Here is a 57,671-nt window from a genome sequence, read left to right as displayed (position 1 = left end):
CCATAGAGCCTACTGGTCGTTCATGCTCTAGCCCATGATGCTCACAGCAAGTCATGCCGGTCTCTGTCTGTCCATACTGATCACAGACCTTACAACCCAAATGACTCTCAACCCAGCCGACGACTTCAGTATTCAAAGTCTCACCTGCTGAGTTGGCACAGCGTAACGATAGTTTGTTGTCGCTCTCACCAGAAGTATCTGTAGATAACTCTTCAAATACCCCACTGGATTTCATCATGCGAAAAGCCGTTGGCGATGAAGCAAGATTGGTAATCTTATGACGAACCATAAAGTCACGAGTATTAGTCGCATCAAAGCCAGCTTCATTAAAGTAAGTCGTCACACCCAGTAATAATGGCCCTGTGATAGCGTAATACAGACCATACGCCCAGCCAGGATCCGCCATGTTCCAATAATTATCAGTATCGTGCAGATCAATCGCATAACGCATGTATAAGTAGAATGCTGGCAAGGCAGCCAACGGCACACACACGCCTTTAGATTTACCCACCGTCCCTGAAGTAAACATCTGTAAAAACGACGCGTCGGTATCTAACTGTACTGGCGCTATTTTTTGCGGTTGTTTGTTCATTATCTGGGTATAATTATCATCACCCCAAGTCTGGCTATCGGCTTCGCTACCAACCATTACCATCCTAGTCTGCTGTGCTAAATCTTTAAACTTGCTACGATTTTCTTGATTGGTAAAGACCACTTTAGTCTCTGCTTTATCCATCCGGTATTTGATGGAATCATAACCAAAAGCGGTGAATAGTGGCTGATATATCGCGCCAAGTCGCCATGTCGCTAGTACAACCACTAGTAGCTCAGGCGTTCTGGGCAGCATAGTCGCAACCCTATCTCCCGCCTGCACGCCATAAGACTGTAATAAATTAGCCACTTGCGCGCTAGCAGTATCCAGCTCACCGAAACTCATACGTGTGGTTTTGCCAGCAGTATCTTCATGCACTAAGGCAATATTGTCTGCGCGGCCATCGCGCACGTGACGGCCACAGCAGGCCATATAAGCATTGAGTCGGTCGTCTGGATGGGCACCAAAAATTTCTCCTAATAACGAATTCATATCGAAGTTATTATAATAATCCGCATGGCTTATTGGTTTTTTTGAGGTGTGGGTAGTAGACAAGGTTGAAGGGGTCATGAGCTAATCCTTTAGCAATAAAGTTTGAACTGGTAAGGTAGAACAGTCATAAAAATAGGTTATACCATATATAGAATTTTGGCATATTTTATTTAAACTTACTTATTAATAACGTAGTTTAATCGTTATTTCAATACATAACGTATCATTTTTTAGGTTATTAATGCAACAATTAACCGACTATCAGCTATTATTGCAACGCGCTTAAGAATTCCAACAAGGCCTTTTCTTCGCAGCGTTGATGATTTTTAGTGCGGCCACGACGAGCTTGTTTATAAGTTTCAAAGAAATGACCGGCCAAGAACTGCTCAATAATGACCGGATGAATATAACAAGAACGGCAAACACTCGGCGTATTGCCCAGCTCATCCGCGACGTTTTTTACCATTTCTGTGACCAATGTCTGACGGACGCGACTGTCTGGTTCGCTCGCCAATATCTCATTCCCTTCTAACCCTGTCAGCTCATCATATAAATAGCTGGCCGCCAACACACTTGCCATCCACGTGCGAAAGTCCTTAGCACTATATAAATTACCACTACAGCTGTCATTACTGTCGCAGGTATGTTCACGCAGATAGTTATTGATATCAGTGCTATCCACCACTTGTTTGTCACCATGCTCATCTAAATATTTAAAAACCTGATAGCCTGGTAACTCAGAACAGGCTTGTACAATGTCAATTAAGCGCTCGTCTTGCAATTCAATATGATGAGATTTGGTACTTTTACCGACAAAGTCAAAGGCCAGTCCATTATCGATTTCACTGACATGCTTGCTTCGTAAGGTGCTGAGCCCATAGCTTTTGTTAAGCTTAGCGTAGCGACTATTGCCTACGCGAATCAAAGTGGTCTCTAGTAATTTGACCACAGCCGCTAATACGTTAGCACGCGATAAAGGCGCAGCGTCCAAATCCTGCTCAATCTGCGCGCGCAAAGCGGGTAGCGCCTCTGCAAAGCCTATCATGGCATCAAATTTGGCTTGATCACGTACCGTATCCCATAGTGGATGATATAAATACTGCTTACGTACCTTGTCATCACGGCTAGTAGATTGCAGATGACCATTATCATCGATGCAAATCCATACCTCTGACCACATCGGCGGAATCACCAACGCATCAAAACGCTGACGTAAAGCTTTGTCTTTTACCGTATTACCAGCGGCATCGCGATAAGTAAAGCCACGCCATGCCGACGACGCTCGTAACCGGGCTCATCATCTCTGGCGTAACGTAGATTGGCAAGGCGAGCTAAGTGCTCATAGTCATGGCGCACATCTTCTGTTGTTTGCTTAGTGATTTTAGCCATAAAATAATGCGCCTTTGTAGAAAATAGTTGCGACAAAAAGAACTATCAAATCAGGGCTTAAGCATAGTTAATTACCACTTTTTTTGCTGTTTGTTTGCGACCTATAAAATGTAATTCTATGTAAAATCTAGCTTATCAAAGCACTGCAAGTCCTATATTCTAATACATAACCTAAAATTTACTAACCATTAAAAATGAGCAAAATATGACAAATAACCCTTCTATACAAATAATGCCACTAGCCAGTTCTGACTATGAAGCTTGGTTAAGTTTATGGCGGAACTATCTGAAGTTTTATCAGACCTCTTTGCCACGAAGCACTACGGAAATTGCATGGCGCAACTTACTAGATAGCAGTGTGCCTATCTATGGATTTGGTGCGTGGAAAGACGACACTCTGGTAGGCATCACCCATGTGGTGCTACATCCTAATACTTGGAATAGTACCGAATGTTGCTACTTGGAGGACTTGTATGTCGATGAATCGGTTCGTGGACAAGGCATTGGCTGTGCATTGATTGAGAATGTTTATGACTTTGCCAACAAGAAAAATTGCAATCGTGTTTATTGGACCACTCAAGAAGGTAATACAACGGCTCGCACACTTTATGACAAACTAGCGACCAAGACCGATAGGGTGCAATACCGAAATAATCTATAATTTGGGGTCCTTGTATATAGAATGTAGATTATAACAGCTCTAAAAAAAACGCCAAGCGCAGAACGTTTGGCGTTATATAGTTATAAAATAGTCTTACTTTGAGAAGCTTCTATTTACCATAAACACATAAGTAAGCGGTTTCTACCTCAACTTTAACGTTGAACTTTTTATTGGCTTCAACGGTAAACTGTTGACCAGCATCAAAGGTTTGCCATTCGTTACTCTCTGGCAGCTTAACCGTCAATGCACCGCTAATCACACTCATAGTCTCAAATTCGCTAGTATCAAATTCATACTCGCCAATGGACATAACGCCAACGGTGGCAGGCTTAGTCGCGGTTTGAAAGGCAATCGAAGTTACTTTATCATCAAAATAATTATTAACGCTTAGCATAATTTTTCCTTAAGTAGGTTTAATTTAATGTAGTCAGGAGAGACTCAAGTAAAGCTGTATTTGCGCGCGTCTAGTAAAAATTTTCTCGCGTGCTGTGCGACTGCGTCACTCCAGAGGCTTCGAAAATTTCTCCTAGTCACACGCTATTCGTTTTAAAGTGGATCAATACTATCATCTTTAAAATGATTTGATAGTTAATGACTCAATACTTACAGCCCAGCTTTTAGACTGGCTTCAATAAATTGGTCAAGGTCGCCATCTAGCACCGCGCCAGTGTTAAAGGTCTCAACGCCAGTACGCAAATCTTTAATGCGTGAATCATCAAGCACGTATGAGCGAATTTGACTGCCCCAACCGACATCAGACTTACCATCCTCGACCGCTTGCTGCTTCTCCATACGCTTTTGCATTTCTAACTCATATAACTTAGCACGTAGCATCTTCATAGCCGTCGCCTTGTTACCGTGCTGGCTACGCTCATTTTGACAGGTAACGACGACACCAGTAGGCTCATGAGTAATACGCACAGCAGAATCGGTAGTATTCACATGCTGACCGCCTGCGCCGGACGAGCGGTAGGTGTCTATACGCAAATCTGCTGGGTTGACGTCGATATCGATGTCATCATCAATCTCAGGTGACACAAAGATAGCGGCAAACGAGGTATGACGACCATTATTACTATCAAATGGCGACTTACGAACCAATCGATGCACCCCAATTTCAGTGCGTAGCCAGCCAAAAGCATAATCGCCTTTAATGGCGATGGTCGCCGACTTAATACCAGCAACCCCACCTGAGGATACCTCAATCACATCAACCTTAAAGTCATGGGCTTCCGCCCAGCGCGTATACATGCGTAGCAGCATCTCTGCCCAGTCTTGCGCTTCGGTGCCGCCACTGCCCGACTGTACATCTAAGTAGCAATTATTGGGATCCATCTCTCCGCTAAACATGCGACGGAACTCTAAATCAGCCACCCGCTTCTCAGCAGTATCGAGTTCTGCTTGTACATCTGCTAGCAACGACTCATCATCAGCCTCTACCGCTAGCTCCAACATCGCTGTGGCGTCTTCTAATATAGTTTCCAGTGACACTACCACGTCAATCACGCCATCAAGATAGCTTTTTTCTTTATTAATCTTAGTCGCACGCTCAGGGTCATTCCATAGCTCGGGATTCTCTAATTCTAAATTGACTTCTTCTAAGCGTTCTTGCTTGCCATCAAAGTCAAAGATACCTCCGTAAATCCTGTCCACGCTCGGCGAGGTCTTTGATTGTTTCTTGATACTGGTTGATTTCCATAAAGGTTCCTATAGATACATTTGATAATGGTTATCGTAATAGTGAGTGGTTACAAACGACTTGGTCTATATAGTAATATTTCAAACCTAGTTAAAGACGAGCGTGTCGCTAAAATTTATTTTTCCCAAACTAAATTGACCAATCTTCTACTGCCCAGCGATGCGCTAATGCGTGAGCATGTAAGGCATCATCAGGTGACACGCAAATCGCCACATCCGCCCATTCAAGTAGCGGAATATCATTCTTAGAGTCTGAATAAGCATAAGTTTTGTTAAAATTAATACCGGCTACTTGCTGTTTATTAATCCACTTATCTAAATGATAGATTTTACCTTCTTTAAAGTTAGGCTTATCGGTTAATTTTCCGGTATAACGCTCATCTTTAATCTCAAGAGGTGTGGCTAAGACATTGGCCTCTTCCACACCGAAACGCTTGGCAATAGCGGATACGACAAAGTCATTGGTTGCAGAGATGATCACCACATCGTGACCCTGCTCAATGTGCTGACACAATACTTCCATTGCCTTTGGCCGGATATGTGGCTCAATCTCAACCTTAATATAGTCTTCCCGCAACTCATGTAGGCGATCTAGCGGTAGAGTAGTCAAAAACTGTGCTACAAACTCATTATATTCAGTCGCATCCAGCGTACCTTCAATATATTGCTCATAAAAAGCTTGGTTGGCTGTCCGGTACTGCGCCTCATCTACCAGCTCGTTATTAACGATATATTCGCCCCATAGATAATCACTGTCGACATCGAGCAAGGTATGGTCTAAATCAAACAGCGCTAAGATGCGCGGCTCATTTTTTGCGTTAGCAGCTGGTGTAGCAGTATTGGTAGCAATAATAGGACTGGTGGCAGACGTACTCATATGGCAAATCTCGTTGATTATGAATAATAAGGATTATGATTGTTAAGGCTGAGTTATTCTGGCTGTTCGATTTCTTTCAGGCCATTTTTGAACTTCTGGCAACGGGCAGCGTAATGTAGGGCAGATTCTTTGATCATGCCTGCTTGCTCATCGGTCAAGGTTTTAACCACTTTCGCAGGTGCACCCATTACCAGTGAATTATCTGGAATCTTTTTGCCTTCAGTAACCAAGGCTTTGGCACCAATGATGCAATTTTTGCCGATTTTAACATTGTTTAGCACCACCGCCCCAATACCAATCAAGCTATTGTCACCGACTTCGCAGCCGTGCAGCATCGCCAAATGACCAATAGTGACATAGTTACCAATTTTGACTTCGATACCTTCGTCGGTATGAATGACACTGTTTTCTTGCACGTTACTGTAGTCGCCAATATGGATACGCTCATTGTCACCGCGAATCACCGCGCCAAACCAAACGCTGGCTTGATGGCCTAAATAAACATCTCCGATAACGCATGCTGTATCAGCAACCCAACCGTTGAAAGGGACGGCAAATTCAGGTACTTTGTCTAAATATTGATAAATCATGGTCTGTCCTTAGTAATTGTCAATAAGCGGTGTTTGTTATAGTCGATCCAATTTAAAAACAATATAGTGTTACTAAGATGAATTTTTTGCCGGCTCGAAACACGCTCGCGAACAGCAAGCTAGAAAAATTTATATCAGTAACAGGTTGTTATAAACGACTCTCATTTATTTTGAACTGAGTATATAAACACTAGTATAAGCTTTATAGTACAATCGCCCAAATATAACTATCCTTAGGAATAAAGCAATGATCGGCAAAAAATATGCACCTATACTGTTATTGTCGAGCAGCTTGGTTGTGGCTAGTCCTACTTATGCAGCCAATACCTCTGATATTGAAAAAGCAGGCGATATTGTTGCGCTGGCCATACCTGCCATTGCTTATGGTAGCACGCATTATATGGATGATGAGTCTGGTCGGAAGCAATTTTATCAATCATTCGCCACCAATCTTGCGGCAACCTATGTACTAAAATCAACTATTGATAAAGAGCGACCCAATGGTAGCGATGATAAATCATTTCCATCACGCCATGCATCCGTAGCCTTTCAAGGTGCCAGCTTTATTCACAAACGCTACGGATTAGAATATAGTGTTCCCGCTTATATTGGCGCAGGTTTTGTGGCATATAGTAGAGTAGAGACAGACGAACACGATGTAACTGATGTTTTGGCAGGTGCTGCCTTGGGTATTGCCAGTAGTATGTATTTAACCAAAAATTATAATAATCAATTGTATATCGCTACAACGTTATCTCCAGATTATTATGGTCTATCGGTACATTATCAATTTAAGTAATTCAGCTTTAGTGGCTTAATTTTAATGATTTAATTTTAGCGCCTTGGTTTTAGGGGCTTAGATATAATTAAACCCACTCTTAATTTTACATACTTGTCGCTATCTTCTAATTCATGGCCGTCAACTCCGCAAAATCGGCTGGCTATTTTTGCACTTATTGTATATAATGCGCAAAATCTGTGCCTAAGCGAGCGGACATGATGCGATTTACTCATTCACTATCTAGTGGGTTTTGTAGTTCTCATTGATAATGTCTTCTCGCTTTTTTGTGGAAAAAATTTGCCTTTAGCTCTTTTTTTGTTCTCATTTAGCAGCAGTTAAAGAGATATAAATAGCGATTAATATTGAGCAACTAGAGGCAGCTACTTTATCCTGCAAATTATAATAGCACTCATCAAACACAGCGGAGGCAACCCTTGAATTCATCGGTAGAACTACAAGCAATTTTGGCACTAGCAGACGGTACGATTTTTCGCGGTGTGAGTATCGGTAGTGAAGGTCATCGTGTTGGTGAGGTGGTATTCAATACAGCCATGACAGGCTATCAAGAGATCCTCACTGACCCCAGCTACGCGCGTCAATTGGTTACCTTAACCTACCCACACATCGGTAACACTGGCACCAATAGCGAGGACATGGAGTCTGGTAATGGTCATGAGATTTGGGCAGAAGGCCTAATCATTCGTGATTCTACTATGGTCACCTCTAGCTTCCGTAACTCTGAATCACTTACCGACTATTTACAACGCCACGATACGGTCGCTATCGCTGAGATTGATACTCGCCAGCTCACCCGTTTACTACGTGACAAAGGGGCACAGCACGGCTGTATCATGACCGCCTCTGATGGCGAGACCATCAGCACTGATGACGAACAACAAGCCATTAAATTGGCGCAAGAATTTTCTGGCTTGGTCGGAATGGATTTAGCAAAAGAATGCTGTAATCCTGACGGTTTTGAATGGACAGCAGGTACATGGGAATTATCAGATACTCTACTTAACCGTGATGTAGCGGGTAGCCATGATAGCGGTACCGGTGGTTTTTTCAAACAGCTCGGCACTCATATTGAGTCAAAATATAACGTGGTCGCTTATGACTTTGGTAGCAAAACCAATATTCTACGTATGCTCGTCGACCGTGGTTGTCACGTCACCGTTGTCCCTGCGCAAACCCCTATTGCAGATGTGCTAGCAATGAACCCAGACGGTATCTTCTTATCAAACGGCCCTGGTGACCCAGCGGCTTGCGATTATGCGATTGATAGCGTCCGTCATATTATTGAACAGACTGATATTCCAACCTTTGGTATTTGTTTGGGTCATCAACTTATCGGTCTTGCCAGCGGCGCGAATACCATTAAAATGAAAACTGGACATCATGGTGCTAACCATCCCGTACAAGATTTAGCGACTGGTACAGTGATGATTACCAGTCAAAATCATGGTTTTGCAGTTGATGAAGATACCTTGCCTGATAATGTAAAAGCTACCCATCGCTCATTATTTGATGCTACCAACCAAGGTATTGAGCTGACTAACAAGCCCGTATTTAGCTTCCAAGGTCACCCAGAAGCCAGCCCCGGTCCGCATGATTGCGCACCCTTGTTTGATAAGTTTGCTGAGATGATGGAAAAGGCTAAAACTGAGCACGCTTAAGGCATTAATACAAAAGCAGTCAGCGACAAACAACCTCAACTATTAGCAATATACCAGTATTAATAGTAGACAAGGCGCTAAGAGCAATCAGTGCGCCTAAAGTCGCAATAAATAAAAAGTCAACGTACACCTCAATTAAAATATCACTTAAACGAAGGTAGCCCTAATTATGCCAAAACGTACCGACATAAAAAGCATTCTTATCATTGGCGCAGGCCCTATCGTCATCGGGCAAGCGTGCGAATTTGACTACTCAGGTGCACAGGCGTGTAAAGCGCTGAAGGAAGAGGGCTACCGCGTCATTTTGGTTAACTCCAACCCTGCAACCATCATGACTGACCCAGCAATGGCTGATGCCACTTATATTGAACCGATTACTTGGCAAACGGTTGAGCAAATCATTGCTAAAGAACGTCCTGATGCCATCTTGCCAACGATGGGCGGGCAAACGGCACTGAACTGCGCATTAGAATTAGACAAGCATGGTGTCTTAACCAAGTATAATTGTGAGCTGATTGGCGCGACCAAAGATTCAATTGAGATGGCAGAAGACCGCAACTTATTTGATAAAGCCATGAAGCGTATTGGCCTAGAATGTCCACGCGCTGAAACCGCTGAAACCATGGAAGAAGCATTCATAACCCAAGAAAAAATGGGCTATCCGTGTATCATTCGTCCGTCATTTACCATGGGCGGTTCAGGCGGTGGTATCGCTTACAACCGCGATGAATTTATCGAGATTTGTGAGCGCGGTTTTGATTTATCGCCGAACCATCAATTGCTCATTGATGAGTCCTTGATTGGTTGGAAAGAGTACGAGACAGAGGTCGTTCGTGATAAAAATGACAATTGCATCATCGTATGTACGATTGAAAACTTTGATCCAATGGGCGTCCATACAGGTGATTCAATAACGGTCGCGCCAGCACAAACCTTGACTGATAAAGAATACCAAATCATGCGTAACGCCTCGCTCGCAGTATTGCGTGAAATTGGAGTTGAAACGGGCGGCTCCAATGTGCAATTCGGTATCAACCCTGAAACCGGTCGTATGGTCGTTATCGAGATGAACCCACGGGTCTCACGCTCATCAGCGCTTGCTTCAAAAGCGACTGGCTTCCCCATTGCCAAAATTGCAGCCAAACTAGCCGTCGGCTATACGCTCGATGAATTGCAAAATGACATTACTGGTGGCAAAACCCCAGCTAGCTTTGAGCCTGCGCTTGATTATGTGGTCACTAAGATTCCACGCTTTAACTTTGAAAAGTTCCCACAAGCGGACAATATTTTATCAACGCAAATGAAATCAGTTGGTGAAGTAATGGCTATCGGCCGTAACTTTCAAGAGTCGATGCAAAAAGCCCTACGCGGTTTAGAGACAGGCGCAGATGGTTTTGATGAGCAAATCGACTTTGCTGCTATAAAGGAAGGCACGCTTAGCGCTGATAAAGCACGCTCTGAGATTACCAATCGTCTGACCATTCCGACTCCTGAACGCATTTTTTATATCGCTGATGCTTTCCGTATTGGTATGAGCGTTGATGACGTCTTTAAATTTACCAATATCGACCCGTGGTTCTTGGTACAGATTGAAGATATTGTCAAAACTGAAGCTACTGTCAAAGCGCTTGGCTTCGGTGGTTTAACTGAGAAGAACTTGCGTAGTTTTAAACGTAAAGGGTTATCAGACTTACGTTTGGCCAAACTGCTGGGTATATCACAAAAGCAACTGCGTACCAAACGTTGGGACTTGGGCATTTATCCAGTCTATAAGCGCGTAGATACTTGTGCGGCAGAATTTGAGACCAGCACCGCCTACATGTACTCTACTTATGATAGCGAGTGTGAATCGAATCCGACTGACAAGAAAAAAATCATGGTCATTGGTGGCGGTCCCAACCGTATCGGCCAAGGTATTGAATTTGACTATTGCTGTGTGCACGCCGCGCTAGCAATGCGCGAAGATGGCTACGAGACTATCATGGTCAACTGTAACCCTGAAACCGTCTCAACCGATTATGACATCTCAGACCGCCTCTATTTTGAGCCAATTACCTTAGAAGACGTGCTCGAGATTGTCCGTATTGAGCAGCCCGATGGCGTTATCGTACAGTTCGGTGGGCAAACGCCGTTGAAACTGGCCCGTGCGCTTGAATCTGCTGGCGTAAAAATTATTGGTACTAGCCCTGATGCGATTGACCGCGCTGAAGACCGTGAACGCTTCCAGCATATGATACAGCAGTTGAATCTTATCCAACCAACCAATGCCTTAGCAACTAGTTTAGAGGATGGTTTGGTAAAAGCCAAAGACGTTGGCTACCCATTGGTTGTCCGCCCGTCATATGTCCTCGGTGGTCGCGCCATGGAAATCGTCTATAATGAAGATGAACTAAGACATTACCTACGTACAGCAGTACAAGCATCAAACGAAGCGCCCGTATTGCTCGACCGCTTCTTAGATGATGCTATCGAAGTCGATGTTGATTGTGTCTGCGACGGCACCGATGTGGTGATTGGCGGTATCATGCAGCATATCGAACAAGCCGGCGTCCACTCTGGTGACTCAGCCTGCTCACTACCGCCCTACTCGCTATCAGATGAATTATGTGATGTGATGCGCGCTCAAACCGTGGCTATGGCTAAAGAGCTCGGCGTCATTGGACTTATGAACGTCCAGTTTGCAGTCAAAGGCGAAACGGTTTACATCTTAGAAGTCAATCCACGTGCTGCCCGTACGGTACCTTTTGTCTCTAAATGCATCGGTACTTCATTAGCAAAAGTTGCCGCACGCTGTATGGCTGGCACCTCATTAAAAGATCAGGGTTTTACGACAGAAATCGTCCCTTCATTCTTTGCAGTAAAAGAAGCAGTCTTCCCGTTTGCTAAATTCCCTGGTGTCGATCCTATCTTGAGCCCTGAGATGAAATCAACCGGTGAAGTGATGGGTGTGGGTAAAACCTTTGGCGAAGCTTTTTACAAAGCCGTTATCGGTAGTAATGAGCGCTTACCTGGCTTGCCAACCGAAGGCGAAACCAAGACTGTCTTCATTTCAGTTCGTGATAGCGATAAAGCGCAAATTGCACCTATCGCCCGTCAGCTTGCAGACTTTGGCTTTAACATTGTGGCGACTACTGGTACCCAAAAAGTGTTGGCTGAAAACGGTATTGAGTGTAAGCAAATTAACAAAGTCACTGAAGGACGTCCACATATTGTTGATGCCTTAAAAAACGGTAAAATCGATTTAATCATCAATACCACCGAAGGCAAGCAAGCGCAAGAGGATTCATTCTCTATCCGCCGTAGCGCTCTTCAAGGTAAAGTGTTCTATGTCACTACTTTAGGGGCAGCCGACGCGGTTTGTAAATCTTATGCTATCGACTTACCATTTGAGGTCTATAAACTACAAGATTTGCATGAGCAAGCAAAGACAGTTGACGCGGCTGAATAAATTCAGTAAATTAAGCATAACCGTAAGGCTTGCTGAAAAGCTTACTAGAGACTAGTTAGTCGTTTTAAAATAACAGTACTATATTTAAAAAGCGATATATTTGAAAAAAGCGATGTTTTTAATAAAGTAATAAATACAAAAAGCATAGTGGCTTACCTGCGACTATGCTTTTTAATACTTAAGCTTAACGCCACCCTTTTTATATTTCAAACCCATTATAATAACGCCAACACCATCTCATTATGAGGTGGTGTGATGTTATTGGTTTAAGGAAAAAATATGCAACGTTATCCTATGACTCCGCAAGGACATGCAGCCTTAGAAGCCGAGTTAAAACAGTTAAAAAATATCGATCGCCCTCGCATCACCGCCTCTATTGCTGAAGCGCGTGAACATGGTGACTTAAAAGAAAACGCTGAATATCATGCTGCTCGCGAGCAGCAAGGATTTTGTGAAGCGCGTATCCGCGACATCGAAGCCAAACTTGGCGGTGCCCAAGTGATAGATATCGCCACCTTACCGAAAGAAGGTCGGATAGTGTTTGGCGTTACCGTGATCATTGAAAACATGGATACCGAAGAAGAAAAGCGCTATCAAATCGTAGGTGATGACGAGGCGGATTTTAAAGGTGGTAAAATCTCTGTTAACTCACCTATTGCCCGTGGTCTGATTGGTAAATATAAAGGCGATGAAGCGCGTATCGAAACCCCAAGAGGCGTGGTCGAGTATGAAGTTATGGAAGTGATTTACGGATAGGTTAACGGTGAGTTATAGCTTCTTTAAGCGTTCTATTTGATTAATATAAATTGCCCAACAACGCAATGCATAGCTCAAAAGTTCATGAGTTACACAATGCTGCTTTTCTACTGGTTTTGTTTTGGCGCATAATCGCTTGAGTTTAGAGTGTTAAGCGTCTTGTGAATGATGATGGAGTGTTAGCTGTCATCAAACTTGATTCCCTCGTTATTTGACATGGTCTGCATTGTCATTTGACGGGGGTTTTGCTTATCTATGCATTATTTATCATTATCTTAGAGGAGTCTGTTATGACCATGAAACGTAATCAATCAGTATCACTTCCCATTGTCAAAAAAACATCCAACACCACTGCCATGGCAAGCGTTCTGACTGGCTTGTTGTTGGCGGCTTCTACAGTGAATGCAGCCTCTGAAATTACTATTAACCAGTCTAATACCGGTAGCACCACTGTGGTTGAGCAGTACTCTGATGGTCAAGTTGCCACTATTACGGCAACGCCTACTGGCATCTCCATGCAAAATGGTATGCCATTTTCGGTTACCCAAGTGACAAACCTACCTCGTTATACCATAAATCAAGGGTCGACTACCGTCACCTCGCTACCAGTCAATACGATACCGGTGACCAATCAAATGACTCAAGTGGGCGTTGTCACTACCCCTGTGAACACGATAGCTCAAGTGCTGCCTGTCACGACTATCAATACGCCGACAGTGATTACTCAAGCAGCGACTAATCAAGCAGTCACTGTTACGTCTTTGGAAACCTTACAGCTGACGCCAACCTTTAGTACACCTGACATTGTTAGTGCCAATACTAAAATTATGAAAAACAGCGCTGGACGTGATATTGCCGTTCCGGCCAATCATATCGCGCCGGGTGATGTCATCGAATACCACACCACCTATACCAATACCACTGCTCAACCGGTGAATGATCTGAACGCGATGGTATCTTTACCTAACGGCGTCAAGCTGTTGTCTTTAAACAGCTCACTACCAACGCTCGCTACCACTGGTGGCGACAGCTATCAGATGATCAGCCAAGTTGGAAACGCTGCCGTGATTCAAGAGAGCTACTCTGGATTGAAATGGAACCTGGTTAACCTTCCTTCTAATGCACCTCAGACCGTAGTAATACGCGCCAAAGTCCAATAAATAACCAGTGCAGCTTTTTTTATAAGATTCTTATACATAAGAATCTTACACATTTAAATTCTTAAAAGGTCTTGATGATTCAAGGCCTTTTTTTGTGGACAAGAATATTTTTTTGCTCTTAAAGTCTTTTATTCTGACGTTCTGACAACCTTCTCTAGACGACAACCGTTGTCGTATTGTTTTCTTAATTCTTCTATATTTACAATGACTTACCTACACATTTGTTAAAATAAACGTTCATCAATTAATTGGTAAACTCCCAGTTATGGCAACGATCAATTATGAACGACTACAAGGCAAACTCAATATCTTAGCGGATGCCGCTAAGTATGATGTCTCTTGCTCCTCCTCCGCTGGTACTCGTAAGAACCAAGGTGGCGGTCTGGGTGATGCGTCACAGTCAGGCATTTGTCACAGCTATACCGAAGATGGACGCTGTGTCAGTTTGCTTAAAATCCTACTTACCAATCACTGTATTTATGATTGTGCTTACTGTACTTCTAGAAAAAGCAATGACACACCGCGCGCGGCATTTAGTGTCGAAGAAGTGGTTGATTTGACCATGCAGTTTTATCGTCGTAACTATATCGAAGGTTTATTTTTAAGCTCCGGTATCTTTAAAAGTGGCGATTATACGATGGAGCGACTGATCGAGGTCGCAAAGATATTACGTACCCGTGAGCGCTTTAATGGTTACATTCATCTAAAAACCATCCCTGGTGCCTCGAAAGAGTTATTACTAGAGGCTGGACTGTATGCGGATCGCTTAAGCGTCAATATTGAAATACCCACCAAATCTGGCCTTGCTTTACTGGCGCCAGAAAAGTCGCATGAACAATTGAAAGCGCCGATGGAAACCGTAAAAGAAGAAATTATCACTATCCGTGAAAGCCGCAAAACCCATAAAAAAGTGCCCAAATTTGTACCAGCAGGCCAAACCAGCCAGATGATCGTAGGTGCCAGTAACGAGACGGATCTACAAGTGATTCAGCTATCGAGTCACTTTTATAAGCAGTATGATCTCAAACGTGTTTATTATTCAGGCTATGTGCCGATGCTGTCCGATAGCCGCTTGCCAGCCATTGGTACGCCAGTACCGATGGTACGTGAGAACCGATTATATCAAGCCGATTGGTTAATGCGCTTTTATGGGTTTGGCGCCCATGAAATCCTTGAACCTGAATCGCCATTTTTGGACTTAGACTGTGACCCAAAGCTTGCATGGGCGATTCGTCATCGTGAGCATTTCCCTGTTAATATTCAGACGGCCTCTTACGAGATGATCGTACGTATTCCGGGAATCGGTACCAAAACGGCGAAAAAAATATTGAAAGCGCGCAAGTTTAATCAGCTGACTTTATATCATTTGAAAAAGATGGGTGCGGCAGTAAACCGTGCTAAATATTTTATCGCTACTACGGGTAAAAACGAACATCTTGCCCACCTGACTCGGGATAACTTTCGTCAGTACGTGCTTGCTCAAACGCAGACTAAATTTAAAGATCAGCGCAGTGGTCAATTGGCATTGTTTTAATCATGACTTGTTTTGCGCCTTTACCTGCTATGCGAAGTTAAGTGTGTACCCCTCTTATTTAATGCTGACTATAGAGAATATTTAAAACTATTTTAGGGTGAGTCATGTTACAACTTACTGAAAACGCCAATTACCCTATTGGTCATTTAATGCCTAGTATCGTGCTCTATAAGCCGAGCTTTGAAGGGTGGCTCAGCGCGGTATTTTATGTCTATGCCAATAAACTGCAACATAATACAGCGTTACAGCTAACGGCTCATGACTGCTACGTACCCTCATTAATAGATCATGCCATTAGCGTTGTAACTGAGGCAGACAAAGCGCAAAGGGTACTGGTTAAGCTTAATAAGCTTATCGGGCGCTCTGGTATGAGGCAAATTTTATGGGGTTTTTTGTCCGAAAAGGACAATATCGGTACGACCTTATTTCACGTGGTAAAATACGCTATCGACTATCCTGATCGACTGGTTATGGAAGATTTGGGTCACCTAGATGTCTTAGAATTAGCGCAAACTGTGAAGTCTGTTGGGCGAGAGAAACACCGGATGGAAGCCTTTGTACGCTTTGAACATACGACTGATGATATTTACTTTGCGCGCGTTGAGCCTGACTTTAATGTTTTGCCGCTCATTGGAGAGCACTTCCGTCAGCGCTATCAGGACCAGCACTGGGCTATTTATGATCTTAGCCGTGGCTACGGTATTTATTACGACAAAAGCCAAAGCACGCCATCGCGTCCTGCTGCCTTGCAAACCATCACTGACCTCGATGATATTGTACTACGCAATCCCGCCAGCATTCACAGTATGGATGAGCAGCGCTATCAGCAGTTTTGGCAAGGTTATTTTACCAATGTTAATATCAAAGAGCGTAAAAACCCGCGTTTGCATAGACAGTATCTACCGCAGCGATACTGGAAGTATTTAAGCGAAAAACAAATCCTGCCTAATGCTGAGCATCTACAAAAAAAGCGTTAATTTTACAACCGTCATCCTTATAACTATTTGTAACGTCTAATCCGTCTTCAAGGTTGAGTTTTACCGGCTTTTACCTGACAATAGCCCCTTGATATCGTTAAATGGTGACCACCAAGATTATGATCGTGATGCGCTTATTATCGTCTTTAAAGCATGATGAATCCGAACGCGGTATCTTCCACCTTGGGCGCGCGTTGGTAAAGAACGGGCATACCTCCATCATCATCACTAGTGCTGATGATGATAATGATCTGGTCAGACGCCTAGAGCGCGACGGCAATCTATACCATCAGCTGCATATGAATAAAAAATCCTGGCTGTCGCTACTGCAAGTTGCACCCCTACGACATTTAATCGAGAAGTATAATCCTGATGTTATTCATGTGCATTCGCGGACGCCTGCGTGGGTATTGCATTTGGCACTGCGCCGGGCACGAGTAAAACGGCCACCGAAACTGGTTGCGACTATGTATGGCTTTTATCCGATTAATAAATACTCGCAAGCGCTTCTAGATGTCGATACTATTATTACGGTGTCTGATAGTGTCACCAACTATCTAAAAAAAGGGCTACGCCGAGAAGATATTGGCCATAAAGTAATTAAACGTATCTACCGCGGTATTGATACCCGCCGCTATCCTTATAGGCATAACCCATCAGTGTATTGGCTGCGACACACCTTTGCTGAATATCCTGAACTTGAGCATAAGAAATGGCTGGTATTTCCAACTATTATCGGTAATGAATATGGGCAAGAATGGCTGATTGATATTTTGGGTAATTTGCAAGAACAGTTTCCTAATATTCATGCCATTATCATGGATGAGGATCACAGAGATGGCGATGTGGCTCACGAAGACTTTCGCCAGCGTACCAACGCCCTTGATCTTGCTGAGCGCATTACTTATGTGGGGAACAAACGTAACGACATGCGCGAATGGCTATCAGCGGCTAATATTGTCATGGCACTTGCTAATGAGCCTGAGTCCATTGGCATTAATGCCCTGCAAGCGATCCATTTAGGCACACCGGTAATTGGTTGGGATCAAGCCGCATTTAGTGAGATTCTACAGCCGCTATACCCGCAAGGATTGGTCAGAAAATACAACGCTCAAGCGTTATGTAAAGCCGTAAGAAATCAGCTAGAAAGCGTCACTCGGCCTGAAATGACTAATGAATTTACAATGCGCGAGATGATCAAAAAAACCCTTGAGGTCTATCAAGGGTTGTATGATGAGTCGCTGGCAAAAGAGCAAGCATTGTCAGACACCTACTCGTCACGCAAGCTTAAAAAGCGTCTTGAGTCTACGGTGAAACCCATTATCAAGCCATCTACTGATGCAGCTAATAAACAGCCTGTTAAACCGGATATCCAAAAAAAGCCTTCAGCGCTAACGAGGATCTCAAAATCGGTGCCAAAAACAATGAGCAAGGAAGACTGATAGAGACAGGCACTAACGGCATAGCTGTCGCCCTCGTTGAGCAAGTAAGTGGTATCGTCAATGCGAATTATGATTTTACCTTCAATGACAGTGACAATTTTCTCCCTTTCATGAGCAATTTTGTCTTTAGTCGAACTATTTGACTGACAAACCTCGATAAAAAATCCTCTGACCACACTAAAGCCCGTCAGACTGATGACCTATGTATCGCTTCTTATGCCAACTTTTTAATTTGTAACGACGGCATTATTGTGCCGCAATACGATGATATAAATGATGACTTAGCTATTCAACAGCTTGAAAATATCTTTCCTAGGCATCAGGTAGTTGGAGTACGTACTAAAGAGATCGTATTTGGCGGTGGCAATATTCACTGTATTACCCAGCAGCAGCCAGCGATCAACGCATAATAGCGAGATTTGTGTGTTCTACAATTAGCTTTTTAAACATAACCAAAAACGGACTTTGAACCCAAGGAATTTTTATGAGCGAATATCAAGTAACCAACCCAGCAACTGGCGAAGTTGAAGCCACCTATCCTACTGCGAATGAACAAGATATTCAGCAGGCGATCAAAAAAGCGGATGATGCTTATCAAGACTGGCGTCAGGTGTCCCTTAGCGAGCGCAGTGCAATACTACATAAAATTGCCGATATTTATACTGAGCGTCAAGATGAGCTGGCAGATATGATCGCTACAGAAATGGGCAAACCCGTCGCCCAAGGTAAAGGAGAGCTTGGTCTGGTCGCTGAGATCTATCGCTACTATGCAGATAATGCAGAGCAGCTACTGGCACCCAACCAAATCAACGTGGACGAAGGCTCAGCCTCTGTAGAGAAGCTTCCAGTCGGCGCATTGCTAGGGATTATGCCGTGGAACTATCCGCATTATCAAATCGCGCGCTTTGCGGCACCAAACTTTATGGCAGGCAACACTATTATTTTAAAGCATGCCCCGCAGTGTCCTAAGACTGCAGAAGTTGTTGTCGATATTCTTAAAGACGCAGGCATCCCTGAAGGCGTGTACAACAATATCTTTGCCACTAATGAGCAAGCCGCTACTATCATTCAAGATCATAGAATACAAGGAATCTCATTAACAGGTTCTGAGCGCGCAGGTGCAGCAGTCGCCAAAGAGGCAGGCAGCGCCCTCAAAAAAGTTGTTTTGGAACTTGGTGGCTCAGATCCCTTTATTGTCGCAGCAGATGCTGATATCGAGAAGGCAGTAGCAGACGCTATCACAGGTCGTTTTGGTAATACAGGACAAGCTTGTAATGCTGCTAAGCGCTTAATTGTCGTTGAAGCCGTCTATGATAAGTTTGTACAAGGCTTTACTGATACGGTCCGCGCTATGACTTTATCCGATCCATTAAATGAAGATACTTTTATTGGACCGATGTCATCAAAGAGCGCTGCCGTTAATCTGCAAAAGCAGTTAGATGGTGCGATACAGGCTGGCGCTACGGTTCTAGTTGAAGGCGGTATAATCAAGGATAAGCCTGGAGCTTGGTTTGCACCAGTCGTACTAGCGGATGTTGATGACTCAATGGAGGTCTATCGTCAGGAGCTATTCGGTCCTGTTGCCGTCATCTATAAAGCCCATGATGTCGAACATGCCATTCGAATAGCCAACGATGTCCCATTTGGCCTTGGCGCTTCTATCCAAACTCAGGATCCAGCTTTGGCTGAAGATATTGCTAGCAAATTGGAAGTGGGTATGGTTACTATTAATGCGCCTTCTGGTACTGAAGCCAATACCCCATTCGGCGGGGTTAAACGTTCAGGATTTGGGCGCGAGCTTGGCACACTGGGTATCACGGAGTTTCTCAACTATAAACTGATTCGTAATAAAACCAGCGCATAGATTAAATGCATTAATCTACACACTGCAATAGAAAAAGCCTAACGTTAAAACGTTAGGCTTTTTTTTGATCGATATTCTAAACGGTTTTATTTTTTTTAGGCGGATTGTCCTTTAACCACTGCTGATTGATGACCTTGAGCTCTCGTAATTCTTCATCCATAACCACTTTACTCTTGCCTGGGTTTTTAAATGACTCATAAGTAAAGAAGGCAACACCTAATACTGTCCAACCCAAGAATATCCCCCACTCAATCGCACTGAGTGCTGATGGCATACCGGGTAGGTATAAGACAAACAGACCAAGACTGAGTACGATAGTCACTAGACCTACAACCTTACCGCTAGGTATCCTAAAAGGGCGTACCATTTCAGGCTCACGATAGCGCAGTACGAGGAATGAGACAGCGACTAAAGTATAAGCAATGACAATACCAAAGCCGCCCGCCGTCACGATCCAAACTAACATTTTTCGACCGAATAATGGCGCTAGCGTTGCCAAACCACCAATAAGGAGAATAGCGTTAACTGGGGTGTTGTGTTTGGGATGCAATTTACCCAAAAATGCTGGCAACATATGGGTTTTTGACATGGCGTATAGCAGACGGCTACCGCCAATCAAAAAGGCGTTCCAACTCGACATAATACCGAGCACGCCACCAATAACCAATAAGACACCTGCCCATTTGCCTTGCCATGCGTTGGTCATCGCATCGGCTGTTCCTAAAGTAGAGGCTTCTGCTTGTACTAATGGTAGCGTAGTACCGACGCTCCAAATAACACCTATATACCATAGCACTGCAATAACAAGAGAGACAATCAAAAACTTACCGATGTTAGGCCGAGTCAGGTCGATCTCTTCAGCCGCTTGCGGAATAACGTCAAAGCCCACAAACATAAAGGGCACCATGACAATAACCGCCATTATACCGCCTATACCAGCTATAAATGCTGGGGCCTGTACACTATTGGAGGTCTCAGGATTGAACAGTACCGCACCAATAAATAATAATATTCCGACGAATAATATCCCTACTACTGCTATCTTTTGGAACCAAGCACTCACTTGCATACCGCGAATATTTAGCCAAGTGACTAAGATTGAACCGAGCATACCGACACCAGCCCAAGTGGCATAGACATCCCAGCCAGCGACATTCCAAAGATAACCTTGGTTAAAGTTAGGAATCAAGTATTCAACTACCGTTGGTAATGCCACTGCTTCAAAGGCGACTACTGAGAAGTAACCAAACAGCATACTCCATGAGCATATAAAGGAGACATTAACCCCCAAGGCTCGATGAGTATAAGTATGCTCACCGCCGGTAACTGGCATAGATGAGCACAGCTCAGCATAAGTTACTCCAATCAGTACTACTGCGGTACCACCGATTAAGAACGCTACTATAGCGCCCCAAGTACCAGCAGCGACAACCCAACCACTTGATAGAACTACCCAGCCCCAGCCGACCATAGCGCCAAACGCTAAGGCAATAATGTCGAACACCCCAAGCGATTTTTTTAATCCAGACATAACTTACTCCTTGTCTTTGTGTCATCCTTGATGAGTTAGACTCACACTTATTTAGCGAGCTGAGCCTATGTAAAATGAACTTAGTTCATTAATAATACTATTTTCTTTAATTATTTATCATTTTTTTTAATTTATCTAAACAATGTTAATGTAAGAATGTTATAAACAGCAACGGCGCCTTGTCATGCAAGGCGCCGTTATTGGTTACAAACTCAGAGTGGATACTCTAAGAGTAGCCTTGCCATTGCTTTTCAATCACTATTGTTCAAACTAAGCTGACAATATGCCACCAATAATATCCAGACCCTCTTGCAGTACTTCATCTTCAACAGTGAGTGGCACCATGACGCGAATCGCGTTGCCATGCATACCGCAAGAAGCTAACAGTAAACCTTGCTCAAAACATTTCTGTTTTAAATTAGCCGTGGCATCGCTATCTGGCTTGCCATCACTATCGATCAATTCAAAAGCTAACATTGCGCCTTTATGACGGATGTGACCGATACTACTAAGGTTTAATTCTTTTAAGAATGATTCAATTTTGTCACCAATCTCAATGCTGCGCTCAAGTAGATTTTCTTCTTCAATTACCTCTATTACGGCTAAGGCTGCGACGCAAGCTAACGGGTTACCTGCATAAGTACCCCCTAGACCACCGATTTGCGGTGCATTCATGATATCAGCACGGCCAATAACCGCAGATATCGGATAACCACCAGCCAAGCTTTTAGCGCTAGTCATTAAGTCGGGCTCAACACCCAGTTGTTCAGTAGCGAATAAGGTACCGGTTCTAGCAAAGCCACACTGCACTTCATCAAAGATCAACACGATGCCGTGCTCATCACAGATAGCGCGTAACGCTTTGGCAAATGATGGCGTAACTTGATGGAAGCCGCCCTCGCCTTGTACCGGCTCAATAATCATCGCTGCTACTTCGCTCGGATCAATTGAGGCCTGAAAGATCATATCAAGGCTATGTAGCGCTTGCGCCTCAGTAACATTGAGCTCTTCAGCAGGAAATAGCGCATGAAAAACAGGACCTGGCATTGGACCAAAATCTTTTTTGTACGGAATAACCTTACCAGTCAAGCTCATACACATCAGGGTACGACCATGCCAGCCACCAACAAAGGAGATAACCCCCGGACGGCCAGTTTTTGCGCGAGAGATTTTTACCGCGTTTTCGACCGCTTCAGCGCCAGTGGTTAAAAAGAAAGCTTTTTTGTCACCACTAATAGGCACGGCTGCACAAAGCTTTTCAGCGAGCTCGACATAGCATTCGTAATTAATCATTTGCGCGGCAGTATGTGTGAACTTATCCAGTTGCTCATGCACGCGCTGGGTAATTTTAGGATGGCTATGACCGGTGTTCAGTACCGAGATACCACCGACAAAGTCAACGTAACGATTGCCTTCAACATCCCAAATCTCTGAGTTCTTTGCTTTGGCTGCAAAGATAGGAAAGGCAACACCAAGTCCAGTGGGTAGGACAGCTTTACGGCGCTCAAGTAATGATTGGTTGGTAGTAGTCATAAGAATGTCCTTTTCTTTATATTTAATGTAAGCGCTATTTAGTTAATAGCGGTTGATATCGTACAAGCTAAATGATAGGAAAAACTCATATCAATTAGCCTGTTGAAACTAAGTCAACAACTAGGTTAAATGAATAAGCTAGCTAATGTCTGAACACCAATATTTGGTCACGACATACTCTTCGATGCCATATTTTGAGCCTTCACGACCAAATCCTGACTGCTTAACGCCGCCAAACGGGGCAACTTCGGTGGAAATCATGCCGGTATTGTGACCAACCATGCCGTACTCTAGCCCTTCAGTAACACGCCATGCGCGTGAAAAGTCGCTACTGTAGAAGTAAGCGGCCAAACCATAAATGGTATCGTTAGCAGCGCGAATCACTTCTTCTTCACTGTCAAAAGTAAATATTGATGCAATAGGACCAAATATCTCTTCGCTGGCAATGTCCATATCTGCGCTGATATCAGTCAACACCGTTGGGTTAAAGCTCAGCTTAGAGGCGTTATTGGTATCGCCACCTGTCACTAACGTTGCGCCTTTATCAAGGGCGTCTTTTAATAAGGCTTGGACTTTTTCTAGCGCGGCAGTATTGATTAACGGTCCAATATTCACGCCTTCATCTGCCCCATTACCGACTTTGAGCTCAGCAACTTTTTTGACGAAAATGTCTAAAAACTCATCTTTAATGCTGTCCTGAACGTAGACACGATTGGCACAAACACAGGTTTGACCGGCATTGCGATACTTGGAGGCAATCAGGCCATCAGCCGCTTTTTCTAAATCGGCATCATCAAAGATGATAAAGGGTGCGTTACCGCCCAGTTCTAGTGACAGTTTTTTGATGGTGGTTGCGCACTGCGCCATTAAAGTACGACCAACTTCAGTAGAGCCTGTGAACGATAGCTTTTGAATACGGGCATCACCAGTTAAAATGTCGCCAATCACTGAAGATTTACCAGTAACTACTTGGACAACACCTGCTGGAATACCTGCTTGCTCAGCCAATACGCCAAGCGCTAATGCTGAAAACGGGGTTTCAGTGGCAGGCTTGATGATAATAGTACAGCCTGCAGCTATTGCCGGTGCCGCTTTACGCGTAATCATTGCCGCAGGAAAATTCCAAGGGGTAATCGCCGCGCAAACACCAATAGGCTGCTTTAAAATCACATAACGCAACTGCGACTGGGTCGCTGGAATAACATCGCCATAAACGCGTTTGGCCTCTTCAGCAAACCAGCGAATAAAGCTGTTGGCATAACCAATCTCACCGCGCGACTCGCTGATAGGCTTGCCTTGCTCGGCGGTCATGATGATGGCTAAGTCTTCTTTATTTTCATCAATAAGGTCCGCCCATTTTTGCAGTAGCAGTGACCGTTCTTGTGCTGTTTTTGCTGCCCAAGACCCTTGTGCTTCATGCGAAAATGCCACAGCATCATTCACATCTTGTTGAGTCAGGCTTGGAACAGTACCGATGACGTCGCCGCTAAATGGATTGCGCACCTCAATGGTGGCGGCATCATTAGAATCATGCCAACCGTCTTTAATTAAGCACTGTTGTTTAAGCAAATCTGGATTTGATAGCTGTAGCGTAGTGTTTATGATGCTTTTTGACGTATTTTTTGACATAGTAACGTTCCTTGTTCTTAAGCGTGATGCTTATTTATAATGGTTAATAGCGAAATTACATAGACAGTCATAGATAAATCACCACATATCGAATAGTTCCAATAAAATTGTGAGGATTAGAACTGTAAGTCAGCAATAGGTATTGATAAGTAATTGCTTGTTCAATATACTGAACAATAATTCTATATATGAGACATCATTATAAGAATGATGCGATGATCTTTGCAACCCTTTTCCTGCTTTTATCGTAATTTTAAGTTTTTTTACTATTTCTTTGACTCCTATTTATTGTTATAGAGCCCTTATGAACACCACTACTGTTCCTGCCTTGGACAAAACCTTTCAGATTTTAGACTTAATTACCGCCAGTCCGCAGCCTTTGACTGCCGCTCATATTGCCAAGCAACTAGGACTGGCACGCAGCTCAACCCATAATATTTTACACAGTTTATTGACTAAACACGTCATCTATAAAGACACCGAAAGCCGCTTTCATTTGGGCTCGTATTTACTTTATTGGGCAGGAAAATACGAGCAGCAACAAGGGGTTATTCAGTTATTTAAAGATTTGATTGTGCAGTATCCTACGTTATTACAACACACGGTAACGCTCTCCAAGCTGGACTTGGGCGAGGTGGTATTCTTAGCCTGTCATGAAGCACCTGCCTCGCTAGGTTTCACTTTTCGCGCGGGTGTCCGGGTGCCTGCCGTATTTTCGGCGACAGGCAAAGCCATACTTTCAACGCTTCCTATGCACACTATCAAGTCTATATACGAAGGGGTTTTGCCTGAGCCTATGACTCCGAATGGGGTGCGTGATTTTGATACATTATCTCGCGAGCTTACCGCCATTCATAGCAGCCGCATCTCGCTAGATGATGGACAGCTGCGTGATGGTATGTACTGCTTGGGCACGTATATCCGCAATGCATCGGGCAATGCGGTCGCGGGCATGGCAGTCAGCTTTTTGCAGGCAGAATACGAGTCTAAGCGTGATGAGGTCAGTACTGTACTGATTGAACTGGCCAAGCAAATGGAGCAACGTTTGGGGTTTTGCGCTGATGGCATAGGGTAGCGATGTAGCCTTGACGCTTTTTGAATTTATGGCCTATTTTGAAGAACAGCTTATCAAGTCGCTTAAGTAAATAGACCGCTTAAGCAACTCAAAAAACAAACCATCAAACAATTAGATTAAATAATACCGTCGGCTTTTAGTTTGGCTATCGTGTCGCTATCATAGCCAAGGGCTGTTAGCGTACTGTTGGTATGTTCACTTAAGCTTGGTGGCGGTGTGCGGTAGGTAACAGGCGACTCGGATAATTTAATGGGATTACCCAGCACTTTAACCGGACTGCCTTGCGCCATAAAATCAATCACCATATCACGTGCTTGTGCTTGCGGCATCGCTAGCGCTTCAGCCACATTATGAATAGGGCCGCAAGGTATGCCTGTTTGATGCAGAATTTCAAGCCAATGCTCACGCGATTGCTGTGCAAATTTATCCACCAGCCAGCCGCAGAGCAAATCACGATTCGTAACCCTTGCTGGATTGGTCGCGAAGCGTTGGTCTTGCTGCCAATCGACACCTAACACATCACATAGCTTGGTAAACTGTTGGTCATTACCACAGGCTAAAATAAAATGCTGATTACCCTTAGCCAAAAACACTTGGTAAGGAACGATATTGGGATGTTGATTGCCCAGCCTTGGTGGCACTTCACCTGACGCCAAATGATTCATACCAACATTGGCCAACATCGAAAGTGCACTGTCTAACAAGGCTACATCCACCTGCTGCCCGCGGCCAGTATTATGCCGCGCCAACAATGCCGCTTGAATACCAATAGTGAGCTGTAATCCGGCAAATAAATCTACTACGGCCACGCCGACCTTATGCGGTTCGCCATCACTAGGACCAGTAACACTCATTAACCCTGACAGTCCTTGAATAATATAGTCATAACCGGGACGCTTGGCATCTGGCCCTGTCTGACCAAAGCCTGTCAATGAGGCATAAATCAATCGCGGATTGGTTTGCTTAAGGCTGTCATAATCTAAGCCGTATTTCTTTAGGCCTCCGACCTTAAAGTTCTCAACCACGATATCGCTGTCAGCGGCAAGCTGCTTTATAATGGCCTGCCCTGCTGCAGTTTTGATATCAACGGTAAGCGATTTTTTGTTGCGATTGATCGTGGCGTAGTATGCGGAAGTATTATCAGTAAATGCGGGCGGCGCCCAATGACGGGTCTCATCACCAAGGCGTGGACGTTCTACTTTTATCACTTCTGCGCCCAAATCAGCTAAAACTTGAGTACATGATGGACCCGCCAGCACTCTAGACAAGTCTAATACCTTAATACCATGTAACGCTCCTTGGCGCGTGTCATCACTGTTAGCGTTGGCAGCAGCATAAGCGGGTTCTGACTTCGATGGTTCAGTCATGGCTACGGTCATAATAGTCCCTTATTTTTTATGTACAGCTTGGTGCTTATCATTAAGACACTCAGGCTTAAAGTGCTTATACTCAAATTATTTGTTCTTAATTTTTTAGTCCAAACGATAAAAAACGCACGCTACTAAGTGTGAAGCACCCTCTTGAGCGCCAGACAGTAACGTACGTTAATCCTGCAAAAATATTACTAATAGGCGTTAAAAAAACGCTTGAATACCAGTCTGCGCGCGGCCTAAGATAAGTGCGTGAATATCATGAGTGCCTTCATAAGTGTTGACCGCCTCTAGGTTCATCACGTGGCGGATGATGTGGTATTCATCAGAGATACCATTACCACCATGCATATCACGAGCAACGCGGGCGATGTCCAACGCTTTACCGCAATTATTACGCTTAATCAAAGAAATCATCTCAGGGGCAGCATTGTCTTCATCCATCAAACGGCCGACACGTAGCGCCGCTTGTAAACCAAGGGTGATCTCAGTTTGCATGTTGGCAAGCTTTAACTGTACCAACTGGGTCGCTGCAAGCGGACGGCCAAACTGAACACGATCAAGGGTATATTGGCGCGAAGCTTTCCAACAAAATTCAGCTGCGCCCATCGAACCCCATGCAATGCCATAACGGGCTTTGTTTAAGCAACCAAAAGGACCTTTCAGGCCACGGATGTCTGGAAAAGCATTGGCCTCGGGGACGAACACTTTGTCCATAACAATCTCACCCGTGACTGAGGCGCGTAGCGAGAATTTGCCTTCAATTTTGGGGGCAGATAGACCTTTCATACCTTTATCTAAGATAAAACCGCGAATGTCGCCTGCATCGTCTTTTGCCCAAACGACAAACACATCAGCAATAGGACTATTGGTAATCCACATTTTGCTACCAGTCATCTCATAGCCGCCATCGACTTTGCGGGCACGCGTTGTCATTGATGATGGATCTGAGCCTGAGTCTGGTTCTGTTAGACCAAAGCAGCCCACATATTCGCCAGTCGCCAGCTTGGGGAGATATTTTTCTCTTTGCTCTTCAGTACCATATTCATGTATCGGATGCATAACCAAGCTCGACTGCACACTCATTGCTGAGCGATAGCCTGAATCCACTGCTTCAACTTCTTTGGCGAGCAACCCATAAGCGACATTCGACAAGCCAGCACAGCCGTAGCCTTCAATAGTAACGCCAAGCAAGCCCATTTCTCCCATCTGACGCATAATATTGCGATCAAAATGCTCGTTACGATTGGCTTCAATAATGCCCGGCATTAATTCTTTTTGAAAGAACTGGTGTGCGGTGTCGTTAACCATACGCTCTTCGTCAGTCAGCTGATCACGCAATAAAAATGGATCTTCCCAATCAAAACGCGGGCTGGTGGAATTTGCCATGTTGTTCTCCTTGGTGTCAGTCGTCCTGACTAACGAATAGTGTTGGGCTTCATTAACATTTAAATTATGAAGGATTGAGACTTACTTAATATTTAATCTAGCACTTGAATTGTTTGTTCCACTATGCGAAACTTAGTTTCACATTATACCCATTTAAACAAAATTTCTATTCTTTGTAAACCTTTAACTCAATATATGGCTATAAAATGACAAAAATATTACCAACAGCTAAACCGCTTTTAGATCGAATGAACGATACGCTCGCCCAAAGTAAAGTCGATGATGATAGACAATTCGTCACCGCTCTTGGACGCGGATTAACCTTATTGGCTGGGTTTGAGCATCAAAATCAATTGAGCCATCAGCAGTTGTGTCAGCTGACCTTATTGCCTAAAGCGACGGTTACCCGTCTGATTTATACCTTAACGACGCTTGGATTTTTACGCACAACGTTAGAAGGACAGTATCGCCTAGGTAGCAGCGCGGTGCGATTGAGCGCGCAAGCTTGGAGTCGTCATGATGTGGTAGCCTTTGCTGAACCGTTATTACGTCAATTTGCCAGCCAAAATGAAGTGTCGGTGAATTTAGCCACAGAAATAGAAGGAGAAATGCGTTATCTGGCCTGCTGCCGTAGTCCTGCGCGCTTATCGGTAAATTTGCAAGTCGGCTCGGCTGTGCCGGTCGCACGTACTGCCATAGGACGCGCCTTTTATGCAATCAGTACGCCCACTCGCCAAGCAGTGATCACAGCTAATTTGCAAACTCACTTATCTAAGGATGAGTTTCAACAAGCGCAAATAGCATTAGCTGACGCCTCAACCTATTATGATACGCATGGTTATACGCTATCTGATGGAGAGTTCTCTACGGATATTTTAGCCGTTGCGGTAGGAGTATTTGATATCACGACTGGGCACTATGCTTATTCGTTAAATGCCAGCGTCCCTCGTGCTAATTGGGAAAGCGCGGGCTATGCTGCGATGATTGTACCAAAATTACAAGCACTTGCTGAAAGGATTGGGCGCGGGGCTTAGATCGGTTTCTTAATAAAAAAGATAACAGCTCCAACTATAAAAAATATCAAATTGACTTTAGTAAAGAGTTATCTATAGTAAAAGGTTATAGCTTCACAAACTAGGACAGATAATGATGGCTTTATATTCTAGCTTATACCGGATAACAGGACTGCTAACTGCTCTTGTATTATCCTTAGCAGCCTGTGCCCCACCATCAAATACTATCACCGATGCCGATACTAAAGTTAGGGTTGATGACCGTACCACTACGGATATCTCTCCTCCTAATGTCTTTAATAGAGATAGCATCGGTAGCACAAAAATTGGGGATACTTTTGACTCGAAAAAGCTGAACAAAGCCCCCTCAAGTTTTGATCGTTGTTTTTCAGCCAAAAATAAAGCCATACCAGCTGCTGATTATCTAATCATAGATGATAAAGTCGTCAAAATAACCATCAAGGATTCAGATATTCCATCTGCTTCCGGGGTTAAGATTGGTGACAGTCTCAGCCAAGTCTATGCTAAGCACCAAGGTCAGACGCCAGAAATTATCGATAGCCCTTTTAGCGGTCCTGATGACAAACTCATCAATATGTACTATTGGACTGTAGAAGAGGGCCAGCGTGTCGGCACCCGATATGATTTAAACCCTGATGTCGTCATTAATATAAGTATTGGTAACGAAGATGGATTGATGTCGCAAGAAGGCTGTGTTTAAGCCAACTAAATAGACTGAGCTGAATTAAATTAGTAGTTAATAGAAAACTCATCCCACAATTTCATTTAGTGAAGACAGCGTTAGCAAGCCGTTACTCAATCGTCCATGAGCCGTGATTTTATCAGCGTATAATATGCGCGTTAATTATAAGTTAAAATAAAGCTGGCTGACCTCTAAATCATGATTATCGATGGTTAGGAGAGGCTGCTTTTATATGTTATCAATAATTACTGCGTTTTTTAATTTCTATCTTTTTAACTTCTATGTTTATAGTTGAGCGTCGCTATGCCCCAATCTCGTACCAATCTAAACCCTAAGCCCAAATATGACTCTCCGTATCTTATCGGAGTTTTACTGCGCTATAGCACCTTTGGCGCGGCTATATTGCTATTCTTAGCAGGGCTATTGCTGTTTAACTGGTGGCTAATTATTATTGGTGGGCTTGGAGTGGGTTTGGGTATTTATGACTTGCTTCAGTCGAAGCATGCCATACTAAGCAATTACCCGGTCGCCGGCCATATCCGCTATGTGCTTGAGGACTTTCGTCCTGAAATTCGCCAATATCTGTTAGAGGATGATAAGGAGCAAGTGCCATTTTCACGCCAGCAACGCGCATTGGTCTATCAACGTGCCAAAAATGTTAGCGATACCAATGCTTTTGGGACGCTTGATGATCTATATAAACACGGTAAAGAATGGTTTTTGCAGTCCGCTATTAGCCAACCTTTAGAGAATCAAGATTTCCGCATCAGTGTTGGCGGTGAGCGTTGTCAGCAGCCGCATGATATGTCTGTGTTCAACATCTCGGCGATGAGCTTTGGCAGTCTGTCCGCCAACGCCATTATGGCGCTGAATCAAGGGGCGAAGATGGGCGGCTTTACTCATGATACCGGTGAGGGGGCGATTAGCGATCATCATCGTAAGTTCGGTGGTGACTTAGTTTGGGAGCTGGGCACCGGTTACTTCGGTTGCCGCGATGCTAACGGTAACTTCGATGTGCAGTCCTTTGCCGAAAAAGCAGTTGATCCCCAAGTAAAAATGATTGAAATCAAGCTGTCACAAGGTGCCAAACCTGGTAAAGGTGGCGTGCTACCCGCTGAAAAAATCACTCAAGAAATCGCAGATACACGTCAAGTGCCCCTTGGGAAAGACTGCGTGTCGCCCTCCTCTCACACCGCTTTTAGTACGCCGCGTGAGTTGGTGGCATTTTGGCAGCAATTGCGTGAATTATCAGAAGGTAAGCCGGTCGGCTTTAAGCTATGTATTGGGCAGCCGTGGCAGTTCATGGCCATTGTTAAAGCCATGATTGAAGCTGACAACTACCCTGACTTTATCGTTATTGACGGTGCTGAAGGCGGTACGGGAGCTGCACCTGTCGAATTTATGGACAATGTCGGCATGCCACTGGTTGATGGTTTTTTACTGGTACACAACACCTTAGTTGGCGCCGGTATCCGTGACAAAATCAAGCTTGGCGTCAGTGGCAAGATCGTATCTGGCTTTGATATCGCCCGTTTGTTGGCACTGGGCGCAGATTGGTGTAACTCCGCACGTGGCTTTATGTTTGCGGTAGGCTGTATTCAGTCACGCACTTGTCATACCAACACCTGTCCCACTGGCGTTGCCACCCAAGACCCCTATCGCCAAATGGCCCTCGATGTACCGAGTAAAGCTGAACGCGTGGCAAGCTTTCATAAGAACACGCTCAAGTCACTCGCCAGTATCGTAGGCGCAGTTGGTCTGCAACACCCCAGTCAGTTGCAGCCGTATCATATCGCGCGGCGCTTAGATGATGGGCAAATTAAACTGCTGTCTAAGTTCTTTTATTTTACGGATGAGGGCGCGCTACTTGACCATAGTGCCCGTGCAGATGTGTTCAATCAAATGTGGGTCATGGCAGACCCCGAAAGCTTCTTAGCGGATAACGATGCTCTGATTGCTTATAACAAAGACTCGCGGGACAAGGGCAAGGAAACCAAAGCCCCAACCGCAAAAACAGACACAAAAACCATCGGTGAGATTACTGCAACAACGAATCTCAACCTGACAGAAGATAAGTAATTCATGCTCCCTAATATTCTTACTGCTTTCGCTATCGTTTTGCTTGCTGTAATTATAAGCGCCTGCCAGCCCTCAGTGACAGATACTGCCAGCTCAGCAACATCGGACTGGTGGTGTCAAACACACAATGCACCCTTTGCTTATAGCGCTTGTCGTGTTGATGCGAAGGCGTTAGCCACGGGTCGCTACTCGCTACAACTGTTTTGGCAAAAGTCTGACAGTACGCAGCCATTACTCACTTTTGATAAATTATTAACCACCTTGCCGCCTTCTCAAACATTAGCCTTTGCAATGAATGCCGGTATGTATAATAAGCGCTACGCCCCGATTGGTTATACTGTCATTGATGGGGAAGAAATACTCTCGCTGAATTTAAAGGAAGGGGGCGGTAACTTTCATCTATTGCCCAATGGTGTAATGTGGTGGGACCAATCTGGTAACGTGCAAATCACTGAAAGCAATGCACTGCAACAGCTACGAGAACAAGGAACAGCTAAGCCTTGGTTTGCGACTCAATCAGGCCCTATGCTAGTTATCAATGACGCCATTCATCCCAAGTTTAATCCTGAGAGCACCTCACTAAAGTTTCGCAATGGTGCGGGCGTCTGTACAGACGGCAGCATACAGTTCGTTAACAGTGATGAGCCAGTGAACTTTTATGAATTCGCTGTGTTATTTAAAGATAAACTGAACTGTCCGAACGCGCTATTTTTAGATGGCGGTATCGCCTCAGCTTTATATGCACCAAATATTAATCAGCATGATAAAAAAGAGATGGGCGTAATGATAGGGGTGGTTAAGAACAAGTAATTACTAAGCCAGAAATTGCTTCATTGCAACTGCATATAGGGCGATTGTTATATAGGACCCTAAAACTGACCTATTTTCATCGTAAGTATATCAGATGCTCATAAAAAAGCACTTAAGATGACTGTATCATCCCAAGTGCTTTTCTTTCATTTGCGCTTGTACTAACTTTAGTGTTTACAGCGGCTTCTTTAGGCCTACCTTTCAAAACTGGCTTTAAATACTAGTTTTAAATACTAGCTACCAAGACTCATTTTAGGGCCAAATGGTTCATAGTGAACGCTATCAACGCCATGATCTAGCGTAGTCAAGCCATCAATCATACTTTCCATAAATGGCATGGATCCGCAAACATAAATATCTGCTGGTTCTGGTAGAGTAGCCAGCCACGCCTCATCTAGTATTTGCCCTTCGTCAAAATAGAAAATATTTTTTTCAACTTTTTCTGCTGACGCTAACAGCTGATGGGTCTTCTCATCAAAGGCATGATGATCTTTATTCTGACAAGCATAAACCCAAATGATAGGTCGCTGAGGATTAGTCGCTACTTGCGCCTCTAACATAGACAAGATAGGCGTTACTCCGACCCCAGCACTGATAAGCACTAAGGGAATATCATTTTGGGTCATCAGCTTTTTATTTAAAGCAAAATCACCTGCAGGTGCAGATAACATTACCGTCTCGCCGACTTGTAGATGATCATGTAAATAATTGGAGACCAATCCACGATGCTCATCGCGATTGTCACGTCTGACTGCGAACTGGATACCTTTGTCAGTATTTGCTGAATATAAAGAATAATGACGTAGTGCTAAATGGTCGCTATCTTTAGGATCCGTTTTTACAGTAATGTATTGACCGGCAGTTAGATTGAGTTTATTAAGATCGATGCTTTGATTGCTTTCTGGGCTATTTTCTACCGAGCTATCATTAACGGGTACGACGGTAAAGGCGGCAATATCGGTTGCAGCAGCTACTTTTTCGACCACTTTAAACGCGGCAAAGCCTTCCCACAACTCCTCTTTATACATATTCTTTTCAAGCTGAATAAAGACGTCAGCAATCTCATCATAGGCTTCTGTCCAAGCATTGATAATGTCATCATTCGCCGCCTCGCCAAGCACTTCTTTTATAGCGCCAATAAGGTATTTTCCAACAATGGGATAATGCTCTGGTAAGATTTGTAGGGCGCGATGTTTATGACTGATGCCCGTTACTTCCGGTAGTAGAACAGCTAAATGTTCAATATTTTTGGCCGCTACTAACACCGTCGATGCTAGTGCGTTCTGTTGACGTCCTAGCTTTTGGTTGGTTTCATTAAAGATATCTAGCAGCTCAGGATGGGCTGCAAACATGTTCTTGTAGAATACTTTGGTGATAGCAGTCCCATGTTCTTCAAGTACAGGGACAGTTGCTTTTACAATTTCTATGGTTTGAGCGGTAGCCATTACATTTCTCTTAGTGAGTCATCACATTGATAGGTTTAGGTGCTTAGGTTGATAGGCTTAAGTTCGCAACGATAACTAGACTTTGCAGACAATAACTAACCTGTCATGGTCAATTAATCAAAACGTTGCTATAAGATTCATTTCAAATAAATCTTATCATATTTCTGATAATATACCAATGCTATGTCACCGTTTTTATTATTTCTATTGTGGATTTTTCTGTCTAAGAATCTAATAACGCTAACCAAAAAAGCAGCCACTATAGAGTTTATAGTGACTGCTTTTTTTATAATTCAATATTCTGCCAGTACCCATCATTACCAATGACTTTCATCATTAGCGTTAATAAGTGAGGATCATTTTTATATTGCTACCGCGCCAAATGCGCCGTCATTTGTTCCACTCCATGTAGAGTCATCGGATACATCTGATTATCAAATATTTTTTTAATTTCGACAATAGTTTGAGTATATTGCCAATGCGCGGTATTCTCAGGGTTGAGCCATGCCACTTTATCGAAATGCTCCAGCACTCTTTTGAGCCAAACCACACCGGCTTCATTGTTCATATACTCAACGCTACCGCCCACTGACATCAGCTCATAAGGTGACATTGAGGCGTCACCAACAAATATCACCCGGTATTCACGGCCATATTTATTGAGTAGGTCGAAAGTTGTCATGGGCGCACTGTGCCGGCGATCATTATCTTTCCAAACGTAATCGTACAGGCAGTTATGAAAGTAAAAGAATTCTAAAGTCTTAAATTCATTTTTGGCCGCAGAAAATAGCTTCTCTAACGCTTCAATGTGCACATCCATACTGCCGCCAACGTCGAACAGCATCAATACTTTGACACGGTTACGGCGCTCAGCCTGCATATGAATGTCGAGCACGCCTTTTTTGGCGGTACGCTTGACAGTCTCTTTAATATCTAGCTCATCAGCGCTACCGGTGCGCGCAAACTGACGCAGATTACGCAGAGCCATCTGAATTTGGCGTGTCCCTAATAGATTGTCATCATCAAGATTACGGTACTTGCGCTGCTCCCAGACTTTTGCTGCGCTGCGTTTACGGGATTCACCGCCTACGCGCACGCCTTCAGGATGATCACCATAAGCACCAAATGGCGAGGTGCCACCCGTTCCCACCCATTTACTGCCGCCTTGATGTCGCTCTTTTTGCTCTTTTAAGCGTTCCTCTAAAGCTTTCATCAATTCTTCAAGTGAGCCGTATTTTTTAAGTAAACGCCGCTGCTCTTCTGTCAGATTTTTGGGATCGAGCTTTAAGTCTAACCATTCTTTGGGAATGTCAGTCAGCTTTGCCAACAGCTCATCAGTGTCTAGACTATCGACCCCTTCAAAATAATCAGCCATCGCCCGATCAAACTTATCAAAATGACGTTCATCCTTAACCATACACAGACGAATCAGCCGATACATATCTTCCCGACTGGCAAAATCGCGCAATTCTGGATCTTCTGGATGCGGTTGCATCATGAGCCCCTGCTCCAGCGCCGCATTTAGGTCGAGCAGTTCACGCGTGCTAACGGGCACGCCGTAAGTGCGCAAGGTATAAAATAATTTGATAAACATAAGCTACGCATCACATATTGGCTGATGGGGTTATGATTGAACCTTAGTATTTATAGGCTCAAATCATGGCGACAGTGCGATTTGGTTGCCTATTGATTAACGGCGCATCATATTGGCAAAGCGCTGGAGCAAGCTGACATCGGCTTCATTTTTGAGCAGTGCCCCATATAGTGGCGGGATAGATTTTTCGCCGCGTAGATTTTCTTCCAGCTCCGCTTGTGCCATATCGTCAGCAAGTAATAACGTTAACCAGTCGACCAGCTCTGAGGTTGATGGTGGCTTTTTTAGCCCTTGAATATTACGCAGCTTATAAAAAACATCCAGCGCATCGTTGACCAGTTTTTCTTGAATATCAGGAAAATGTACGTCAATAATTTGACGCATAGTTTGCTCTTCAGGGAAGTCAATATAATGGAAGAAGCAACGACGCAAGAATGCATCCGGCAGCTCTTTTTCATTATTAGAGGTGATAATCACTACTGGGCGCTGCTCAGCGGTAATGGTCTCGCCGGTCTCATAAACATAAAATGACATTTTATCCAGCTCATGTAGCAAGTCATTTGGGAACTCAATATCTGCTTTATCAACCTCATCAATCAGCAAGACACTGCGCTCTTTGCTGGTAAAAGCATCCCATAATTTACCAGGCTTAATATAATTGCCAATCTCATAAACTTTATCATCGCCCAATTGCGAATCCCGCAAGCGTGCTACTGCGTCATATTCGTATAAGCCTTGCTCAGCTTTGGTAGTCGATTTGATGTGCCACGTGATCAACGGCATGCCCAAGCTGGCAGCGACCTCCTCGGCAAGTAAAGTTTTACCGGTACCCGGCTCACCCTTAATCAGTAGGGGCTTTTGTAAGGTCATAGCAGCATTGACCGCCAGTTGTAAATCATCGGTGGCAATATAACTGTCGGTACCAGTAAAGCTTGGTTTAGTAGTGTTGTTAGCAGTGGTCATGTTCAAATCTCAGTCGTTGTTATTAATATAAAAGGTGGTTGCGATAAAGCAGTTGCCGACATTAAAAAAGTTAACTATCGGCAAATTAGGTAAATAATGGCTAAGACTAGCACAGCCCTCTTAAATGCCAAAGTACTCGTGCGTTCGTAGTTTCTAACTGCAATAACTTATTACTAAGCTCACTTATTTTGCTAAGCTTATTTATTATTGAGATTACTTATTGTTGATAAGAGACATTTAATTAATGACCCAAATAGTTAATCTCCATAAAAAAAGACACGCCAAGGTGTCTTCTAATGTAGTTATAAAGAATCTATTTATAAAGACAGCTAAAGCATCACAGCTTCTTATCTCTTACATCATTATCGAGCGGCTCTATAGACTCTTCAACGGTAGGCTTTTTAATAATAGAATTTTTTGGCAATTCAATGTCTTTTTTTGCGCTAATATCAGATTCAGGAATCACTACGGGTAATGGCTCATCAGTATCTTCGGTCAGGTAATTACCCGTCGCCAGTTGCATATTAGCTTGGGTATCTTCAGCGCTGCGGCGACGTGCTTTTTCCAAGCTTGACTCAAAAGCACCGCGTATCAGCTGCCAGACAAAACCAATGAACAGGCCCACCACCAACACCACTAAGATGGGTAACGCATTAGTCACAGCAGCGGCCATATCTTTCATCATGACCGCATAGACCACGCTGATACTGGCTGGCGCAATCAAACTAGGATCATCCAGTGCGGTACCTGGCGCCAACAAAACGGCAAATAATACCATCCAGCTCATGCCACCGAGGGGACGTGGCAGGACGCGCGCGACAAGCAGCCATAATATCAGCACCACAATAGCGCCGCCAAGGTAAGCATACATCGGCAGATCAGCGGGTGGGACGTCTTTTACCATCTGGCTCCACCAAATGACAAGCTCACCGAGGATGTCACTGATGGTTTCCAAAGGTAGGATTTGGAAGAGATTTTTTAACCAGTCCATGCGTGTTTAGTTACCTGCTTTTGTAAGTCGCGCGACGCGCCTTTGTCTTCAATAGCTTATAGTACATTCTATCGTACTGTTAGAACGGCTGTACTCTTGAAAAACTGAGTACAGAAGTGACGTGTGCGCTTGATAGGTTGCTAGTTTATCACGACTTTATGCCGAAATGCATGCGGCCAACTGCTCATCAATAATTTTTTTAACAGCAATTGTTGTCAGTATATCAATGATCATAGGCTCTTTAGAAGAAACGTATTAGTCGTATATATTGTCTTGAGCTTCGAGAGCGCGTAGCTCTGCTTGGCGACGCATCACATCTTGCGGCGGCATCTGTACGAAATATCCTTGTGACTTTAGCTTGGCCAGCACCTCTTCTTTATCAACACGAGCAAGCGTTGATGTCGCACCCAAATCCAGATGCATCACAAACTTACTGACCCCTAAACCAGTGCGAAAGCCTTTAGGCAGTATGCCTAGCCAGTCTTTAATCTCATCCGTATCGTCAGGATAGTCGGGACGCGCAATATAAACATACATATCATCACGCTTAGTAAATTTATAAACATCACAATGCATAAAGGTACCCTATCAAACATTAGAAATTAAACAAAATACGGATTATAGTATTTATCAAATACGGCTATTAGAACACTTATGAATAACGACCCTAATAATATTGTAGCCTAGCATAATTTACTTTGCCACCAATAGTCGCTTTACGTATCGACATACGTTATTGGGGCGACGTCTTGGTAATATCACTCTTAGTATTGTTACCGTCGCTTATTATCCTATTCAGTCCTGTAATGAATTGCGATGATTAATTTAGCAGCAGTATTTTTAAATCATTAATAAAACACAAACCCTTATTTTATAAGCATTTTAGCGCTTAATATTAGCAAAATAACGGCCTTTTACTAAGTTTATTAACTTTAATCCGTTTGATGACTTGTAAAACGGCTATGAACCTTTCATAATAAAAGCGTTTTTCAGGAGAGAGTTTTATAGCAAGACGCCGCGTTTATTGTCCGCAACTAAGCCGTCTAAATCTGCTATAAGACCACCGAAGGCGCATCCACCCTGCTAATCGCTCAGGTAAAAGGACTGATAGACACATACCCATACTGTTTATTTGCATTTCGCCTATCGGCATTTTGCAATCTCAAACATAAGGTATAACAAATCTGGAGAGCGGTAAGGACGGACGACGCCTTACCCACCGAAGGGGAGAAAATGCGTTACCATACGCTTTAGGCTAATAATATCTAGGTTTATATTAAAGCCAGCTCATATTGAGCGTGCATAATGTAAGGAACGTGTTGAAAATCTCAGGTCACAGGACAGATAGGGCTTTTGCTTAAACCGACGTTCAGCGTCTGTTTTGCTGATTGCTTTATTTTTATGTGCCACCCTTTACCGCAACGCTTGCACTTTGTAAGCTTGATTCTCGCTACTGACGATGCCCATCACATACTATACTTAACGAGTATTGATGGCGTATACATAAGGATTTGTTATGACCGATACTAATAACCAAGACACCAATACTCAAGATACTAACAACCAAGCCCCTCAGCGCACACCCCTCTACCAGTCTCACGTCGATAGTGATGGCAAACTGGTGGATTTTTCTGGCTGGGAATTGCCTATTAACTACGGCTCACAAATCGAAGAGCATGAGGCAGTACGTACTGATGCCGGCATGTTCGATGTCTCGCACATGGTCATTATCGATATTGAGGGCGCAGGCAGCAAAGCATGGCTTCAGAAATTATTAGCCAACGATGTCAATAAGCTAAAAACCGTCGGTAAAGCTTTGTATTCTCCCATGCTCAACGAGCATGGCGGCGTCATCGATGACTTAATTGTTTATTTAATGAATAGCGACGAAACTGAATACCGTATCGTATCAAACGCGGCTACTCACGATAAAGACATGGCACAGTTCGAAAAAGTAGCTAAGGATTTTGACGTTCAGCTAACTGAGCGTACAGAGCTTGCTATGCTTGCGGTTCAAGGACCCAATGCGGTTGAAAAACTAGCACAAGCCAAACCAAGCTGGGCTGATACCCTTGGAACAATAACGCCTTTTGTTGGTGCTGACCTGACTGATATCGAAGGTCCAAACTGGTTTGTCGCACGCACGGGTTATACTGGAGAAGATGGCGTTGAAGTCATCATGCATGGCGATGATGCGCCCGCGTTCTTTGAGCAATTAAAAGAAAACGGTATTAAGCCTGCCGGTCTTGGCGCACGCGATACCCTACGCATGGAAGCGGGTTTGAACCTCTATGGTCACGATATGGATGAGACCATCAGTCCATATGAATGCAACATGGGTTGGACGCTAGCACTAAAAGATGAGCGTGACTTTGTTGGTCGCGAAGCACTAGTCAGTAAGCGTAAACAAGCTAAAGATGACCATACTGCGATGAAACAAGTCGGCCTGTTACTCACCAGCCGTGGCGTGTTACGTGAAGGCATGGCAGTGTCCATCAATCAAGGGACAGATAACGAGCAGACAGGTATCATTACCAGCGGCACCTTCTCTCCTAGCCTAAAAAACTCTATCGCTATAGCCCGTGTTCCTGCTAGCCTATCAGACGTTGATAATGTACAAATTGATTTGCGCGGTAAAGGCAAATTCGTCGATGTCCGTGTTCTTAAGCTACCTTTTGTCCGTAATGGTAAGCAACAGTTTGATTCGTGATTAAACTTTACAGCTCTTAATTTATACCCATTAATGTTCCACAACCTCTATCACTTAGGAGAGACACTATGAGTAATGTCCCAGCAGAATTAAAATATATCGCCAGCCATGAGTGGTTACGCCTTGAAGACGACGGCACCATCACTGTTGGTATCACCGACCATGCCCAAGATTTATTAGGGGATGTGGTATTTGTTGAGCTACCAGAAGTGGGCGCTAACATCTCTGTTGATGAAGAAATCTCAGTCGTTGAGTCGGTAAAAGCGGCGTCTGATGTGTATGCGCCTATCTCAGGCGAAGTCGTTGCTGTCAATGAAAGCTTAGAGGATGACCCTGAAATCATCAACTCAGACCCGTATGGTGAAGGTTGGTTCTTTAGAATGAAGCCTGACAACATGGAAGACTATGAGGCGTTAATGAGTGCTGATGAGTATGAAAACGAGCTATAAGTTGCTCATTTGGTATTAAGCTTTATAAATTATTGCAAGGTAGATTATTGTAAACTTGCAGATATTAACGCCAGTTGGTATCTGCCATTATTTAACAATGTATAGCCTGCATGCAACATCTGCTATTCATGCTCATAGCGGTTATTTAATGGCGCTTATTCAACAGTCCTTAATACTATTCACAGCTCACTGCTGTCATCTCTTTTATACCTATCACCTGCTACCCTGCTCTGGAGTCACCTATGAAACCAGCCGATACTAACGCGAATCAAACCGATGCGCTCGATGCTCAAAATTCACCATCGTCTCATCAAGCCTCTAAACAACAAAGTGCTAGTGCGGGTACAGATAAAGCAAACCGCGTAGCGATGCCTGACCATACGCCGCAACTGCAAGCGTTTCGCGACATCGTAGAGTCACGCCGTTCAGTACGACGTTTTACTGACACCCCAATTCCTGACGATGTATTGGCAGATTGTCTACGCTTAGCCATGCTAGCGCCAAACTCTAGCAATCTACAGCCGTGGGAGTTTTATGTCATCGATAGTGCTGATAATCGCCAACGCGCTATCAAAAACTGTATGAATCAAAATGCTGCTAAAACATCAGCACGTTTGATAGCAGTCGTTGCACGCACTAATAATTGGCATGATCACGCCCAGCAAATTTTGCGTGAGTATCCTGATACGCCGGTACCAAAAAAGGTCAAAGACTACTACACCAAAGTAGTGGCCATGGATTTTTTGCGGGGTCCAGTTAATGTGGTATCAGTTGCTAAATGGGGTGCTACTCAAGTTTTTAGACAGGTAAAAGGACCGATTAAATCGCCTTATTATACCTTTGAAGATGTCAAAAATTGGGCGACTAACAACACCTCTCTTGCCGCCGAAAACCTAATGCTGGCACTGCGAGCACATGGGTTTGATAGCTGTCCGATGGGCGGCTTCGATGAGCCGGCGATGAAGCGCTTATTAGGCTTGGGTGATGATCACCATATTGTCATGATGATTGGCGCTGGTGAGCGTGCCGATAATGGCATTTATAGTTCGCAGTATCGCTTTGATCAAGAGCAGTTTGTGCATTACGTTTAATTAATCGTGCATTAAGCAGTTCGTTACTTATTAACGACTCAGTTTAAATTTACCAAGACACTTTTACCCTACTCATTTTTACTATACTTATTTTTTCACCATACTTACCGCCTGTTTTATCGGCGCTACTAAGGACTGTCATGACTACCTCTGAAAAACCTACCTTTGATACCTTTAAAGGACTATTCAACGAATCTGAATTTGTCTATCGCCATCTAGGTTCTAACGACAGCAAACAAGCCGATATGCTAAAAGCGGTTGGCTATGATGATATGGCAAGCTTTATTAACGATACTGTGCCTGAGCCGGTACGCATGCATAAAGAGTTAGATTTACCACTAGCGATGAGTGAACACGGCGCACTAGCTAGATTGCGTGTGATGGCAGACAAAATCACCGTCAATAAAAGCTATATTGGCCAAGGCTATTCACCAGTACGTATGCCAGCGGTTATTCAACGTAACGTGTTAGAAAATCCAGGCTGGTATACCGCTTACACCCCTTATCAAGCTGAGATTTCTCAAGGTCGTCTAGAAGCGTTGCTTAACTTCCAGCAAGTTTGTATTGATTTGACAGGCCTTGAAATGGCAGGTGCCTCGCTACTTGACGAAGCAACGGCAGCGGCTGAAGCCATGTCAATGTCTAAGCGTATGAGCAAAAGCAAATCAAACCAGTTTTTCGTTGATGAGCGCATTTACCCACAGACGTTAGACGTTATCCGTACCCGTGCTAAGTACTTTGGTTGGGACGTTATCGTTGGTGATTTTGAATTGGCTGAATCTGGCGACTACTTCGGTGCGATCTTCCAGTATGTCGGTCATGAAGGCGATGTTAAAGATTTAACGGACGTTATTAGTGCCGTGAAGAAAAACAAAACTTATACCTCAGTGGTCAGTGACATCATGAGCTTGGTATTGTTAAAATCACCCGCTGATATGGGTGCCGACGTCGCACTAGGTAGCACGCAGCGCTTTGGTATTCCTATGGGTTTTGGTGGTCCACATGCCGCCTACTTTGCATTCTCAGATAAAGCCAAGCGCTCAGCACCTGGTCGTATTATTGGGGTCTCAATAGATGCGCACGGCAACCCTGCCCTACGTATGGCGCTACAAACGCGTGAGCAGCATATTCGCCGCGAAAAAGCCAACTCAAACATCTGTACCTCGCAAGTATTACTGGCTAATCTAGCTGGTATGTATGCCGTCTATCACGGTCCAAGTGGCGTTAAGCGCATTGCTACTCGCATTCATGCTTTCGCGACTGCCTTTGCTGAGGTCATCCGGACCACTGATGACAGTAATAGTGACCTGAATGTGGTGCATGAGCAATTCTTTGATACCGTCGTTGTTGACTGTGGTTCAGAAAAATTGGCCACGCAAATTTTTAAAAATGCGGACAATGTTGGCTATAACTTATGGCGGCTTGGTGACACCAAATTAAGCGTTTCTTTTAATGAAATTAGCGATCAAAAAGACTTCAACGTCTTGACCCAGCTATTCGTTAGTAAGTCGCATGACTTACCTGAAGACGCGACTATTTCTTTAGAGGCAGCGCATCTACGTACCGACGCTATCTTGAGTCATCCGGTCTTTAACTCGCATCATACCGAGCATGAAATGCTACGTTATTTAAAATCGCTTGAAGATAAAGATTTGGCGATGAACCGTAGTATGATTGCGCTTGGTAGCTGTACTATGAAGCTGAATGCAACTAGTGAGATGCTGCCTATCACTTGGCCTGAGTTTGCCAACGTGCATCCTTTTGCACCACGTGACCAAGTCACTGGTTATATCGACATGATTGATAGCCTACAAGACCAACTAAAAGCCATCACTGGTTTTGATGATGTGTCTATGCAGCCGAACTCTGGCGCCTCAGGTGAGTACGCCGGTCTATTGGCTATCCGCCGCTATCATGAGTCACTAGGTGAGACCAATCGCGATATCTGTCTCATTCCTAAGTCTGCGCATGGTACCAATCCTGCAACAGCAATCATGATGGGTATGAAAGTAGTCGTGGTTCTAACTGATGACAATGGTAACGTTGATATCGCTGACCTAACGGCTAAATGTGAAGAGCATAGCGAGAATCTCGGTGCCTTGATGATCACTTATCCATCAACGCATGGTGTGTTCGAAGAAGGCATCCGTATCATGTGTGACCTTATCCATAAGCATGGCGGTCAAGTGTATATGGATGGCGCTAACATGAATGCACAGGTCGGTATCATGCAACCAGCTGATGTGGGCGCAGACGTGCTACACATGAACTTGCACAAAACCTTCTGTATTCCACATGGCGGCGGCGGTCCTGGTATGGGTCCCATCGGTATGAAGGCGCACTTAGCCCCATTCATGGCCAACCATGCCATTAGCCCCGTACATAATGCGCAAAAAGACTTAACAGCAGTGTCGGCAGCGCCTTATGGCTCAGCCAGTATTTTGCCAATCTCATGGATGTATATTGCAATGATGGGCCGTGATGGTCTGTTAGAGGCCACCCATCTAGCGCTATTGAATGCTAACTATGTCGCCTCTGAGCTTAAAGATCATTACCCTGTTCTTTATGCGGGTAAAAATGGACAAGTTGCGCACGAATGTATCATCGATATTCGTCCGCTTAAAGAAGAAACCGGCATTAGTGAAAGTGAAATTGCTAAGCGCTTAATGGATTATGGCTTCCATGCCCCAACCATGAGTTTCCCAGTAGCTGGTACCTTGATGATTGAGCCTACTGAGTCTGAATCAAAAGAAGAATTAGACCGCTTTATCAGTGCGCTAAAATCTATCCAAGAAGAAGCTATGAAAATCAAATCTGGCGAAGATGGCTGGACAGCTGAAGACAACCCATTAGTGAATGCGCCGCATACGGCATCTATGATCACTAATAGCGAATGGTCACATCCATACAGCCGTGATACTGCTGCATTCCCACTACCTTATGTCCGCGCACATAAGTTCTGGCCAAGTGTTTCACGCATTGATGATGCTTACGGCGATAAGAACCTAAGATGTTCTTGCCCAAGTATCGAAAACTACATGTAGTCTTCGATAACGGTAGCTTTTTAATTGAGCCATAACATAAACCTCCAAGTCAGCAGCTGACTTGGAGGTTTTTTTATTTATTGTTGTCTATTAATAATGACCACACTTGGCATTTTAAATCGGCATTTAACACTATAATAAAACCATACAATGATAAAAACGACAGTTAACTTATCAAGCCAAACAACTTTTATGGACTGACCAATGCCGCAAAAAATACCACAAATCCCAAAAAGAAACCGCGTTATTCTTATTCATGGTTTGCACCAAACCGCATGGATTATGTGCCCACTCGCTAAGCGCTTACAAGCGCAAGGGTTTGATACTCATCAATACGGTTATCGTAGTATGCGTGATGGTATAAAAATAAATAGCCAACGTCTCAATAATTGGCTTGAGCAACATCATCATCCTGACCAGCCGATAGACCTTATAGGTCATAGCTTAGGTGGACTTATTATCCGGGATTTTGTTTATCACTATCCGCAATGGCAGATTGGACGCTGCGTGACGCTTGGCACACCGCATGTTGGTAGTATCTGTGCTGATTATATTTGGCGGTTGACGCCTGCTGTGGTAGGAAAATCGTATATTGACGCATTAGATGGGACGGTAGCGCCATTACCTGAGCACATCACTTTGGGTATAATTGCGGGGAACCGCCCCAAGGGTTTGGGGCAACTATTTCTGCAGTATCATAACCGCAAACTACGTAAAGCAGATAGTCCATTACTTGATGAGTATCTTATACACGATGGCACAGTATATTTGAAAGAGACCAAACTTGACGCTGCCGCTGACCACCTAATCATGCCGGTATCTCATACAGGAATGTTAGTCAATGCAGCAGTAGCTGAGCAAATTGCACACTTTTTACAGCATGGGCAATTTAAACGTTAATAGCTATTAAACTTATAACCATTACAGTTATCGCTATTTACTATTGATACCCATACCTTGCTTTAATTCAACTTTATGTTTGTTAATAACAGGTATCAATATTTGGGTGACCCATTCATTACGCCAGCCCTTTAACCCTTGTGGTAACTCATCTAGATCTTTATCAAAGGCAATGACTTCATACAGCTGACCCAGCCATTTTTTACGCATCAATACATTAGCGGGTACACCAATTTGCTCTGACTGCTTATCCACCACTTCTTGTACGGCTTTTGATAGAACTTTATTTTTGGAGCGGTAAGGCGGCAGTAGACAAGGTGGATGCTCGACAGGCGCCAGCATTTTTGCATCATTAATCACCTTCATCAACTCGTCTCCATACAGACGCAGCATACTTCGGTGAATCGTCGTTTTATGGGCCAGCTCGCGCATATTGCTAGGCTTTTCAGTGATAATCTCACGTACCGCTTGTTTTTTAATCACAAAAGTACGAGGTTGATTGGTCGCCCGTGCCAGCTCCTCACGCCATGTCGCTATCGCTTGTAAAGTGGCCATTTGTTGTGAGTTATAACGATAGTCTGCCATCGTTAGATACATGGCCTCATCTTCGACATGCTGAGCCTGATATAGATCGTGGGCGTACAGCTGGCAGTCTGCCCACACATAGTCAAAGAGTCCTTGCGACTTAAGCGCGTGTTCAAGACTTAAGTATAAGGCGGGCAAAAAGCGTACATCATCAATCGCATATTGCTCTTGCTCATCTGATAACGGACGCATGAGCCAATCAGACTGGCTTTGTTCTTTATCAATATGCATATCTAACTGATCATCAAGCGCCTGCTGATAGCCCATTTGTAATTGTCCAGTCAAATAGGACAAAGCAATCTGGGTATCAAAAATATTGGTTAATGGTGGACAGCCGGACAACAGGTAAAAAATACCTAAATCTTCTCCGCAAGCATGCCAAATAGCGACATCAACTTCGCTCAGTGCTTGCCACAATTCTTCCAGTTGCAGCTGCGGTGCGTCTACTAAATAAACATGATCGCCAGTATTTAGCTGCACCAGTGCCAAACGCGGATAATAAGTATCGCGCTTGATAAACTCAGTATCTAATGCCACCCGCCCGCAACTCTCTAGCGCATCAATAACCTCATTGAGCTGGTATTGCTGTTTTATCCAAGTAACCGGCAGTTCATCAGCCACGTCTAACAACGCATCAATATCAGGCTCTGACGGCAATACTGCTGAGTTTGAATCAATCGTTTCGTTTGGTTGACTATTATGAGTAACTTTATCAATAGAGTCAGCAGTTTTGGAGGACAAAAAAGGGTTAGCTGAGGCGCTTAGATCAGAATGGTCAGACACGGGCAGATACCTGCATAAATAGAAAAGAGAAAAACGCTAAAAAATGGCGATTAAAAAGGTTAAAAATAAAACATTGAAGAAAATTAATAGGCGCAGTATAGCAATATCAGGTAATAAAATGGCAGATAAGCGCTCGAAATTTTAAGCAGCTCTTGTCAATAATGATAAAAAACACCCGCGCAAAACTCTCAATTTTTTATAAGAAGGTTTATAAAAAAGAACGATTTTGTATCGCTTGACCAAGGGTCATGCTATCAAGATATTCAAGCTCGCCGCCCATTGGAACGCCTTGAGCTAAACGGGTGACTTTATTGACATGCCGGCTCACTGCTTCACTGATAAAATGTGCGGTGGTCTGCCCTTCAACGGTGGTTCCAGTTGCCAATATCAGCTCTTCAACAGGCTCTTGCTTAACCCGCCATACCAGCTGCTCAATATTTAAATCATCCGCGCTAATACCATCAATCGGTGACAAATGCCCACCTAATACAAAATAACGCCCACGGTAGCCAGCAGTCTGCTCTATGGCCATTACATCAGCAGCAGTCTCGACCACACATAATAAGTTATCATCGCGTCTTGGATCTTGGCATAGGGGACAAATACTATCGTCACTAAAGCTATGACAGCGCTGACACTCAACGATATCACGCATCGCCTCATCAAGTGCTTGAGCAAGCGCCATCCCTTGGGGACGTTTTTTAGTCAGCAGATGTAGCGCCATACGCTGGGCGCTCTTTTGACCAACACCCGGTAAAATACGCAGCTGTTTTACCAGCTGATCAAATTTGGCTGTAAGCAAAGTGACTTCCTTTGTAAATGATATAACTTGTGGAGAGTATAATTTTTAGGAGTTATAAAACGTTATAGATGATAAAAAATTATAAACAAACAAGCAGTAAAATCTAAAATATACCTATAAAAATGGGGTCGCACCGTGTAGATAACAACCCCATTTCTGACTTCAATGCGCCGTGTTTAGCACAAATTAATCCTTAGAACATACCTTGCATGCCTGGTGGTAAACCCATACCTTGGGTCGCGCCAGTCATAGTTTCTTCATATAACTCATCCGCCTGACGTACCGCATCATTAATAGCAGCGGCGATTAAGTCTTCAATCATATCAGGCTCGTCTTCTAACAAGCTTGGATCAATAGTTAAGCGCTTAACCACATGACGACCGGTCATGGTCACTTTAACCAAACCGCTGCCCGCTTCTGCGTAAACTTCTTTATTGCCAAGCTCTTTTTTTGCGGTCTCGACATTGGCTTCGACTTTCTTTTGCATGGTTTGTGCTTGTTGCATCAATGCTTGAATATTCATAATTGCCTCTTATAGAAATGGAAAATTGTTAATAGTAAAAAATCATGCATTATCTTATATAAGCAGCATTATACCGCGATCGTTACAAACTGTCTAAACCGCGTGCCAAATCTTTGATAATATCTTCGACATCTTCCAGACCAACCGACAGACGAATCAGACCATCTTTAACACCCGCTTCAGCGCGTGCTTCGGGACTAAGTCGGAAATGAGTGGTGGTGGCAGGATGAGTGATAGTGGTTTTCGCATCGCCTAGATTATTGGTAATCGAAACCATTTGAGTGGAATCAATTACATGCCAAGCGGCCGACTTTGGATCGTGATTGTTGGGGTTGTCATTGACATTGGTACTGTCACTCGCCTTGACTTCAAAACCCATAATCGCGCCATAGCCATCTTTCATATGATGCTGACGTTTGGTCAATTCATGAGACGGATGATCGCTTAGTCCCGAGAAATGCACAGCGCTAACATTGGGATGAGTGACCAAAAACTGCGCCACTTGATTGGCATTGGCACAGTGTGCCTGCATGCGCAATTTGAGGGTTTCAAGCCCTTTAGTAAAGACCCACGCATTAAATGGGCTCATACTGATACCGCCTGAGCGTACCACAGTGAAGGCTTCTTGCATTAACTTGTCACTACCAACCAGCGCGCCGCCTAGTACTCGGCCTTGACCGTCTAAATATTTGGTAGCTGAATGAATAACCACGTCAGCGCCTAAATCCAATGGACGTTGCAAAGCTGGAGTTCCAAAGCAATTATCAACCACTAGCAAAATATCATTGGCTTTTGACAATTGGCTTAAATAGCCAATATCACAAATCTGCGCTAATGGATTACTGGGGCTTTCACAGTAGATGACTTTAGTATTGGGCTGTACCGCATTTGCCCACGCCTCATTATCGAAACAATCAACATAGCTGACCTCAACGCCAAACTTGGCCATATAGTTGTTGAATAATCCCATGGATGAACCAAATAATTGATTAGCGGCCAACAGATGATCACCGGCTTTTAGATACGCTAAACACATGGTCAAAATCGCGCCCATACCTGAGGCTGTTGCTACCGCTCGCTCACCGTTTTCCAGAGCCGCTAGCCGGCGCTCAAACGTACGCACACTAGGATTGGTATGACGTGAATAAACATTACCAGTCTTAGTGCCATCAAAGTGTGCTGCCGCATCAGCCGCTGAGGTATAAACATAAGAGCTAGTAGTAAAAATAGGTTCTGAGTGCTCGCCCTCGTCAGTGCGATGCTGTCCTGCCCGCACGGCAATGGTCTGCATACCATAACCTAGCCCTAAATCTAGAGCGTCAGAACGCCAATTTGGATCTAGTTTATCTGTATTGCTGTTTAGATCGTTTTTTAAATTATTCTCATCATGACTGCTTTCATCATGCGCTTGCGACTGACTCATAAGTTTTCCATTACTATTGTTAATATTTTCGTTCATACTTATATTGATATTATTAGTATTGATATTTTAGCGACTTGAAAAGAAGATTAACGTTTTTATTTTGGTATTTATGGGGGCTGTAACCTTTGGGTTATCATAGCATGTCACTTAGTATCAGGCACCTGATAACCGTTGTTTTTGAGTGCTTTTTTAGAAAACAGCATCAAGCTTGGCTAAGACTTTGGTTGAGACTTTGGCTAAGAAAAATAACGTATTTTTAATAGGCAGATATCGCCACACCTGATAAGCTTGACGGCCGATTATGTTGTGCTTTACTCACTACACTTTTATGCCGTTTTTTTGCGCAGAATAACTTTAAGTAGACTAAGGTAAATCATTTATGTCGATGTTAAATATAGATCCAAGCAACCTATCGTTGAGTCTCGCGCTTGGACTATCCTTAGGTCTAAGCGGATGTCAAAACTTGCCCAGGCAGCCACATTTACCTGAAAGTCAAAACTTATCGGCACGAGTAAACGCTCTATATCAGCAAAATAGTGAGCACTCTGACGACGAGAACAACCAAGATAACCCTAAGGGCTCGGCGATTGATAATACTGACTTGGTGTCGGCCATCAGTGAGCAAAACAATATACATCCTGACCTGTCTGGCTATCATCCTATTGTAACCGGTGCTAATGCTTTTGCCGCGCGTAGTATATTAACAGAAATGGCCACACGCAATATCGACGTACAATATTATATTTGGCACAATGATCAGGCCGGTCAGCTGCTACTCAAAGATTTATGGAAAGCCGCTGAGCGCGGAATTATCGTGCGCTTATTGCTCGATGACTTTAATAGCAATGCCCAACTTGACCAGCAATTATTACGTTTTGCCAGTCACCCCAATATCGCGGTACGCATTGTTAATCCGCTGATGCACCGCAAATTTCAAATGCTGAACTTTGTCACTGGTCTACCCCGTATTAATCGGCGCATGCACAATAAAAGCATGATTTTTGATAAACAAATTACCATTATCGGTGGGCGCAATATTGGTAATGAATACCTCAGTAATGATCAAAATAGCCAATTCGCTGATTTAGATGTGCTGCTCATTGGTAAGGTAGTGGCAGATATTGACAACAGCTTTACCAGCTACTGGTCAGCGCCGATATCATTCGATATCGAAACCCTTGTGACCCTTGATAAAGGGACAACTACTGACTTTTTAGCGGGTTTAGATAAGCTAGATGAAGATGAAAAGAATAACTCACGTAGCAGTTTAGCAGTCTATAAAACAGCTATTGCAGATTCTTCTATCGATACAGACTTAGTCAATAAGCGCGTGCCCTTTCGTTGGACAGATATGCAGTTTTTAAGTGACGATGTCGGCAAATTGACCAAATCTGTCCCTGCCAATACCAATTTGGTACACCAGCTTCGTACTTTATTAGGTAGCCCCTCTAAGAAACTGACCATTATATCTTCCTACTTTGTACCGACCAAAGATGGGGTTAGTACGCTAGTACAATTGGCTGATTCCGGTGTTGACATTAAGATTTTGACCAACTCTTTTGATGCCACTGATGTAACCGCGGTTCATTCTGGCTACAGCCAATGGCGACCTGCGCTGTTGCGAGCAGGTATCAAAATCTACGAGCTAAAATCAACGGCCAGTGAAGAAAAGCGTGGAAACAAACTGTGGAAAGCACGCAGCCAATCCTCAACCAGCCTACATGCCAAGACCTTTGCTATTGATGATCACCAAGTGTTTATCGGCTCCTATAATGTCGATCCCCGCTCTGCTAATATTAATACCGAGATGGGGGTCATTATTAATGATGACGAGTTGGCGCGGCAATTGCACCAAGCGCTTAGCGATAATTTATTAAGCCAAGCTTATGAAGTTAAGTTAATGGATAATGACCAACTACAATGGCATACCGTTGAGAATGAAGAAAAGGTCATTTATAATTCCGAGCCACGCGTTGGTATGTCCGATCATATCTGGCTTACGATCATGTCATGGTTGCCTATTGATTGGCTGTTATAGTCTGACCATATAGAAGCTTCAACAGCGCTAGCTATACTAATGTGTAGCTAGCGCTGCGCTTAGTTGTATTATTATTTTTGTGGATTAATACCAAAGAAGCCTACAATGGTTTACGGTGAAATGACTGCATATTTTTAAAAATTTCTAACGATCTTTGTACTTTTTAGTGGAAGGTTATTTCGACAATAACCTATCGATCCCCACTTCAATATGTGGATACTTATAATATTATGCCCTCCCGTTCTGAATATGCACTAATGTCTTCTATAGACAGAAATATGGTGTTGTTTATCTGTTTTAGCAGCGCTATCGCGTTTTTCGACTTTTTGATTTATTTATATATTGCAGATACAGTCGCTTTAGCTTTTTTCCCTGCTAATATTGACCCTAACGTCAATAATTTGCAGGGGTTTGGGCTATTTGCTGTTGGTTATCTGGCACGCCCACTTGGTGGGATTATTTTTAGCGGTTATGGCGATACTAAAGGCCGCAAACCGGTACTATTGATTAGTATACTTGTTACCGCTAGTAGCTTGCTGGCAATGGCATTGTTACCAACATACGCCCAATGGGGGTTATTGGCACCAGCTTTGTTTATTTTATTACGACTCATACAAGGTATGGCGTTTGGTGTCTATGTCCCGCTTGCATGGGTCTTCGTTGCAGAACATGTGCCGCGGCAATATCTGTCGGCTGGCTGTAGCTACGTGACCGCCAGTCTCTTTGTGGGTGTATTATTCTCTAACGCCTTTTTTGTATGGCTTAACGCTAACATGACTGCTGAGCAGCTGGTCGATTATGGCTGGCGTTTGCCGTTCTTTGTGGCGGCAATACTGAGTTTTTTACCATTATTAGCCTGGCGTTTTATTCATGAATCACCCTTTTTCGTTGAGATGGTAACTTCAAAGTCTAGTAGCGACGGCGCAAAGCCATTTTCTCTGCTCTTCAAATATTGCAAGCATTCTATATTCATCGCTATGCTGCTGACATTTATTGTATCTAGTATTACTATAGTAGTGGTACTACTGTTACCAGATTTGATTGCGCTACGTTTTACGCCAGATAGTGATTTGTTTGAGCTTTCACACAGTCTCGGCATTGTATTTATGATTTTCGGCTGTGTTTTTTATGGGCTAATCTCTAATTATCAAAACTTTGGTAAAATTCTCGTTATTGGCTCAGTGCTATTAATCGGTCAAATATTTGCTTTTTATTATCATCTGGATGCGGGTGGTGATTATATCTTAATCATGTATGCCCTCTTAGGGTTTTGTGCGGGCATTGTCGGTATGGTGCCAGCCATTTTAGTACAGCTGTTCCCGACCAACGTACGTCTAACAGGCTTGGCATTTTCTTACAATATAACTTATGCTATCGTCGGCGGTTTAGTGCCCTTTGCGCTCGGCTACATCACTATGTTCGTAAGTTTCACACCCGCATTATATATTGCGTTTGTTGGCCTTATCGGGATAATCATGGGGCTTTATTTTTATAACTTACCCGAGTTCAAACAAATTGATGAGTTGATTTAATTCTTGTACCCTGACCTTTTTTAAACTGAGGGTACAACATCATGACAATTAAACACCCATAAAAATATTTCAACGCAAGCAAAGATATTTTGATAAATACACCCAAACTCTTAACCCGCAAGGCTTTAACGCTACATGACTGACTTAATGAGAGATAAGCGATTATCGGTTGCGCCGATGATTGACTGGACGACAACTGATTATCGTTACTTTGCGCGCCTGTTTAATCCGCAAGTGTTCTTATATACCGAGATGATCAGTACTGGAGCGCTGTTACATGGCAATCGCACGCGTCACCTGCGCTTCGATGCACGCGAGCATCCCCTAGTGCTCCAGCTTGGCGGTGCGGATATAAATGAGATGACTCAATGTGCTGAATTTGCCCAGCAGCATGGTTATGATGAGGTGAATATCAATGTTGGCTGTCCCTCTGATCGCGTACAACATAATAAAATTGGCGCTTGTTTAATGGCAGAGCCTACTACCGTCGCAGATTTGGTTAAACACATGCAAGCGGCGGTTGATATTCCAGTGACTGTCAAGCATCGTATTGGTATTGACGATTTTGACAGTTATGAGTTTATGGCAGATTTCGTACGGACTGTCGCTGATTCAGGATGCACGCGCTTTATTGTCCATGCCCGTACCGCATGGCTGCAGGGTTTGAGCCCCAAACAAAACCGCGACATTCCACCGCTGCGTTATGAGGATGTCTATAGACTTAAGCAAGACTTCCCCGCGCTTACTATCGAAATCAACGGCGGTATCGAAACCGTAGAAGATATCCAAGCTCATCTACAACAGGTCGATGGCGTGATGATTGGGCGGGCGTTTTATCATAACCCTTACCTATTAGCACAAACTAATATCTTATGGGGACAGCCCGTTCCTAAGCGCTCAGAGATTTTGGCACAACTATATCCGCATCTGAGTCAGCAGGTTGCCCAAGGCGAGCCATTGTCAACGATGGCCCGGCATTATTTAGGTCTGTTTCAAGGGTTGACCGGCGCACGCAGATGGCGACAAGCCTTAAGTGGTAAGCCTCATTTAACTATTGAAGATATTGAAAGAGCAGCAGATGAAGTTTTGCAATTAAATCCTGATGCTTAAGAAAGTTTGTGTGATAAAGCTTAAGAAACTGCTTAGAGAAGTAAGCAGTTTTCAATAAGGGCTGACTAATTAAGCCGCTTGTGCTAGATACTGCCACATCGCAGCGCCATTATTAATCATATGTAGCAACATCGGCAATAATAGCGAGCCCGACTTGATACGAGCGTAGCAAAATATCAATGCCAATACCACGAGGGTACTGATTTCATATAGACCATATTGCAGATGAATAACGGCAAAGATGACGCTGGTCACGATACTAGCAATTACTGCACCGCGTTGTTCTGAGAACTGCTCAGCAATGGCTGACCACAATACGCCGCGAAATACCAGCTCTTCATATAAGGGTGCGACAATCACTATGGCGACAATCAACAACCACACTGAGTTGACTGACTCATATAAAGGATCAATAAAAACCAGTGGCGATTTTTCCAGCAAATAAGTTAACGCCTCACTGCCAATCATAAATAACAATAATAAGCCAAACATTCCCAAACCAACTGCTAATGAGAACGGTGTGAGTGCTAAATATCGCCGGACATCACTGCCTTTTAAACGAACAATCAACACGCTAAGCGCGGTCAATAATAAAAAGCTGATAAAAATTGAAACGCTAACGACTGTGCCATTACTGCTGCCAAAGAAGAATATGTCGCTAACTGACGATGTACTGGCAGCAGGTAGCAATAGCTTGCCGGCGACATAAACCCCTATCAACTGACTCATAAAAAAGGCAGTAACCATTGCTATTATTAGCGCCAACACGCCCCAGCGCGAAAACAATGGCAGGCGCTTTGGCTGAGGTGTTAATGGGTTATTTAAAATATCAGTAGGATTAGAGTTAGACATGATTAACTATAGCTCGGTGATTGAATAGCCATTACTAGTAGATTGTAAGAGATAACCAACTAAGACGGCAGCTGCTGCTTAATCAAGTCTAAAACATCTGCAGATACAGAGTCTGGGTACTCAAGCGGGAACATGTGGCCACCTTCATGCGTCTGATAATTAATACCCAAACGTGCCTTGATTTGCTGTGGAAATTTGCGTTTTAAAAACAGGCTCCCTTCACCAATTATTAAGGTGACTGGTGGCTTAGGGCCGCGGTTTGGTATCAGCCAATACAAAGATGGATTGGTACGAAAAACAGCGACTTCACTAGCTTTAGGAATCGCTAATGTCACCTTACCATCAGCACGCTCATGTAGACCATGCTCAATATAACCTTGAAAGCTACGCTCATCAAAACTTTTAAAAAAGCCTTTATGACGTAGCTTATCGTAAGCGTCTTCACGGCTATCCCAGACATCACGGCGGTTCTTGGATACCCCAGCTGGTGATAACTTATCCATTAATCGATTGTTCATCAGCGGCAGTCTATCGGCGGTCTTAGCAAGATGCCATATGAAGCTGGTCTTGCCATAAAGCCAAGGTGGATCTAATAGCACCGCTTGACTAAAATATTTAGGCGCGCGGTATAACGCTTGTAAGGTACATAAGCCGCCCAGTGAATGCCCAATAGCGACTACTTGCGTCACGCCATGTTGCTCACAAGTGTGCTTCACACTATCAATAATTTGCTGCGTTAAGCTGCGCCAATGATCATCCACGGGATAATTGGGATTATCGCCTAGCATAGGAATATATTCAATGGTAAAAAACGCCTCTAAGCCCTCAAAAAGCGGCTGATAGACGGCGCTTGGCATACCATTGGCATGAGCGAAATGAATAACCGGCTTTTGCGTTTTTTTAGATGCTGGCAGCGACGCAAAGGTCTGCGAATTAATAACGCTCATGACTTACCCTTACTATTTCTCATTAGTTACGGTTAATTTTTACTAAATCGGATTTATTGATAACTTAGATTAACACACCAAGTGCAACGCTAAATGATGTTATAGAATACCTGATTTGGTGTTTTGAATCCCAATCGTTTTCTTGGTCTGCTATTTAATCTGTCCTCAATGGCTTGTACCTCATCATCGGATACTTGTCTAAAGTCACAGCCTTTAGGCAGGTACTCTCTGATTAGACCATTGGTATTCTCGTTTGTTCCTCTTTGCCATGACGCATAAGTATCAGCGAAGTAGAACATACTGTAGAGGCGTTCTTTCACCTCTTTATGCTCAGCAAACTCCTTACCATTGTCAGAGGTAATCGTCTTAACGTGTAGTCTAACTGGGGTCAGTAGAGTTACCATAGCATCCGCCACCAGATGAGCGCTCTTTTTAGTGACCCGTTGCATCTTAACCAAACCTGTCTTTCGCTCTACTAGCGTCACGATGGCCTGTTTGTGGTTTTGACCAATAATGGTATCGGCTTCCCAGTCGCCAATACGGGATCGATCTTCGACTACTTGCGGACGTTTATGAATAGAGACCCTGTCATTGATGCGACCACGAGTCTCGTCAGTCAGCCTTTGACGGTAAGGTTTGGCTTTACGTCTTAGATACTGCCATAACCCGCCACCTTGTTTCTTGTCTGTCCACAGGTAGCGATAGATACTCATGTGGCTGATACCGCCATGGACGCCTGCTATTTGTTCAGGACTCCAACTCTCTTTAAGCTTGTCTGTAACCCAAGCCCAAACCTCTGAGATGATAGTAAACGCGTTGT

The 57,671-nt window shown here is 43.8% G+C and carries 48 protein-coding genes and 2 riboswitches (1 of these 50 running past the window's edge); of the genes, 24 read left to right on the top strand and 24 right to left on the bottom strand.

Annotated features, from left to right (window positions below; genetic code table 11):
- From JMX97_RS03190 to JMX97_RS13750, 3 genes are all read right to left on the bottom strand, one after another.
- On the bottom strand, positions 1-1,162 hold the 5' portion of the coding sequence (locus tag JMX97_RS03190; protein ID WP_201555359.1) for an AMP-binding protein. It extends 542 nt beyond the left edge of the window; the window shows 1,162 of its 1,704 coding nt (coding positions 1-1,162); the start codon lies at positions 1,160-1,162; the stop codon falls past the left edge of the window.
- A gap of 190 nt (positions 1,163-1,352) precedes the next feature.
- Complete coding sequence (locus JMX97_RS03185; protein ID WP_413786386.1) at positions 1,353-2,129, bottom strand: DNA topoisomerase IB; 777 nt, start codon at positions 2,127-2,129, stop codon at positions 1,353-1,355.
- 182 nt (positions 2,130-2,311) lie between these two features.
- Positions 2,312-2,473, bottom strand: coding sequence for a hypothetical protein (locus JMX97_RS13750; protein ID WP_227671436.1), 162 nt, complete (start codon positions 2,471-2,473; stop codon positions 2,312-2,314).
- Positions 2,474-2,678: 205 nt separating this feature from the next.
- Here JMX97_RS13750 and JMX97_RS03180 point away from each other — a divergent pair, with 205 nt between their 5' ends.
- On the top strand, positions 2,679-3,134 hold the full coding sequence (locus JMX97_RS03180) for a GNAT family N-acetyltransferase (RefSeq protein WP_201555357.1): 456 nt from the start codon (positions 2,679-2,681) through the stop codon (positions 3,132-3,134).
- A 109-nt stretch (positions 3,135-3,243) separates the two neighbouring features.
- On the opposite strand, the gene JMX97_RS03175 is transcribed toward JMX97_RS03180, so the two are convergent.
- The 4 genes from JMX97_RS03175 to JMX97_RS03160 form a co-directional block, all read right to left on the bottom strand.
- Positions 3,244-3,528, bottom strand: a complete 285-nt coding sequence (locus tag JMX97_RS03175; protein ID WP_201555355.1) for a pyrimidine/purine nucleoside phosphorylase — start codon at positions 3,526-3,528, stop codon at positions 3,244-3,246.
- 209 nt (positions 3,529-3,737) lie between these two features.
- Positions 3,738-4,833, bottom strand: a protein-coding gene (gene prfB / locus JMX97_RS03170; RefSeq protein ID WP_201555353.1) for a peptide chain release factor 2 whose coding sequence is annotated in 2 segments (ribosomal slippage) — positions 3,738-4,760 and positions 4,762-4,833 — 1,095 coding nt in all. Because the reading frame shifts where the segments join, the coding sequence is not laid out codon by codon here.
- Between the two features lie 129 nt (positions 4,834-4,962).
- A complete protein-coding gene (locus tag JMX97_RS03165; RefSeq protein WP_227671437.1) occupies positions 4,963-5,709 on the bottom strand; it encodes an HAD family hydrolase in 747 nt (248 codons plus the stop codon).
- Positions 5,710-5,762: 53 nt separating this feature from the next.
- Positions 5,763-6,299, bottom strand: a complete 537-nt coding sequence (locus JMX97_RS03160; RefSeq protein WP_201555351.1) for a gamma carbonic anhydrase family protein — start codon at positions 6,297-6,299, stop codon at positions 5,763-5,765.
- 247 nt (positions 6,300-6,546) lie between these two features.
- Between JMX97_RS03160 and JMX97_RS03155 the strand changes: the two genes are divergently transcribed.
- The 10 genes from JMX97_RS03155 (at position 6,547) to JMX97_RS03110 (ending at position 19,937) form a co-directional block, all read left to right on the top strand.
- Positions 6,547-7,098, top strand: a complete 552-nt coding sequence (locus tag JMX97_RS03155; RefSeq protein ID WP_201555349.1) for a phosphatase PAP2 family protein — start codon at positions 6,547-6,549, stop codon at positions 7,096-7,098.
- Positions 7,099-7,514: 416 nt separating this feature from the next.
- The gene (gene carA / locus JMX97_RS03150; RefSeq protein ID WP_201555347.1) at positions 7,515-8,756 is read left to right on the top strand and encodes a glutamine-hydrolyzing carbamoyl-phosphate synthase small subunit; all 1,242 of its coding nucleotides are present in this window, start codon (positions 7,515-7,517) and stop codon (positions 8,754-8,756) included.
- A 169-nt stretch (positions 8,757-8,925) separates the two neighbouring features.
- Positions 8,926-12,204 (top strand): carbamoyl-phosphate synthase large subunit, encoded by a 3,279-nt coding sequence (gene carB / locus JMX97_RS03145; RefSeq protein ID WP_201555339.1) that lies wholly within the window; start codon positions 8,926-8,928, stop codon positions 12,202-12,204.
- Between the two features lie 279 nt (positions 12,205-12,483).
- Positions 12,484-12,960, top strand: coding sequence for a transcription elongation factor GreA (gene greA / locus JMX97_RS03140; protein ID WP_201555330.1), 477 nt, complete (start codon positions 12,484-12,486; stop codon positions 12,958-12,960).
- Between the two features lie 290 nt (positions 12,961-13,250).
- Positions 13,251-14,120, top strand: coding sequence for a hypothetical protein (locus JMX97_RS03135; RefSeq protein WP_201555328.1), 870 nt, complete (start codon positions 13,251-13,253; stop codon positions 14,118-14,120).
- Between the two features lie 265 nt (positions 14,121-14,385).
- Positions 14,386-15,654, top strand: a complete 1,269-nt coding sequence (locus JMX97_RS03130; protein ID WP_201555326.1) for a putative DNA modification/repair radical SAM protein — start codon at positions 14,386-14,388, stop codon at positions 15,652-15,654.
- A 104-nt stretch (positions 15,655-15,758) separates the two neighbouring features.
- Positions 15,759-16,631 (top strand): TIGR03915 family putative DNA repair protein, encoded by an 873-nt coding sequence (locus JMX97_RS03125; RefSeq protein ID WP_201555324.1) that lies wholly within the window; start codon positions 15,759-15,761, stop codon positions 16,629-16,631.
- A 119-nt stretch (positions 16,632-16,750) separates the two neighbouring features.
- Positions 16,751-18,073: a glycosyltransferase gene (locus JMX97_RS03120; protein WP_201555322.1), complete on the top strand. Its 1,323-nt coding sequence runs from the start codon at positions 16,751-16,753 to the stop codon at positions 18,071-18,073.
- Positions 18,074-18,216: 143 nt separating this feature from the next.
- Positions 18,217-18,483 (top strand): agmatine deiminase family protein, encoded by a 267-nt coding sequence (locus tag JMX97_RS03115; RefSeq protein WP_320157773.1) that lies wholly within the window; start codon positions 18,217-18,219, stop codon positions 18,481-18,483.
- Positions 18,484-18,557: 74 nt separating this feature from the next.
- The gene (locus tag JMX97_RS03110) at positions 18,558-19,937 is read left to right on the top strand and encodes an NAD-dependent succinate-semialdehyde dehydrogenase (RefSeq protein ID WP_201555320.1); all 1,380 of its coding nucleotides are present in this window, start codon (positions 18,558-18,560) and stop codon (positions 19,935-19,937) included.
- A 76-nt stretch (positions 19,938-20,013) separates the two neighbouring features.
- Here JMX97_RS03110 and JMX97_RS03105 read toward each other — a convergent pair whose 3' ends face one another.
- From JMX97_RS03105 to JMX97_RS03095, 3 genes are all read right to left on the bottom strand, one after another.
- Complete coding sequence (locus JMX97_RS03105; protein WP_201555318.1) at positions 20,014-21,468, bottom strand: APC family permease; 1,455 nt, start codon at positions 21,466-21,468, stop codon at positions 20,014-20,016.
- Positions 21,469-21,738: 270 nt separating this feature from the next.
- Complete coding sequence (gabT, locus tag JMX97_RS03100; protein ID WP_201555316.1) at positions 21,739-23,001, bottom strand: 4-aminobutyrate--2-oxoglutarate transaminase; 1,263 nt, start codon at positions 22,999-23,001, stop codon at positions 21,739-21,741.
- 138 nt (positions 23,002-23,139) lie between these two features.
- On the bottom strand, positions 23,140-24,630 hold the full coding sequence (locus tag JMX97_RS03095) for an NAD-dependent succinate-semialdehyde dehydrogenase (RefSeq protein ID WP_201555314.1): 1,491 nt from the start codon (positions 24,628-24,630) through the stop codon (positions 23,140-23,142).
- A gap of 304 nt (positions 24,631-24,934) precedes the next feature.
- Between JMX97_RS03095 and JMX97_RS03090 the strand changes: the two genes are divergently transcribed.
- Positions 24,935-25,705 (top strand): IclR family transcriptional regulator, encoded by a 771-nt coding sequence (locus JMX97_RS03090; RefSeq protein ID WP_201555312.1) that lies wholly within the window; start codon positions 24,935-24,937, stop codon positions 25,703-25,705.
- A 116-nt stretch (positions 25,706-25,821) separates the two neighbouring features.
- Here the strand turns inward: JMX97_RS03090 and JMX97_RS03085 are convergent, their stop codons facing one another.
- Together JMX97_RS03085 and JMX97_RS03080 are read right to left on the bottom strand one after the other, a co-directional pair.
- Entirely contained in the window at positions 25,822-27,084 is a 1,263-nt protein-coding gene (locus tag JMX97_RS03085) for a CaiB/BaiF CoA transferase family protein (RefSeq protein WP_227671438.1), read from the bottom strand.
- A gap of 195 nt (positions 27,085-27,279) precedes the next feature.
- A complete protein-coding gene (locus JMX97_RS03080; RefSeq protein ID WP_201555310.1) occupies positions 27,280-28,464 on the bottom strand; it encodes an acyl-CoA dehydrogenase in 1,185 nt (394 codons plus the stop codon).
- Positions 28,465-28,670: 206 nt separating this feature from the next.
- Here JMX97_RS03080 and JMX97_RS03075 point away from each other — a divergent pair, with 206 nt between their 5' ends.
- The 4 genes from JMX97_RS03075 to JMX97_RS03060 all read left to right on the top strand — a co-directional run bounded on the left by JMX97_RS03075 (position 28,671) and on the right by JMX97_RS03060 (position 33,069).
- Positions 28,671-29,498, top strand: a complete 828-nt coding sequence (locus tag JMX97_RS03075) for an IclR family transcriptional regulator (protein WP_201555308.1) — start codon at positions 28,671-28,673, stop codon at positions 29,496-29,498.
- A 115-nt stretch (positions 29,499-29,613) separates the two neighbouring features.
- Positions 29,614-30,198 carry a DUF1131 family protein gene (locus JMX97_RS03070; protein WP_201555306.1) on the top strand — a complete coding sequence of 195 codons (585 nt, stop codon included), beginning with the start codon at positions 29,614-29,616 and terminating at the stop codon, positions 30,196-30,198.
- A 285-nt stretch (positions 30,199-30,483) separates the two neighbouring features.
- Positions 30,484-32,259: an FMN-binding glutamate synthase family protein gene (locus JMX97_RS03065; RefSeq protein WP_201555304.1), complete on the top strand. Its 1,776-nt coding sequence runs from the start codon at positions 30,484-30,486 to the stop codon at positions 32,257-32,259.
- A gap of 3 nt (positions 32,260-32,262) precedes the next feature.
- Positions 32,263-33,069: a phosphodiester glycosidase family protein gene (locus tag JMX97_RS03060; RefSeq protein WP_201555302.1), complete on the top strand. Its 807-nt coding sequence runs from the start codon at positions 32,263-32,265 to the stop codon at positions 33,067-33,069.
- A gap of 233 nt (positions 33,070-33,302) precedes the next feature.
- Here JMX97_RS03060 and JMX97_RS03055 read toward each other — a convergent pair whose 3' ends face one another.
- From JMX97_RS03055 to JMX97_RS03035, 5 genes are all read right to left on the bottom strand, one after another.
- Positions 33,303-34,514: a globin domain-containing protein gene (locus JMX97_RS03055; RefSeq protein ID WP_201555293.1), complete on the bottom strand. Its 1,212-nt coding sequence runs from the start codon at positions 34,512-34,514 to the stop codon at positions 33,303-33,305.
- 370 nt (positions 34,515-34,884) lie between these two features.
- Positions 34,885-36,108 (bottom strand): vWA domain-containing protein, encoded by a 1,224-nt coding sequence (locus tag JMX97_RS03050; RefSeq protein ID WP_201555291.1) that lies wholly within the window; start codon positions 36,106-36,108, stop codon positions 34,885-34,887.
- A 96-nt stretch (positions 36,109-36,204) separates the two neighbouring features.
- Entirely contained in the window at positions 36,205-37,071 is an 867-nt protein-coding gene (locus tag JMX97_RS03045; protein ID WP_201555290.1) for an AAA family ATPase, read from the bottom strand.
- Between the two features lie 337 nt (positions 37,072-37,408).
- A complete protein-coding gene (locus JMX97_RS03040) occupies positions 37,409-38,062 on the bottom strand; it encodes a hypothetical protein (protein ID WP_201555288.1) in 654 nt (217 codons plus the stop codon).
- Positions 38,063-38,317: 255 nt separating this feature from the next.
- A complete protein-coding gene (locus tag JMX97_RS03035) occupies positions 38,318-38,638 on the bottom strand; it encodes a YcgL domain-containing protein (protein ID WP_201555286.1) in 321 nt (106 codons plus the stop codon).
- A 404-nt stretch (positions 38,639-39,042) separates the two neighbouring features.
- A riboswitch (glycine riboswitch) is annotated at positions 39,043-39,179 on the top strand.
- 57 nt (positions 39,180-39,236) lie between these two features.
- A riboswitch (glycine riboswitch) is annotated at positions 39,237-39,416 on the top strand.
- A 162-nt stretch (positions 39,417-39,578) separates the two neighbouring features.
- Here JMX97_RS03035 and gcvT point away from each other — a divergent pair.
- The 5 genes from gcvT (at position 39,579) to JMX97_RS03010 (ending at position 46,256) form a co-directional block, all read left to right on the top strand.
- Positions 39,579-40,772 carry a glycine cleavage system aminomethyltransferase GcvT gene (gene gcvT / locus JMX97_RS03030; RefSeq protein WP_201555284.1) on the top strand — a complete coding sequence of 398 codons (1,194 nt, stop codon included), beginning with the start codon at positions 39,579-39,581 and terminating at the stop codon, positions 40,770-40,772.
- A 68-nt stretch (positions 40,773-40,840) separates the two neighbouring features.
- The gene (gcvH, locus tag JMX97_RS03025) at positions 40,841-41,221 is read left to right on the top strand and encodes a glycine cleavage system protein GcvH (protein WP_201555282.1); all 381 of its coding nucleotides are present in this window, start codon (positions 40,841-40,843) and stop codon (positions 41,219-41,221) included.
- Between the two features lie 368 nt (positions 41,222-41,589).
- A complete protein-coding gene (locus JMX97_RS03020; protein WP_227671441.1) occupies positions 41,590-42,312 on the top strand; it encodes a nitroreductase family protein in 723 nt (240 codons plus the stop codon).
- Between the two features lie 140 nt (positions 42,313-42,452).
- The gene (gene gcvP, locus JMX97_RS03015; RefSeq protein ID WP_201555278.1) at positions 42,453-45,356 is read left to right on the top strand and encodes an aminomethyl-transferring glycine dehydrogenase; all 2,904 of its coding nucleotides are present in this window, start codon (positions 42,453-42,455) and stop codon (positions 45,354-45,356) included.
- Between the two features lie 204 nt (positions 45,357-45,560).
- On the top strand, positions 45,561-46,256 hold the full coding sequence (locus tag JMX97_RS03010; protein WP_201555276.1) for an esterase/lipase family protein: 696 nt from the start codon (positions 45,561-45,563) through the stop codon (positions 46,254-46,256).
- Between the two features lie 33 nt (positions 46,257-46,289).
- Here the strand turns inward: JMX97_RS03010 and JMX97_RS03005 are convergent, their stop codons facing one another.
- The 4 genes from JMX97_RS03005 to JMX97_RS02990 all read right to left on the bottom strand — a co-directional run bounded on the left by JMX97_RS03005 (position 46,290) and on the right by JMX97_RS02990 (position 50,240).
- Positions 46,290-47,624, bottom strand: coding sequence for a ribonuclease D (locus JMX97_RS03005; RefSeq protein ID WP_320157735.1), 1,335 nt, complete (start codon positions 47,622-47,624; stop codon positions 46,290-46,292).
- Between the two features lie 208 nt (positions 47,625-47,832).
- Positions 47,833-48,426: a recombination mediator RecR gene (gene recR / locus JMX97_RS03000; protein WP_201555268.1), complete on the bottom strand. Its 594-nt coding sequence runs from the start codon at positions 48,424-48,426 to the stop codon at positions 47,833-47,835.
- Between the two features lie 193 nt (positions 48,427-48,619).
- On the bottom strand, positions 48,620-48,949 hold the full coding sequence (locus JMX97_RS02995) for a YbaB/EbfC family nucleoid-associated protein (RefSeq protein WP_201555266.1): 330 nt from the start codon (positions 48,947-48,949) through the stop codon (positions 48,620-48,622).
- 82 nt (positions 48,950-49,031) lie between these two features.
- Positions 49,032-50,240, bottom strand: a complete 1,209-nt coding sequence (locus JMX97_RS02990) for an O-succinylhomoserine sulfhydrylase (protein ID WP_201555422.1) — start codon at positions 50,238-50,240, stop codon at positions 49,032-49,034.
- 511 nt (positions 50,241-50,751) lie between these two features.
- Here JMX97_RS02990 and JMX97_RS02985 point away from each other — a divergent pair.
- From JMX97_RS02985 to dusA, 3 genes are all read left to right on the top strand, one after another.
- Positions 50,752-52,410 carry a phospholipase D family protein gene (locus JMX97_RS02985; protein WP_201555264.1) on the top strand — a complete coding sequence of 553 codons (1,659 nt, stop codon included), beginning with the start codon at positions 50,752-50,754 and terminating at the stop codon, positions 52,408-52,410.
- Positions 52,411-52,640: 230 nt separating this feature from the next.
- Entirely contained in the window at positions 52,641-53,942 is a 1,302-nt protein-coding gene (locus JMX97_RS02980; RefSeq protein WP_201555262.1) for an MFS transporter, read from the top strand.
- Positions 53,943-54,077: 135 nt separating this feature from the next.
- Positions 54,078-55,052, top strand: coding sequence for a tRNA dihydrouridine(20/20a) synthase DusA (gene dusA, locus JMX97_RS02975; RefSeq protein ID WP_201555260.1), 975 nt, complete (start codon positions 54,078-54,080; stop codon positions 55,050-55,052).
- A gap of 69 nt (positions 55,053-55,121) precedes the next feature.
- Here the strand turns inward: dusA and JMX97_RS02970 are convergent, their stop codons facing one another.
- The 3 genes from JMX97_RS02970 to JMX97_RS02960 form a co-directional block, all read right to left on the bottom strand.
- Complete coding sequence (locus JMX97_RS02970; protein ID WP_201555258.1) at positions 55,122-55,904, bottom strand: CPBP family intramembrane glutamic endopeptidase; 783 nt, start codon at positions 55,902-55,904, stop codon at positions 55,122-55,124.
- Between the two features lie 59 nt (positions 55,905-55,963).
- The gene (locus JMX97_RS02965; RefSeq protein ID WP_201555256.1) at positions 55,964-56,851 is read right to left on the bottom strand and encodes an alpha/beta fold hydrolase; all 888 of its coding nucleotides are present in this window, start codon (positions 56,849-56,851) and stop codon (positions 55,964-55,966) included.
- An 89-nt stretch (positions 56,852-56,940) separates the two neighbouring features.
- Positions 56,941-57,671, bottom strand: a 731-nt coding sequence (locus JMX97_RS02960; RefSeq protein WP_201555254.1) for an IS30 family transposase, incomplete at its 5' end; no start/stop codon positions are given.

The organism is Psychrobacter sp. 72-O-c (genome assembly GCF_904846605.1).
Taxonomy (GTDB): Bacteria; Pseudomonadota; Gammaproteobacteria; order Pseudomonadales; family Moraxellaceae; genus Psychrobacter.
Note: the sequence above shows the minus strand (reverse complement) of the source record. Positions and strands in the feature narration are given on the sequence as shown.

Bases quoted from the DNA above. Each gene is read 5' to 3' on its own strand.
- JMX97_RS03185 (WP_413786386.1), bottom strand. From the start codon at position 2,129: ATGATAGGCTTTGCAGAGGCGCTACCCGCTTTGCGCGCGCAGATTGAG.
- JMX97_RS13750 (WP_227671436.1), bottom strand. From the start codon at position 2,473: ATGGCTAAAATCACTAAGCAAACAACAGAAGATGTGCGCCATGACTAT.
- JMX97_RS03180 (WP_201555357.1), top strand. From the start codon at position 2,679: ATGACAAATAACCCTTCTATACAAATAATGCCACTAGCCAGTTCTGAC.
- JMX97_RS03175 (WP_201555355.1), bottom strand. From the start codon at position 3,528: ATGCTAAGCGTTAATAATTATTTTGATGATAAAGTAACTTCGATTGCC.
- JMX97_RS03165 (WP_227671437.1), bottom strand. From the start codon at position 5,709: ATGAGTACGTCTGCCACCAGTCCTATTATTGCTACCAATACTGCTACA.
- JMX97_RS03160 (WP_201555351.1), bottom strand. From the start codon at position 6,299: ATGATTTATCAATATTTAGACAAAGTACCTGAATTTGCCGTCCCTTTC.
- JMX97_RS03155 (WP_201555349.1), top strand. From the start codon at position 6,547: ATGATCGGCAAAAAATATGCACCTATACTGTTATTGTCGAGCAGCTTG.
- carB (WP_201555339.1), top strand. From the start codon at position 8,926: ATGCCAAAACGTACCGACATAAAAAGCATTCTTATCATTGGCGCAGGC.
- greA (WP_201555330.1), top strand. From the start codon at position 12,484: ATGCAACGTTATCCTATGACTCCGCAAGGACATGCAGCCTTAGAAGCC.
- JMX97_RS03135 (WP_201555328.1), top strand. From the start codon at position 13,251: ATGACCATGAAACGTAATCAATCAGTATCACTTCCCATTGTCAAAAAA.
- JMX97_RS03130 (WP_201555326.1), top strand. From the start codon at position 14,386: ATGGCAACGATCAATTATGAACGACTACAAGGCAAACTCAATATCTTA.
- JMX97_RS03125 (WP_201555324.1), top strand. From the start codon at position 15,759: ATGTTACAACTTACTGAAAACGCCAATTACCCTATTGGTCATTTAATG.
- JMX97_RS03120 (WP_201555322.1), top strand. From the start codon at position 16,751: ATGATCGTGATGCGCTTATTATCGTCTTTAAAGCATGATGAATCCGAA.
- JMX97_RS03110 (WP_201555320.1), top strand. From the start codon at position 18,558: ATGAGCGAATATCAAGTAACCAACCCAGCAACTGGCGAAGTTGAAGCC.
- JMX97_RS03105 (WP_201555318.1), bottom strand. From the start codon at position 21,468: ATGTCTGGATTAAAAAAATCGCTTGGGGTGTTCGACATTATTGCCTTA.
- gabT (WP_201555316.1), bottom strand. From the start codon at position 23,001: ATGACTACTACCAACCAATCATTACTTGAGCGCCGTAAAGCTGTCCTA.
- JMX97_RS03095 (WP_201555314.1), bottom strand. From the start codon at position 24,630: ATGTCAAAAAATACGTCAAAAAGCATCATAAACACTACGCTACAGCTA.
- JMX97_RS03090 (WP_201555312.1), top strand. From the start codon at position 24,935: ATGAACACCACTACTGTTCCTGCCTTGGACAAAACCTTTCAGATTTTA.
- JMX97_RS03085 (WP_227671438.1), bottom strand. From the start codon at position 27,084: ATGACCGTAGCCATGACTGAACCATCGAAGTCAGAACCCGCTTATGCT.
- JMX97_RS03080 (WP_201555310.1), bottom strand. From the start codon at position 28,464: ATGGCAAATTCCACCAGCCCGCGTTTTGATTGGGAAGATCCATTTTTA.
- JMX97_RS03075 (WP_201555308.1), top strand. From the start codon at position 28,671: ATGACAAAAATATTACCAACAGCTAAACCGCTTTTAGATCGAATGAAC.
- JMX97_RS03070 (WP_201555306.1), top strand. From the start codon at position 29,614: ATGGCTTTATATTCTAGCTTATACCGGATAACAGGACTGCTAACTGCT.
- JMX97_RS03065 (WP_201555304.1), top strand. From the start codon at position 30,484: ATGCCCCAATCTCGTACCAATCTAAACCCTAAGCCCAAATATGACTCT.
- JMX97_RS03060 (WP_201555302.1), top strand. From the start codon at position 32,263: ATGCTCCCTAATATTCTTACTGCTTTCGCTATCGTTTTGCTTGCTGTA.
- JMX97_RS03055 (WP_201555293.1), bottom strand. From the start codon at position 34,514: ATGGCTACCGCTCAAACCATAGAAATTGTAAAAGCAACTGTCCCTGTA.
- JMX97_RS03050 (WP_201555291.1), bottom strand. From the start codon at position 36,108: ATGTTTATCAAATTATTTTATACCTTGCGCACTTACGGCGTGCCCGTT.
- JMX97_RS03045 (WP_201555290.1), bottom strand. From the start codon at position 37,071: ATGACCACTGCTAACAACACTACTAAACCAAGCTTTACTGGTACCGAC.
- JMX97_RS03040 (WP_201555288.1), bottom strand. From the start codon at position 38,062: ATGGACTGGTTAAAAAATCTCTTCCAAATCCTACCTTTGGAAACCATC.
- JMX97_RS03035 (WP_201555286.1), bottom strand. From the start codon at position 38,638: ATGCATTGTGATGTTTATAAATTTACTAAGCGTGATGATATGTATGTT.
- gcvT (WP_201555284.1), top strand. From the start codon at position 39,579: ATGACCGATACTAATAACCAAGACACCAATACTCAAGATACTAACAAC.
- gcvH (WP_201555282.1), top strand. From the start codon at position 40,841: ATGAGTAATGTCCCAGCAGAATTAAAATATATCGCCAGCCATGAGTGG.
- JMX97_RS03020 (WP_227671441.1), top strand. From the start codon at position 41,590: ATGCCTGACCATACGCCGCAACTGCAAGCGTTTCGCGACATCGTAGAG.
- gcvP (WP_201555278.1), top strand. From the start codon at position 42,453: ATGACTACCTCTGAAAAACCTACCTTTGATACCTTTAAAGGACTATTC.
- JMX97_RS03010 (WP_201555276.1), top strand. From the start codon at position 45,561: ATGCCGCAAAAAATACCACAAATCCCAAAAAGAAACCGCGTTATTCTT.
- JMX97_RS02995 (WP_201555266.1), bottom strand. From the start codon at position 48,949: ATGAATATTCAAGCATTGATGCAACAAGCACAAACCATGCAAAAGAAA.
- JMX97_RS02990 (WP_201555422.1), bottom strand. From the start codon at position 50,240: ATGCAGACCATTGCCGTGCGGGCAGGACAGCATCGCACTGACGAGGGC.
- JMX97_RS02985 (WP_201555264.1), top strand. From the start codon at position 50,752: ATGTCGATGTTAAATATAGATCCAAGCAACCTATCGTTGAGTCTCGCG.
- JMX97_RS02980 (WP_201555262.1), top strand. From the start codon at position 52,641: ATGCCCTCCCGTTCTGAATATGCACTAATGTCTTCTATAGACAGAAAT.
- dusA (WP_201555260.1), top strand. From the start codon at position 54,078: ATGACTGACTTAATGAGAGATAAGCGATTATCGGTTGCGCCGATGATT.
- JMX97_RS02970 (WP_201555258.1), bottom strand. From the start codon at position 55,904: ATGTCTAACTCTAATCCTACTGATATTTTAAATAACCCATTAACACCT.
- JMX97_RS02965 (WP_201555256.1), bottom strand. From the start codon at position 56,851: ATGAGCGTTATTAATTCGCAGACCTTTGCGTCGCTGCCAGCATCTAAA.